Genomic DNA, 55,254 nt, shown 5'->3' with positions numbered 1-55,254 from the left:
AGTCGCTTGATGAGCATCGGATCGTGGGCGAGCGCGATCGGAGAATCGATCAGCGCGCCCAGCAACTGATAGTACCGGGCCGCCGACAGGCCGAACTCCGTGCGGATCGCCTGCTCCTTCGCCCCGGCATGGGCCCACCAGGTGCGTTCGAATTCCAGAATGGCCTCGTCTCGCGCGCTCAGTCCCATGCCCCTCCCTCGTCGCCTCATCCTAGGCAGCGGCCCGCGAGGAACATCGAAGGCCGCTCGGCGGTTCGGTACGAGAGGGGCCGCCGATGCGGCCCGTAGGATTCATACGGAGGAGATGTCATGGACTACGAGGTTTCGAAGAGCGACGACCAGTGGCGCCAGGAGCTCGGCAGCGACAGGTTCGCCGTGCTGCGCGAGGCCGCGACCGAGCGTCCCTGGACGGGCGAGCTGCTGGACGAGGAGCGAGCGGGCATCTACACCTGCGGCGCCTGCGGAGCGGAGCTGTTCAAGAGCGGCACCAAGTTCGACTCCGGATGCGGCTGGCCGAGCTTCTACGAGTCGGTACGCCCCGAGGCCGTGCAGCTCATCGAGGACGACTCGCTCGGCATGGTGCGCACGGAGGTGCGCTGCGCGAACTGCGGCTCCCACCTCGGGCACGTGTTCCCCGACGGCTTCGGAACGCCCACCGGCGACCGCTACTGCATGAACTCGATCGCGCTGAACTTCACGCCGGAGAGCTGAGCGCGCGCTCGCTGCGGGCCCCATCCCCCGAACACGCAGTAGTTGCGGGTCCGGTTCCACCGAACACGCAGTAACTGCGGGTGTCAGGCCGCCCGCACCCTCCATTTCTGCGGGCTCGGTTGGGGGGCACCCACCAATCCTGCGGACTCGACTAGCCGTTCGCGCTTCTACGGAGCCCATCCCGCCCGCATCCCGACAGCAGGATGTGCGCGAGCCACCACCTCTCCTCGACGAGAACGCAGTAATTGCGGGTGTCACGCTGCCAGCACCCACCGTTTCTGCGGGATGGACGCGAGCCAACCACCGTTTCTGCGGGCTCGACTCGGCGGACCCACCACTTCTGCGGAGTCGACTCGGCTCGCGCCGAGAACGCAGTAATTGCGGGTCTCACCTCCCCCGGACCCACCATTTCTGCGGGATCGGCGCCGGGGCACCCACCGTTTTTGCGGGATGGTTGTTGGGCGGTCGCGCGCGCCGACGTCGACGCAGCCCGGGACGGGGTGCCTGCAGACGCAAACGGCCCGGTTTCTCGTAAGGAACCGGGCCGTTCTGCGTGGTCTGCACGGGCGTCGCCCGCAGGGCCGGCTGCGGGACTCGAACCCGCAACCTACGCTTTACAAGAGCGTTGCGCTACCAATTGCGCCAAGCCGGCGAAGGCCGAAGCCTCGGTCTGCAATCCTAGCCCGAGTGATCAGCCCGCCGGTGTCGGCGTGGGGGTGGGGGTCGACGTCGAGTACGTCTCGCCCGCGGCCTGCAGCACGAACGAGCTGAACTCCTTGGGGTCGGTCAGCGAGCCGGAGTACGACTTGCCGTTGACGATGACGGTCGGGGTTCCCTTGAACTCCTTCACATCGGAGTTCGGCAGCGGTTCGTTCACCGCCCGGTCGGTCGCGGCATTCACCCAGGCGTTGAAGTCCTTGCCCTTCACACACGACTCGATCTTGCTCATCGAGCCGACTCCGGCATCCTTGATGACCTTGATCATCTCTTGGTCGGACGGGCCGGCCGTGTTCTCCTGCGGCTGGTTGGCGTACATCGCCGTGTTGAAGGCCCAGAAGTCGTTGGGCGAGTAGTTCGCCACACACGCCGCCGCGTTCGCTGCGCGTAACGAGTACTTCGTGCCGAGCGAACGGCCCTCGAGCAGGTTGATCGGGTGGATCTCGACCGTCGCGGCTCCGTCGTTCAGCCACTGCTCCATCTGAGCCGAGTTCGTGCTCTCGAACTGGTTGCAGTAGGGGCACAGGTAGTCGACGTACATACGGATGTTGGCGACGTTGCCCGTCTCATCCGGTACAGAGGGCGTGGGGGTGCTTCCCGCCGCGATCGCCGGCGTCTGCACGGCCTTCAGGCCCTCGCCGATGAGGATGCCGTCGCTGGCCATGTTCTTCGGCCCCGGCCCGGCCGGCTTCACCGACTGCACGATGACGAGCACGACGATGGCCACGATCGCCAGCACCACGACGGCGATGCCGGACTGCAACAGCACCCTGTTGCGCCGCTCCTTCTTCTTCTGTTCCTCACGCAGCTGGCGGGCCTTCTCACGGGCCGCTTCGCGCCGTTGGTTCTTGCTGGGACGGGGTTCATTCCCGTGGGTCATCGATCCTCGCTCGCACGTAAGGGATAGCGCCTCGTGCACGTGCAGGTGCACGAGCAAACGCAGTCAAGATAGTAGGCCGGGTGTCTGTGAAATGACCAAACGCTGCCTGGACGGCGTTTCTACGCATGATCCGTGCGCGCTGCGCGGGCCGTACCTGAGGATTCGTCGATGCGCTGTCGGCATGCAATACTGACACTCGGTCACCGTCGATCGATGGCGACCACCACATCCATTCACTACGGATCGTCCGGCACGTACCTGCCGGTGAAGGAGAACACAATGGCATCCGTCACTTTCGATAAGGCAACGCGCCTTTACCCGGGCGGCACCCGCCCCGCTGTCGATCAGCTGGACCTGCAGGTCGCTGACGGCGAATTCCTCGTTCTGGTCGGCCCCTCCGGATGTGGCAAGTCCACGTCGCTGCGGATGCTCGCCGGACTCGAAGAGGTCAACGAGGGCAACATCTTCATCGGCGACCGCAACGTCACCGACGTTCCCCCGAAGGACCGTGACATCGCCATGGTCTTCCAGAACTACGCGCTGTACCCGCACATGACCGTCGCCGAGAACATGGGCTTCGCGCTCAAGATCGCCGGCGTCGGCAAGGACGAGCGTGCGGCCCGCGTTCTGGAGGCGGCCAAGCTGCTCGACCTCGAGCCCTACCTCAGCCGCAAGCCGAAGGCCCTCTCGGGTGGCCAGCGTCAGCGCGTCGCCATGGGCCGCGCCATCGTGCGTCAGCCCCAGGTGTTCCTCATGGATGAGCCGCTGTCGAACCTCGACGCGAAGCTGCGCGTGCAGACCCGCACCCAGATCGCGTCGCTGCAGCGTCGTCTCGGCGTCACCACGGTCTACGTGACCCACGACCAGACCGAGGCGCTCACCATGGGCGACCGCATCGCCGTGCTCAAGGACGGCGTGCTGCAGCAGGTGGGCACCCCGCGCGACCTGTACGAGCAGCCGAACAACGTGTTCGTCGCCGGCTTCATCGGCAGCCCCGCCATGAACCTGTTCACGGCGGACTACACCGAGGACGGCGTCAAGTTCGGCAGTGCCCTGGTTCCGGTCGCCCGTGACGCCATCGCATCCGCGACCGGCAACACCGTGACCGTGGGCGTTCGCCCCGAGGACATCACCGTCTCGACGACCCCGGGCACCGGCCTCGAGGTCGACGTCGACCTCGTCGAGGAACTCGGCGCCGACGGCTACCTCTACGGCCACTCGACGATCGAGGGCAAGCGCACCGACCTGGTGGCGCGTGTCGACGGTCGCATCCACCCGAACGCGGGCGAGAAGGTCTGGCTGTCTCCGCTGCCCGGCCACACGCACGTGTTCGACGCCGAGAGCGGCGCTCGCCTCATCAACACCCCGATCGCCCACTAGGCGTTCAGGAACGGCGACCGGCCGGTCGGAGCGCATGCTCCGGCCGGCCGGTTCTCTTTCACCCAGCGGTAGCATCGGAAGATCATGCCTGGACTGACCATCACCTCCGCCACCGCCGACCCGGCCCTGCTCGACCTGCCGTGGGACGTGCCGCTCGAGGACTGGTCCAGCGAGCACATCGCCGCCCTCCCCAAGGGCATCTCGCGCCACCTCGTGCGCTTCGCCCACCTCTCGGGGCATGTCATCGCCGTCAAGGAGACGACCGAGGTCATGGCGAAGGGCGAGTACGAGATGCTGCGCACCCTGCAGCGCCTCGAGGTTCCGTGCGTGGATCCCGTGGCCGTCGTCATGAACCGGACGGATGGGGAGGGCGACCCCCTGCCTCCCGCACTCGTGACCCGGCACCTGAAGTTCTCGCTGCCCTACCGGGCGCTGTTCTCGCAGACCCTGCGCCCCGACACCGCGACCCGGCTCGTGGACGCACTCGCGGTGCTGCTCGTGCGCCTGCACGTCATCGGGTTCTTCTGGGGCGACGTCTCGCTCTCGAACACGCTCTTCCGGCGCGACGCCGGCGCCTTCGCCGCCTACCTCGTCGACGCCGAGACCGGCCAGCTCTACTCCGGGGGGCTCTCGAACGGCCAGCGCGAGAACGACCTCGAGATCGCGCGCGTCAACATCGCCGGGGAACTGCTCGACCTCGAGGCCGGCGGTCGGGTCGCCGACGAACTGGACCCCGTGCGCATCTCGGACGGCATCGTCGACGCCTACCGCAACCTTTGGAAGGAGCTGACGGGCTCGGAGTCCTTCGCCTCGTCCGAGCGCTGGCGCATCAACGAGCGCGTCGACCGGCTCAACAAGCTGGGTTTCGACATCGAGGAGCTCGCGATCAAGACCACCGACGCGGGTTCGACCGTGCGCATCCAGCCGAAGGTCGTCGACGCCGGTCACCATCAGCGCCGACTGCTGCGGCTGACCGGCCTGGACGCCGAGGAGAACCAGGCCCGTCGTCTGCTGAACGACCTGGACTCGTATCGCGCCAGCTACAAGAAGGACGACTTCGACGAGGAGATGGTGGCCCACGAGTGGCTGGCCCGGGTGTTCGAGCCCGTCGTGCGTGCCATCCCGGCCGACCTGCGGGGCAAGCTCGAGCCGGCCGAGGTGTTCCACCAACTGCTCGAGCACCGGTGGTTCCTCGCCCAGGGGGCCGGCCACGACATCCCGCTGGCCGAGGCCATGACCTCGTACATCAACAACGTGCTGCGCCATCGGCGCGACGAGGCGACCATGATCGACCCGCCGACCGGGGCCTTCACCGCCGCGATCAGCGTCGTCGACGCTGACGCGCTGGCCGATCCGGCTGCCGACGCCGACACCGACGAGGACTGGCGCCTCAAGGTCTGAGCCCACACCCTCGCCGACTTGCCACTTCTTGCGGGTTCCGGGCGCCCGGAACCCGCAAAAGGTGGCAAGTCGAGCAGGATCTCAGACGGCGGCGGCGCGCAGCTTCGAGATCTCGTACAGGGTGACGGATGCGGCGATGCCCGCGTTCAGCGACTCGGTGTTCGAGGAGATCGGGATCGACACCACCGCGTCGCACGTGTCGGTGACCAGGCGCGAGAGGCCCTTGCCCTCGCTGCCCACGACGACCACGACGGGACGGTCGGCGAGCGCGAGGCCGGGAAGCGAGACGTCTCCGCCGCCATCCAGGCCGAGCACGAAGACGCCGGCCTCCTTGAGCGCCTTGAGCGTCTGGGTGAGGTTCGCGGCCATGGCGACGGGCGTGCGGGCCGCCGCTCCGGCCGAGGTCTTCCACGCCGAGGCGGTCAGGCCGACCGAGCGTCGCTGCGGGATGATGACGCCGTGGCCGCCGAAGGCCGCCGTCGAGCGGATGATCGCGCCGAGGTTGCGCGGGTCGGTGATGCCGTCGAGAGCGACGAACAGCGGCGTCTCGCCACGGCCGATGACCTCTTCCAGCAGGTCGATGGGGTGCGCGTAGTCGTACGGCGGCACCTTGATCGCGACGCCCTGGTGCACGGCGTCCCGGCCGGCGAGACGGTCGAGCTCGGGGCGCATCACCTCGAGGATGGGGATGTCGCGGTGGTTGGCGATCGAGAGGATCTCCTTCATCCGCTCGTCCATCTCCACCCGGGCGGCGACGTAGAGGGCCGTGGCGGGGATGCGCGCGCGCAGCGCCTCGACGACACTGTTGCGGCCGGTCACGATCTCGGCCTCCTCGCCCTTGGGCTTGCTCCGGCCCTGGGGGCGCGAGTCGCCGCCGCTGTTGCCGCCACTTGCTCCGGGACGGCGACCACGCGAACCGCCTGCAGCGATGTAGCGCTCCTGCGCCGCCTTGCGCTTGCCGGCGGGGTGGTAGGGACGGTCCTCGGCCTTGGGGGTGGGCTTCTTGCCCTCGAGCGCCTGCCTCCCCTGGCCTCCCGAGCCGACCTGCTTGCCCTTGCTCGCCTTACGCACCGCGCCCGAGCGCGCCTTGCCGCTGTTCGACTTCATGTTTCAAGACTCCAATGCGCACCCGTCGGGGTGTCTTCGATGCTGACGCCCGCCGCCGTGAGTTCCTCACGGATGCGATCGGCCTCCGCCCAGTTCTTCTGCTGGCGCGCGAGGGTGCGGCTGGAAAGCAGCCGACCGACGAGCATATCAAGCGCCCGCTGTGCGGGTCCTGCATCCTCGGATCGCCACTCGGGCGCGAGCGGGTTGATGCCGAGCACGCTCGTCATGGCGAGCACGGTGCCGCGGATGGATGCCGCTGCCGCCAGGTCTTCGCCGTCCAGGGCCGCGTTGCCTGCACGCACGGCGTCGTGCAGCACCGCCAGCGCCTGCGGAACACCGAGGTCGTCGTCCATGGCCGCCGCGAACGCGTCGGGGATCACCTCGACGCCCTGCCCGGCGAACCGGGTGTCAGCCAGGCGCCGCTGCGTGCGGCGGAGGAACCCGTCGATGCGGTCAACGGCGGCCTGCGCCTCCTCGAGGCCGGACGGGCTGTAGTCCAGCGTCGACCGGTAGTGGGCGGCACCGAGCAGGTACCGGATGGCGAGGGGGCTCGCCGCGGCGAGCAGTTCGGAGGCGTACACCGAGTTGCCGAGCGACTTCGACATCTTCTGGCCGCCGATGCGCACGAGGCCGTTGTGCACCCAGTAGTTGGCGAAGGCACGCCCCGCCGCGGTGGACTGGGCGAGCTCGTTCTCGTGGTGCGGGAAGCGCAGGTCGAGGCCGCCTCCGTGGATGTCGAAGTTGGCTCCGAGGTAGCGCTCCGACATGGCGGAGCATTCGATATGCCACCCGGGGCGGCCCGGACCCCACGGAGAACGCCACGCTGCCGACTCGGGCTCGTCGTCCTTGCGGCCCTTCCAGAGCGCGAAGTCGCGCGGGTCGCGCTTGCCACGGGGGTCGGCATCCGTCGCCGCCTCCATGTTGTCGCGACTCTGTCGGGTGAGCTCGCCGTAGGCGGACCAGCTGCCGGTGTCGAAGTAGACGTCGCCAGATCCGTCGTCGGCGGGGTAGGCGTGACCGCGCTCGATGAGCTCGCCGATCAGGTGCTGCATCTCGGTGACGGATGCCGTCGCCCGCGGTTCGTAGGTCGGCGCGAGGATGCCGAGGCGCTGGTATCCGGCGGTGAACTCGAGCTCGATGCGGTAGGCGAGCGCCCACCACGGCTCGGCATCCCCGGCCACGCCAGCCAGGATCTTGTCGTCGATGTCGGTGACGTTGCGCACGAAGGTGACGTCGAACCCGCGATAGCTGAGCCAGCGGCGGAGCAGGTCGTACGCGAGGGCACTCCGGAGGTGGCCGATGTGGGGGCTGGACTGCACGGTGGGACCGCAGACGTACAAACCGACCTGTCCCTCGGTGATCGGGACGAAGTCACGCAGCGCCTGGGCCTTGGAGTCGTAGAGTCGCACGACCCCAGCGTACCGGCGGCCTGAACTGTGGATGCGGCGGATTCCGCGGGCGCGGTGGGCGCGGAAGCGCGGCGAGTCTGCGGACGTCGCGAGCGACACGCGTTGTCGCATGCGCCGCGGCATGTCGGGCGCGTGGTCCGCCGACTCGCTGAGTCGGACGGGGGCAGAGAGTCAGACGGGCGGAGGGAGCGGGGGCAGGAGCGATGCCTCCGACGCCGGCACCAGGAAGGCCGTTGCGATCGCTGCGATGCCCTCTCCTCGCCCGGTGAAGCCCAGCCCATCCGTCGTCGTGGCCGAGACGCTCACGGGCGCACCGACGGCCTCGCTCAGCACCCGCTCGGCCTCTGCGCGGCGCCGGCCGATCTTCGGACGGTTGCCGATCACCTGCACGGATGCGTTGCGCACCGCGAAGCCGGCTTCGGCCGCGCGCGCGACGCACTCGCGCAGGAACACGTCGCCATGTGCTCCGGCCAGCCCCGGATCGGAGGTGCCGAACACGAGCCCCAGATCGCCGAGGCCGGCTGCCGCGAGAATCGCATCGCAGAGGGCATGGCTGGCGACGTCGCCATCGCTGTGGCCCGAGAGGCCGACCTGCTCCGGCCAGTGCAGCCCTGCGACCCACAGCGGCACCGAGGGGTCGTCGCTGAACGCGTGCGCGTCCATGCCCGTACCGACACGGCTCGTGCTCTGCTGCACGTCCCAGTCTGGTCCCAGCAGCAACTCGGCGCGGTTCAGGTCCCACGGCGTGGTGATCTTGAAGGCGCGCTCATCGCCGGGCACGACACGCACCGGGTGGCCGATGGCGGCGACGAGGCCCGCGTCATCCGTCGCCTCGTGACCGGCCTGCGCATAGGCCCGCTCGAGCACGTCGCGCGGGAAGCCCTGCGGCGTCTGCACAGCCGAGAGCTGGGAGCGATCGACGGTCTCCACCACGGTGCCGTCGGCGACGCGCTTGACGGTGTCGGCGACCGGCAGGCCAGGGATGACGCCGTCGCCGGATGCGCGCACCTCTGCCACGACGCGATCGAATTGCGCGCTCGGCGTGAGTGCGCGAGCGGCGTCGTGCACGAGCACCGTGGTCACGGAGGGAGCGAGCACGGCGAGCCCGCGCTCGACGGACTCCTGACGGGTGGACCCGCCGGTCACGACGTCGATGGCCCCCTCGGACCGGCCCGCCACGAGTTCGAGCAGCTGCCGGGTCTCGTAGACCTTCGCCTCTGGCGCCACCACGATCACCTGCGCGGGCTCGGCCATGCCGAACACGCGGGTGAGAGTGTGGGCGAGCATCGGCCAGCCCGCCAGGTGCACGTAGGCCTTCGGCTGCCCGGCGCCCAGCCGGGTGCCACTGCCGGCCGCGACGACGATGACGGCGACATCCGGCTGCTGATCCATGGCATCAGGCTACCCAAACGCCGACGAGGGCGATGCCGCAACGGCATCGCCCTCGTCTGACGGACGCGCTAGGAGGCCAGGACCTCGTCGAGCACGGTGGAGGCCTTCTCCTCGTCGGTCTTCTCGGCGAGCGCGAGCTCGGAGATGAGGATCTGGCGTGCCTTGGCGAGCATTCGCTTCTCGCCGGCCGACAGGCCACGGTCCTGGTCACGACGCCAGAGGTCGCGCACGACCTCCGAGACCTTGATGACGTCACCGGAGGCGAGCTTCTCGAGGTTCGCCTTGTAGCGACGCGACCAGTTGGTCGGCTCCTCGGTGAACGGCGCCCGGAGAACCTCGAACACGCGGTCGAGGCCTTCCTTGCCGATCACGTCGCGAACGCCGACCAGGTCGACGTTGTCAGCGGGGACCTCGATGGTCAGATCACCCTGGGTGACGTTCAGCTTGAGGTAGACCTTCTCTTCGCCCTTGATGATCCTGGTCTTGACTTCGGTGATGGTTGCCGCACCATGGTGCGGGTAAACGACGGTTTCGCCGACCTCGAAAAGCATGAATAGTTATCCCTTCAGCAACATCCATAATACCACGGCGGCATGGTGGTAAGGTTCGCGTCCGCGCAGGGCCCGGACCGCCGCCCTGAGGGGATGCAGTAGGCTCGGACAGGATTCCATGTGAGCTCTGGAGGGCACTGTGAGAGGGCGTATCGCGTCATCCGTCGTCGTGGCGGCAGCAATTCTCGTCGGTACGGCCGGCTGCAACCTGGTTGCCCCGCAGACCACGACGGAGCACTACTTCGCGAGCGACGGCGTGAGCACGAGTGCAGGCGCACTCGACGTGCGCAACGCCGTGATCATCGCCCCCGACGGCACCGAGGGAAACCTCGTGATGACCGTGGTGAACCCGACGGAGAAGCAGTCCGTACTGCGCATCCAGTACGAGGCCTCCGACGGCACGAAGACCGACGACGCGGTGCTCGCACCGGCCAGTTCGACGACCTCCATCGGCGGCGAGGGCGACCAGACGGTCACGCTCACCGACATCGACGCCAAGCCAGGCTCGCTGTTCCCGGTCTTCTTCACCGCTGGCGACAGCGAGGGCAAGCAGGTGCTCGTTCCCGTTCTGAACGCCGGCCTGCCGGAGTACTCCACACTGGCCCCTTCGAGCTCTTCGGCGAACTAGCCGGAGCGCGGGCGCGGCGGGGCCGCTCTCACTCCTCGAAGCGATACCCGAGTCCGCGCACCGTCACGAGCATGCGCGGTTCCGACGGCGTCTTCTCGATGCGCGAGCGGATGCGCTTGATGTGCACGTCGAGGGTCTTCGTGTCGCCGAAGTAGTCGCTCCCCCACACCCGGTCGATGAGTTGGCCGCGCGTGAGCACCCGCCCTGCATTCCGCAGCAGGAACTCGAGCAGCTCGAATTCCTTCAGCGGCATGGGCGTCTCCACTCCTTCGACCGACACCGTGTGCCGTTCGATGTCCATGCGCACGGTTCCCGCCTCGAGCAGGTTCTCATCGTCCTTGTCGAACTCCTGTTGGCGTCGCATCACCGCACGGATGCGCGCAAGCAATTCCCGCGTGGAGTACGGCTTCGTGACGTAGTCGTCGGCGCCGAGCTCGAGCCCCACGACGATGTCGACCTCGGAGTCCTTGGCCGTCAGCATGATGATGGGAACACTCGAACGCGACCGGATCTCACGGCAGACCTCGGTGCCCGACAGCCCGGGAAGCATGAGGTCGAGCAGGATGAGGTCGGCGCCGTCACGATCGAAGGTCGAGATCGCCGAGGGACCGTCGCCGACCACCGTGATCTGGTAGCCCTCGCGCTCGAGCAGGAAGGCGAGCGGCTCGCTGATGGCGGTCTCGTCTTCCACGAGCAGGATGTGGGTCAACGGGTCTCCTTGTCGAGAACGAGGGCGCTCTGGGGCGCCTCGGGCAGTCGGATGGTGAACGTGGATCCTCGGCCGGCCTGCGACCACACCCGCACGTCGCCGCCGTGGTTCGCCACGGCGTGCTTGACGATGGCGAGGCCGAGCCCCGTGCCGCCGGTGTTGCGTGCCCGGGCGTCATCCACCCGGAAGAAGCGCTCGAACACGCGGTCGAGGTCCTCCTCGGGGATGCCGACGCCCTGATCGGTCACGGCGATCTCGACGGCTCCGTCGTCGACCTTCACGCCGACGCCCACGCGCGTGCCGGGAAGGGAGTAGTTGATCGCGTTCGAGATGAGGTTGTGCACGGCCATGACGAGCAGCGCCTCGTCGCCCCACACCACGGCGTGGCTCTTGTTGCGCACGGCCAGGCTGATGTCGCGGGCCTCCGCCACGATGCGGTTCTGGTCGATGGCGGCCGCGACGACGTCGTCGATCGACACGGCGTGGGCGTCGGCGAGGGCGTCCTTCGCCTGCAGGCGCGAAAGCTCGATCACGTCCTGGGTGATGCGGGCCAGCCGCTCCGACTCCTCCGCGAGGCGGTGGGAGAAGCGCCGTACCTGCTCGGGTTCATCGGCGGCCATGTCGATGGCCTCGGCGAGCAGCCCCACCGAGGCGATGGGCGTCTTCAGCTCGTGGGAGATGTTCGCGATGAAGTCACGCCGCACCTCCTCGAGTCGTCGCTCGTCGGTGCGGTCATCGCCCAGCACGAGTACGTACCGGCTGCCGAGGCGGCTCGTGCTCACATCGAGCAGGATGCTGGCGTCGCCGAAGCGGCCGCGGCTCAGCGCCAGTTCCTGGTTGACGGGCTCTCCCGTTCGGCGCACCCGGTCGACGATGGCGACGAGTTCCTCGTGCACGAGCATGCCGTTACGCACGAGGCCGAGGGACTGCGCTCCGGGTGAGGCCTTGAGCACATTGTTCGAGGCATCCATGACCACCGCGGCGGATTGCAGCGCCTCGAGCACCTGGTCGATGCCGTCGGGAACCTTCGGATCGCTGACCTCGGCGGCGTGCCGGCCGCGGCGCGCTGCGAGCTGCAGCAGGGCGACGAAACCCGCTCCGACCACGAGGCCCAGCGCCAGGCAGATCAGCACCAAACCGGTGGAATCCATGGCATCAGAGTAATGTCTGCTCAAGAGCCGACCGGACACAGGGCCCCGCCCGCGGGCCACTTCAGCCAATGTTCAGGACAGCGGCACCGGTCGTTAACCTTCCGTAGGCACCATTGCCGGGGCTACGGACACCGTGGAGCACGCGCGCGCGTGCCCGCCGGAGCGACCCAGAGAAGATCGGAATCCCCCAGTGCGCGAAGTTTTCCAGCTCGAGATGCGCGAGGTCCAGGACGGACTCGTCGAGATCGCCGAACTCGTTGCCATCTCGATCGAGAAGGCCACTCGCGCCTTCAACGAATCCGATGTCGCGCTGGCCGAGGAGTGCATCGGCGAGGACAGCCGCATCGACGAGCGCGCCGTCGCCCTGGACGAGCTCGCCATCACCATCCTCGCCCGGCAGAACCCTGTGGCACGCGACCTGCGCATCGTCGTGAGCGCCCTGCGCATCAGCGCGTCGCTCGAGCGGATGGGCGACATGGCCACGCACATCGCCCAGCTCGCCCGTTACCGGTTCCCCGACAAGGTCGTGCCCAAGTCGCTGCGTCCGACCTTCGCCGAGATGGGCCGCCTCGACGTGCAGATCGCCCACAAGCTGGTCGAACTGCTGCGCACGCAGGAGGTGCAATCCGCGGAGGACATCCGCAACGAGGACGACAAGATCGACGCCCTGCACCTCAGCGTGTTCGACAAGGTGCTCGGCGAGACCTGGAAAGGCCAGGCGGTCGACACCGTCGATGCGACCCTCGCCAGCCGATACCACGAGCGCTTCGCCGACCACGCCGTCTCAATCGCCAAGAAGGTGCTCTACCTCGCGACCGGCGACTGGGTGCCCGAGAGCAAGATCTAGCGCTTCACGACGAAAGCCGGCCCCACGGGGCCGGCTTTCTCGCGTAGTGGGACTACTTCTTGCCCTGCGCCGCCACGGCGGCCGCACCGGCCGCCGCCGCCTCCGGGTCGAGGTAGCGGGCTGGTTCGATGGGCATGAAGTCCTCGCCGAGGGTGTAGACGAGCGGGATTCCCGTGGGGATGTTGAGCTCCGCGATGTCGGCGTCGCTGATGCCGTCGAGGTGCTTCACGAGCGCCCGCAGCGAGTTGCCGTGCGCCGTGACGAGCACCGTGCGGCCCTCCGCCAGGTCGGGGATGATGTCACTCTGCCAGTAGGGCAGCATCCGCTCGATCACGTCTTTGAGGCACTCGGTGCGGGGCAGCTCGGAATCGCTGAGGTTCGCGTAGCGGGGATCCCCGACCTGGGAGTACTCGGCGTCATCGGCCAGGGCGGGCGGCGGAACGTCGAAGGAGCGGCGCCAGAGCATGAACTGCTCCTGGCCGTACTTGGCGAGGGTATCGGCCTTGTCCAGGCCCTGTAGTGCACCGTAGTGGCGCTCGTTGAGCCGCCAGGAGCGACGCACGTCGATCCACAGGCGATCGGCCACGTCGAGGGCGATGTCTGCGGTCTGGATGGCGCGGCTGAGCACCGAGGTGTGCAGCACGTCGGGCAGCAGGCCCCCATCGGCGAGCAGCTCGCCGGCGCGAGCGGCCTCGCGTTCGCCCTGCTCGGAGAGCCGCACGTCGACCCAGCCGGTGAACAGGTTCTTCTGGTTCCAGTCGCTGTTGCCGTGGCGCAGCAGGATGAGCGTATAGGGCGAAGTCATGCCTCCAACTTACCGTCGGCGGCGGCCCCGCTCATCCCGACGGGAGCATGGCCCTGGCGTCGTCGGCGTCGAGCCCTGTGGCACTCAGGGCGTCGACGATGTACGGGCGCACGGCCTGAACGAGGTTGCGGTCGGCGAAGGCACCGCTCGGCAGCATGGCCACGGGGTCGAGGTGCACCGCGATGGCCGAGAGGGATGCCCGGGCCACCGGCTGCTGTGCCACGTCGGCGAGTGAGGCCTGCACGAGCCCCATCGTCGTTCCCACCCGTTCGAACAGGTCGGCGATGGCCGGCCGGGGCGCGCCGTCGCGGGCGACGTAGACCGTCCGGCGTGCGAGCACTCGAAGGCTGCGGGTGCACAGGTCGATGGCCGCGAGCATGCCGGCCTGGCGTTCCAGGTCGAACCGGCTGCGGCGCAGGAAGGGCGAGATGCGTGCGATCGCACGCCCCGACTCGACCGCGCTCGACCATTCGGCGGCGAGCGCATCCAGCGACCGGGCCCGGGTGAGCGCTTCGGCCGCGTCGTCGGCCGATCCGGAGCGCAGTGCCGTGGCGAGGTCGCCGAAGACGGCCTCGTGCTCCGCGAGCAGCCTGCGCCCTGCCCGGGTGGCAGCGCGGCGGGGATCACGCGGGATCAGCGCCGTGGCCAGCAGCGCGAACACGCCGCCGACCACCGCGTCTATCGTGCGCGTGAAGGGGCCGCCGAGCGGGGGCGGGGTGAGCATCACGAGCGAGCACTGCACGGCCGCGGCGACCGCGAACGCGCCGGTCTCCGAGAGGAACCGGGCCACGAGCAGGGTGAGCGCGAGTGCGATGCCGTACTGCAGCAGGCCGCCGCCGAACGCGAGCAGCAGTGCCTCGGCGAGCGCGATCCCGAGCGTCATGCCGAGAACGGTCTCGAGCACGCGCACCGGTCGCGCATCCCGCACGAACCCGAGCGCCGAGATCACCATGATCGCCGCGATGAGCGGCGAGGGATGCCCGAGCACGTAGTGCGCGAAGGCCCAGCTCGCCAGTGCCGTGATCGTGATCTGCAGGATGGCCGGCCACGAGTCGCGCACCCGGTTCCACGACGTGCGGACGTCGAAGCGGGCGGGGGCGCCCGACGCCGACATCAGCGGCGGATGCCGAGCCGCGGCATCCGCGGGATGCCGGCTGCCGCACCGGCTTTGGGCGGAACGATCACCTGCTGGGCGGCGGCGATCACCTCGCCGGTCTCGGCGGTGCGCACGCGCAGCGGAGCCTGCACAGGTACACCCCGACGGATGACCGCGAGGGCGATGGGGCCGAGTTCATGATGGATGGCGCTCGAGGTGATCTCGCCGCACGCCTGCCAGCCGGCCTCGCTCTCGGGGCGCGTGCGCTCGGCGAGCACCTCGTCACCGCGCGCCGGGAGCACCGTGTCGCTGCCGTCGAGGTGCAGCATGACGAGGCGACGTGGCGGGTGGCCGAGGTTGTGCACCTTGGCGACGGTCTCCTGCCCGCGGTAACACCCCTTGTCGAGGTGCACGGCCGTGCGCAGCCAGTCGAGTTCGTGCGGGATGCTCTTCTCATCGACCTCGGCGGCTCGGCGCGGCCGCCAGGCCGCGATGCGCAGGGCCTCGAGCGCGAGCGTGCCCGCGGCCTGCAGTGAACCGGAACCCACCCGGTCGGCGAGCGCGGGAAGCTCCGCGCGGTCGACGAGCACGAGGCTCCAGTTCCACTCGGCGGAGGGGTGATCGACCGGCTCGGCGTACTGCCAGCCGCCGACGGCGCCCGCGGCCCAGGGGTCGCGCCACACCAGTTCGACACCGTTCGGCGCCGCAGGAGTGATGCCGAGCGCCGCGGCATCCGTGTTCAGGATGCCGAGGGTCGCGTAGTCCTGCGTGCGATCCGCCAGCTCGACCCGCAGCATGAACCGCATGCGGTCCAGCCAGGCCTGCAGGGGCGCGAGCTCGGCCGCCTCCACGAGCATCCACGTGCTCACGCCGTCATCGAGCAGGCGCACGTCGTGCTCGATGCGGCCCTGCGGGTCGAGGAAGAGCGTCTCGGCGCTGCCTCCCGCGTCGAGTCGATCGAGCTTCTGGCTCGCGAGCGAGTTCAGCCAGCTCAGCCGGTCGGGCCCTGTGACGGTGAGCACGCCCTGGGTCGAGAGGTCGACGAGAGCCGTTCCCGCCTCGAGGTGGCGCTGCTCGATCAGAGGATTGCCGTAGTGGGCGGCGAGCCCGGCGTCGATGCCCTCTGCGGCGACGGCACCGGGAACGCCGAGCAGCGGTGAGGCGCTCATCACTCCGCCTTCGCGAGTCGGGCGGAGGCGTGGGTGCGCAGATCCTGGCCGAGGGCGGCGATGTCCCAGGCCCACAGCAAGTGGTTCTCGACGAGACCGTAGAGACGCGTGGCGGCCGAATAGGCCTTGGCGCCCTGCGTGCGCATCACCGCATCCGTGGCCATGTCGATGCGCGGGCCCTTGACCTGGCCGAGGTAGAGCTCGGTCACGCCGCCGGGGTGCACGAGGTTGACCTCGATGTCGAAGCCGCCGTCGCTGTTGCGCAAGGTCTCCACGGCCTGGGGGTTCGTGAACGCCCGGGCACCGATGCCGGGCAGCATGCCCGGGCCGGGATCGGCGTCGCCGAGGGCACGGCTGAGGCGCCAGTAGCCCATCTCGGTGACGAGGGGCCGCGGCTCACCGCCGTCCTCTGTCGGGAACAGCCAGGTGTAGGAGTTGTAGTTCAGGTGCGGCAACCCATCGTGGCTGAAGCTGATGCGCTGTCCGAACTCGTGCGAGACGCGCTCTTCGCCGATGGTGTAGTCGATGACGCCTGACCCCTCCCAGACGCCGATGAGCCACGAGAGGGGAACGAGCTCAGCGGGCAGGTCGAGGGGCAGCTCGATCATGACGGGTTACCGCTGCCCCCGGAAGAGCTTGTAGACGACGACACCCGAGGTCCAGGCGATCGCGAGGCTCGCGAGGCCGAGGAGACCGAGATAGAAGAGTTCGAGAGCGGCCATGTGTCGAGTCTAGAACGTGTTGAGCAGCGCGATGACGATGCTGACGAGCGCCGTGGCGATCACCGCGCCCACGATGCTGAGTGTGACGCGGCGTACGAACCCCTCCCGCCGGCGAACGGCGAGCTGCACGCAGAAGGCGACGATGGTGCATGCGGCCAGCGAGAGGCACAGCCAGCCGTAGACCGCATCGGGGGCGGCGAGGGTTCCGGCCAGCACGGAACCGACGAGGGCCAGGAGCCAGATCGGCGTGACGCTGGCGTAGGTCTTGCCCGTGCTGAGCGGGACTTCCAAGTCGGTCATGTACCTATTGTGACGTGCGCCGAAACCGGGCGGGCGATGTGGTTGAGCGCGAGCACGGTAATATGGCTGCACGAATCCAGCCTGGAGGACGCGCGTGGCGCAATTGTTGATCCTGACGGCGGCAGGTGGCAATGACGTTCTCCCCGCTCTGGCCCTGCTCAGCCACCGCGTGCGCCAAATTCCGGCGGACCCCCAGCAGCTGATCACCGCTCCCGACTCGGATGCGGTCATCGTGGATGCACGCACCAACCTCGCCTCGGCGAAGGCCCTCTGCCAGATCCTGCGCACGACCGGCATCTCGGTGCCGCTCCTGCTCGTGCTCACCGAGGGCGGCATGAGCGGCGTCAGCCCCGAGTGGGGCGTCGACGACATCCTGCTCGAGACGGCCGGGCCGGCCGAGGTGGAGGCACGACTGCGCCTGGCCATCGGCCGCGCGACGCCCGAAGCCTCCAGCCGCATCCAGACCTCCGGCGTCATCATCGACGAGGCCAGTTACTCGGCCAAGGTGCGGGGCAAGCCACTGGACCTCACGTTCAAGGAGTTCGAGCTGCTGCGCTTCCTGGCAACGCATCCCTCCCGCGTCTTCACGCGGGAGCAGTTGCTCAGCGAGGTGTGGGGGTACGACTACTTCGGCGGCACGCGTACTGTCGACGTGCACGTGCGGCGCCTGCGCGCCAAGCTCGGCGACCTCGAGTCACTCATCGGAACGGTGCGGAACGTGGGCTACCGCTTCAACGTGCACGAGGAAGACGAGGAGCCGGCGGGGGCCGCCCGCTGACACGCCCCCTCCTCCGCGGCTGAACCATTTGGTCGCCGCTGATCCGTTCCTGGCGGATCAACGGGCCCGAAATGGTTCAACGGCGTGCCGCAAGGGCGTGGGGTGCGCGCTGAGATCCGGTGCCAAGGCGTCACACGGTGTTCACGCGGTGAATGCCATGATGGACGAATGGATGTCGAGAACGCCATTGACCCAGGGATCGCGCGCGACCTGGACGATGATTTCGAGCCCTTCGACACGGCCGGAGACACGACCCTGCCCGAGGAGCGCTACCTCGACCGCGAGCTGAGCTGGCTCGCCTTCAACCAGCGGGTGCTCGAACTCGCGGAGGACCCCGACCTCCCCCCTCTGGAGCGGGCCAACTTCCTCGCCATCTTCGCCTCGAACCTCGACGAGTTCTTCATGGTGCGTGTCGCCGGGCTCAAGCGCCGCATCCTCACCGGGCTGGCCGTGCCCACGAACGTCGGCCGCGCACCGGTCGACGTGCTCAACGACATCTCCGCGAAGGCGCACACCCTGCAGGAGCGGCACGCCGCCGCCTACCAGGAGCTGGTGCGGCCCGCCCTGGCGGAGAACGGCATCGTCATCACCCGCTGGAACGAGCTGCAGCCGGGCGAGCACGAGAAGCTGCGCGACTACTTCTCACGCCAGATCTTCCCGGTGCTGATGCCGCTCGCGGTCGACCCCGCGCATCCGTTCCCCTATATCTCGGGGCTCTCGCTCAACCTCGCCGTGCGGGTGCGCAACTCGCGCACGGGAAAGCAGGAGTTCGCTCGCCTGAAGGTTCCGCAGATGCTGCCGCGGTTCCTCGAGATCGACAGTTCCGCCGGCACCCAGCGCTACATCGCCCTGGAAGACCTGATCGCGAACCACCTCGGCGACCTCTTCCCGGGCATGGAGATCATGGATCACCACGTCTTCCGGGTGACCCGCAACGAAGACGTCGAGATCGACGAGGACGAGACCGAGAACCTCATCAAGGCCCTCGAGAAGGAGCTGCTGCGGCGCCGGTTCGGTCCGCCCATCCGGCTCGAGGTCACCGAGGACATGGATGACCTCACACTCGGACTGCTCGTTCGCGAACTGGATGTGACGGAGCAGGAGGTCTTCCGGCTCCCCGCTCCGCTCGACCTCTCCGGCCTGTTCGACATCGCGCGCATCGACCGGCCCGACCTGCACTATCCGACGCACGTTCCGACGACGAGCGCGCGCCTGGCGCCGAGCGAGCCGAACCGGCCCGCCGACATCTTCGCCGCCATCCGCCGCGGCGACGTGCTGCTGCACCACCCGTACGAGAGCTTCGCGACGAGCGTGCAGGCGTTCATCGAGCAGGCGGCGGCCGACCCGCACGTGCTCGCGATCAAGCAGACGCTCTACCGCACGTCGGGCGACTCGCCCATCGTCGAGGCGCTGATCGACGCCGCGGAGTCGGGCAAGCAGGTGCTCGCGCTCGTGGAGATCAAGGCGCGCTTCGACGAGCAGGCCAACATCAGCTGGGCCCGCAAGCTCGAGAAGGCAGGCGTGCACGTCGTGTACGGCCTCGTCGGGTTGAAGACGCACTGCAAGCTCGCCCTCGTCATCCGGCAGGAGAAGGGGCAGCTGCGCCACTACAGCCACATCGGCACCGGCAACTACAACCCCAAGACGAGTCGCATCTACGAAGACCTCGGCCTGCTGACCGATGACGACCAGGTCGGCAAGGACCTCACCCGGCTCTTCAACGAGCTCTCGGGCTACGCCATCGAGAAGAAGTTCAAGCGGCTGCTCGTTGCTCCGCTGCACCTGCGCAAGGGCCTGCTGCGCCACATCGCCGAGGAGACGAAGAACGCCCTCGACGGCCGCCCATCCGGCATCCGCATCAAGGTCAATTCGATGGTCGACGAGGCCATCATCGACGCCCTCTACCGGGCGTCGAACGTCGGCGTGCCGATCGACATCTGGGTCCGCGGCATCTGCAGCCTCATGCCGGGCGTGGAGGGAATGAGCGAGAACATCCGGGTGCGCTCCATCCTCGGGCGCTACCTCGAGCACTCCCGCATCTTCTCGTTCCTGAACGACGGCGACCCGCACGTCTTCATCGGCAGCGCCGACATGATGCACCGCAACCTCGACCGGCGCGTGGAGGCGCTCGTGCGCCTGGACGATCCCGGGCACATCGCCGAGCTCGGGGCGCTCTTCGACCAGGCGATGTCGGATGCGACCTCGTCGTGGTGGCTCGGCAGCGACGGCGTGTGGGTGCGTCATCACCGCGACAAGAACGGCGAACTGCTGGAAGACATGCAGAACTCGCTCATGCAGCGCATCGGACAGCGTCCGCGCGCGGGGAGGGGTCGGTGACGACGGCCGTCTTCGCCGCCGGCGCAGTCTGCTGGCGCGAGGTCGACGGCAAGATCATGATCCTCGTGGTGCATCGCACGGTGCACGGCGACGTCACCATCCCCAAGGGCAAGGTCGACCCCGGCGAGACCCTTCCGCAGACCGCGGTGCGCGAGATCAAGGAGGAGACCGGGCTCACGGTCGCCCTCGGCGTGCCCGTCGGCGTCTCGCACTACACGATCGGCAGCGGCCGTAACAAGATCGTGCATTACTGGGCCGCCGAGGTGACGGACGATGCGATCACGCGATCGACATTCATCCCGAACGGCGAGATCGCCGCGCTGGAGTGGGTGAGCGTGAAGAAGGCGCGCACCTATCTCAGCTACTCCACCGACGTCGAGATTCTCGAGGCCTTCGCGAAGCTCGTCGAGGCGGGAGTCACGCAGACCTTCGCCCTCGTCGTGCTGCGCCATGCCAAGGCGATGGCACGGGGTGAGTGGAAGAAGTCGGATGCCACCCGCCCGCTTGCCGACCGGGGTGTGAAGCAGGCCGCGGCGATGGTGCCGACCCTGCTGGCCTGGAGGCCGCGGCGCATCATCACGAGCTCGGCGACCCGCTGCGTCACCACGGTGACACCGCTCGCCGTGGCGACCGGCATCGAGGTGCGACGCACGGACGCCATCAGCCAGGACGCCTTCGAGGAGGGCACGGCCGACATCCGTGCGATCGTCGGCAAACGCGTGCGTGCGCGCAAGACGGCCGTGATCTGCAGTCACGGGCCGCTGCTCGGCGAGATCCTGCGGGAGATCGCGCTCGCGACCGGAACCGTGACGGGCTCGTACGTGAACGACGCAGCGGACCTCGACACCGGGGCGTTCTCGGTCGTGCACCTCTCGCGCACGAACCCGAGCTCGGGCATCATCGCGATCGAGACGCACTCGCCGCGGGTCTGATCGCGCGGTGCCTGGGCGGGCTGTCGCTGAGCGGATCGTGGCCATTCGTTAAGGTTCCGTTTACCACCCGTGAGCCGGTGCTTCATGCGTCGCACCTACGGTCATGACCGGGCCGAGTACCGGCCCGACTCTTGCACTCACACCCTGAAAGGGACCCCCTGTGAACCTGAAGCGTTTCTACGCGCCGGCCGCGGTCGCCATCGCAGCCACCATCGCACTCTCCTCGTGTGCGGCCAATGAGGCACCGGCCGAGTCCGCTGCACCCACGTCTGACGCACCTGCGCTCTCCGGAACGCTGAACGGAATCGGCTCCTCGGCCCAGGGCACCGCACAGACCACCTGGATCGCCGGCTTCCAGACCGACAACCCGGACGTGACCATCAACTACGACCCGCAGGGCTCCGGCGCCGGTCGCACGAGCTTCATCTCGGGCGCAGCCGACTTCGCCGGCTCGGACGCCGCCCTGAAGGACACGGAGCTCGCCGGCGCCTTCGCCGCCTGCGCTCCCGACACCAAGGGCATCGACCTTCCCGTCTACATCTCCCCCATCGCCATCGCGTACAACGTCGAGGGCCTGAAGGACCTGAAGCTGGATGCGGCCACCATCGCCGGCATCTTCAGCGGCGCGATCACGACGTGGGACGACGCGAAGATCAAGGCCCTGAACTCCGGTGCCTCGCTGCCCTCCGCCCCCATCACGGTCGTTCACCGTTCCGATGACTCGGGCACCACGCAGAACTTCACCGAGTACCTCGCCGCGAACGCGAAGGACGTCTGGACCGCTCCGGCCTCGCAGACCTTCCCCTTCCAGGTCGGCGACGCCGCCAAGGGCACCTCGGGTGTCGCAGACGCGACCAAGAACGCCGCCAACTCGATCACCTACATCGACGAGTCCGGTTCCGCCGGCCTCTCGATCGCGCAGCTGAAGGTGGGCGACTCGTTCGTCAAGCTCTCCGCTGACGGTGCCGCTGACGTCGTGGCCGCCTCTCCCATCGCCGACGGCCGTGAGGACAACGACCTCGCGATCGCGATCGACCGCACCAACACCGACAAGAACGCCTGGCCGCTCGTGCTCGTCAGCTACGTGATCGCCTGCCAGCAGTACGCCGACTCGGCCAAGGCCGACCTGGTGAAGGGCTACGTCGACTACATCGTCAGCGACGCCGCCCAGCAGGCCGCAGCGGAGCAGGCCGGCTCGGCCCCGCTCTCGGCCGACCTCGCCAAGAAGGTCAAGACCGCGGTCGCTACCATCAAGTAACTCCACACCTCACTCGGCCTGGGTCGCCTCGACCCAGGCCGAGTCTTGGGTGTTCGGCACCGCCGCACCCGAACCGAACGACAGAAAGCCACCGCATGTCCGTCGCAACCGCGAGTGCTCCCAAGGCCAAGATCCGTCTTGGCGACCGCATCTTCTCAACGAGCACGGTCGTCGCCGGTGCGCTGATCCTCGCGACCCTCGCAGCGGTCGCCATCTTCCTCGTCGTGCAGAGTCTGCCGGCCATCTTCGCCGCCCCGGGCGAGCTGCCGAACGACGCCTCCAACTTCTGGGAGTACGTCTGGCCGCTCGTCTTCGGAACCATCTGGGCCGCGTTCCTGGCGCTGCTCATCGCGACGCCGCTCTCGCTCGGCATCGCACTCTTCATCTCGCACTACGCGCCGCGCAGGGTCGCGCAGACGCTCGGCTACATCATCGACCTGCTCGCCGCGGTTCCGTCGGTCGTCTTCGGCCTGTGGGGCATCGCGACGCTCTCCACCTTCGTTCAGCCCTTCTACGCGTGGCTCGGCCAGCATCTGGGCTGGTTCCCCCTGTTCGCCCCGCCGATCTCGGGAACGGGGCGCACCATCCTCACCGCCGGAGTCGTGCTGGCCGTCATGGTCATCCCGATCATGACCGCGATCTGCCGCGAGGTCTTCCTGCAGACTCCCCGACTTCATGAGGAGGCGGCCCTCGCCCTCGGCGCCACCCGGTGGGAGATGGTGCGCATCGCCGTCCTGCCCTTCGCCCGCTCGGGCATCGTCTCGGCCATCATGCTCGGCCTCGGCCGCGCGCTCGGCGAGACACTCGCCATCGCGATGGTGCTCTCTCCCGCGATCGTCGTGAAGTTCGCGGTGCTGCAAGCGCAGAGCCCCAACACGATCGCCGCGAACATCGCCCTGCAGTTCCCCGAGGCCACCGGCGTCTCGGTGAACGCGCTCATCGCATCCGGCCTCGTGCTGTTCGTGGTGACGCTGCTCATCAACGTGCTGGCCCGCTACATCGTCAACCGCCGCAAGGCCTTCTCGGGAGCCAACTGATGACCACCGCGACCCTGGCCCGGCCCCTGTCGAACGCCTTCACCGCCGGTAAGCTCCCGCGCGGCACCACCTGGATGGTGCTCGTGGCCAGCTGGGCCATCTTCGGCGCCGTCTTCGCCGTGCTCGCCGCGTCGGGAGCTACGAAGGACTTCAACATCGTGGGTGCGGTGTTCTTCGGCACCCTGCTTTTCGATCTCGCGCTCTACCTCATCTCGCTGCTCGTGGAGGGCAGCCGTCGAGCGATGGACAGGCTCGTCACCTCGCTGGTCGCCACGGCCTTCGTGATCGCCCTCCTTCCGCTGATCTCGCTCGCCTGGACGGTCATCACCAACGGCCTCGCGCGCTTCGACATCGCCTTCTTCACCCAGTCGATGCGCAACGTGATCGGCCCCGGGGGCGGCGCGCTGCACGCCATCACCGGCACGCTGCTCATCACCCTGATGGCGGCACTCATCTCGGTGCCCATCGGCCTGCTCACCTCGATCTACCTCGTCGAATACGGGCGAGGCGCACTGGCCCGCGGCATCACGTTCTTCGTCGACGTGATGACCGGCATCCCCTCGATCGTCGCCGGCCTGTTCGCCTACGCGCTGTTCGCGCTCTTCTTCGGCCCCGGCATCCGCAACGGGTTCATGGGCGCGATCGCCCTCTCGGTGCTCATGATCCCGGTGGTCGTGCGCTCGAGCGAGGAGATCCTGCGTCTCGTGCCGAACGAGTTGCGCGAGGCGTCCTACGCCCTCGGCGTGCCGAAGTGGCTCACCGTGCTGCGCATCGTGCTGCCGACATCGCTCGCGGGCCTCACGACGGGCATCATGCTCTCGATCGCCCGCGTCATCGGCGAGACGGCTCCGCTGCTGATCGTCTGCGGGTTCACGACGAGCATGAACTACGACCTGTTCAACGAGCGCATGATGACCCTGCCGGTGTTCGTCTACACCCAGTACACGCAGGCCGCGGGCCTGCACGCCCAGGACTCGATCGATCGCGCCTGGACGGCCGCCCTCGCCCTCATCCTGATCGTGATGCTGCTGAACCTCGTCGGCCGCATCATCGCCAAGGTCTTCGCCCCCAAGTACGGCCGCTAAGAAGCAAGGAATCCCCACAGTGTCCAAGCGCATCGAGGTCAACGACCTCAACGTCTACTACTCCAGCTTCCTCGCCGTCGAGGGTGTGTCGCTGACCATCGAGCCCCGCACCGTGACGGCCTTCATCGGCCCGTCGGGATGCGGAAAGTCCACCTTCCTGCGCACGCTCAACCGCATGCACGAGGTCATCCCCGGAGCCCGCGTCGAGGGCGAGGTGCTCATCGACGGGAACAACCTCTACGGCCCCGGCGTGGACCCGGTGCTCGTGCGCCGGCAGGTCGGCATGGTCTTCCAGCGCCCGAACCCGTTCCCCACGATGTCGATCGGCGACAATGTGCTCGCCGGCGTCAAGCTCAACAACCGACGCATGTCGAAGAGCGAGTCCGACGGCCTCATCGAGCAGTCGCTGCGGGGGGCGAACCTCTGGAACGAGGTCAAGGACCGCCTCGGCCAGCCCGGTTCGAGCCTCTCGGGCGGACAGCAGCAGCGTCTCTGCATCGCCCGCGCCATCGCGGTCTCCCCCGACGTGCTGCTCATGGACGAGCCCTGCTCTGCACTCGACCCCATCTCGACGCTCGCCATCGAAGACCTGATGGAGGAGCTGAAGCAGGAGTACACGATCGTGATCGTGACCCACAACATGCAGCAGGCATCGCGCGTCTCCGACAAGACGGCGTTCTTCAACATCGCCGGAACCGGCAAGCCCGGCAACCTCATCGAGTACAGCGACACGACGACGCTCTTCTCGAACCCCACCGTGCAGGCCACCGAGGACTACGTCTCGGGCCGCTTCGGTTGATCCGGCCGGCGCCTCGCCGTCTTCGGGTCGCCCCCCACCTTCCGAAAAGCGAGGAGATTCCGAAAAGCGAGGCGATTCGTGCGCCACGCCGCCTTCCGACGGATGCGCACGGCGTGCCTGCGAGAATCGCCTCGCTTTTCGGCTGACCCAGGCCCGATCAGTCGCGCGGGCTCAGCAGGTAGCGCGTGAAGGCATCCGTCGGCTCACGATCGATCGCGAGCGGCATGCCGTCGAGCTCGATGACGGGCGCGGCCAGCCGAACGCTCGACACCAGCCAGATCGCGTCTGCCGTGCGCAGTTCCTCACCAGTGACGTCGCGTTCGGCCACGGGGTACTCGTGCGTGCGGATGTACTCGAACAGGCTCGCCTGCGTCGTTCCCGCCAGGATCGACCCTGACGGCCGCGGGGTGGTGAACACGCCGTCGATGCGGGCGATGACGCTCGAGGTCGGACCCTCCATCACGTAGCCGTCACTCGTGAGAAAGATGGTGTCGTCGGCGCCCCGACGCTTCGCCTCGCGCAGCGCCGCCATGTTGACCGCATAGCTCAGGGTCTTCGCGCCGAGCAGCAGCCACGGCGCCCGTTCGGCCGCTCCGCTGTCATAGCCGCGGTCGAGGGTGATGACCCGGATGCCGTTGCCGCGCACGACGGTGAAGTCGGCGGCCGCCGTCACGGTCAGCCAGGCCGTCGGCGCCGGTCCGTGCTCGACGCCGCGGCTGAGCACGATCTTCATCGCGAGCTCGCCCTCCTGCGGCACGTTGGCGGTGGCGTAGTCGATCGCGGCGCGCCACTGCACCGGGTTCGGGGCGGGGAGGTCGCAGATCTCGGCGGAGCGGGCCAGCCGGGCCAGGTGCGGCTCGCGCTCCTGCGCATGCCCGTCGACGATGGCGATCGTCTCGAAGATCCCATCGCCGCGCTGCGTGCTCAGCTCCCCCACCCGCAGTGCCGGCGCCGAGGCGTCGACCTCGCGGAAGCTGCCCGCGACATCCGTCGCATCGGCGGGCAGCGGATCGAGGATGAGCGTGAGCGGCAAGGTCATGAAAATCACCCTAGTCGTGGGCGCGTGCGAGGCTGATGACATGAGATTCCGCATCTTCACCGAACCGCAGCTGGGCGCGACCTACGAGGACCAGTTGCGCATGGCCCAGGCGGCCGAGCGGCTGGGCTTCGACGCCTTCTTCCGCAGCGACCACTTCCTCACGATGGCCGGCGACGGCCTGCCCGGTCCGACGGACTCGTGGGTCACCCTCGGGGCGCTCGCACGGGAAACGACGAGCATCCGACTCGGAACGCTCGTGTCGTCGGCCACGTTCCGGCTGCCGTCGCTGCTGGCCATCCAGGTGGCCCAGGTGGATGCGATGTCGAACGGGCGGGTGGAACTCGGGCTCGGCACGGGCTGGTTCGAAGCCGAACACCGCGCCCTGGGGATACCCTTCCCGGGCAAGCGCTTCGACCGCTTCGAAGAGCAGCTCGAGATCATCACCGGACTGTGGGCCACTCCGGTCGGAGAGTCCTACAGCTTCAACGGCGAGCACTACACCCTCGTCGATGCGCCCGCCCTTCCCAAGCCCGCGCAGGCATCCGTGCCCCTCATCATCGGCGGTGGTGGCGCGAAGCGCACTCCCGCTCTGGCGGCGCGGTACGCGAGCGAGTTCAACCTGCCGTTCGGCAACGACGATGAGACCGCGGCGGCGTTCGATCGCGTTCGAGAGGCATCCGCCGCTGCGGGCAGGCCGCCCGGAGACGTCCGGTTCTCGGTGGCGCAGACCACCATCATCGGACGCGACGACGCCGAAGTTGCCCGCCGTGCGGAGGCGGTTGGACGCACCGCGGATGCGGCTCGTCGTGATGCGCTCGGCGGCACTGCCGCGCAGGTCGTCGACCGCATCGGAAAGTACCGTGACATGGGCGCCGAGACGATCTACCTGCAGCTGCTCGACATCCACGACCTCGATGCACTCGAGCTCATCGCAGCGGAGGTCGTGCCGCAGCTGCGCTGAGGCGCACTGGGCAGAAGTATGGCCGGACCGCAGAACGCCTCTCGGCGCAAGGCCGCTCGGAGCGGCGAATATTGGAGCCCGGGGTTACTGCGGCCCGACCACGATCAAGTGTAAGCGATGCTCCGGCAAGAGTGTTCCTCTGTCGGCTATTCGAGGCCGATGACGAGTCTCAACGATCCTTCGAACTCGGGTTGAGCGCGCAGGACGCCGTGCGCCGCATCCCATTTGCCGGTGGCCAGATCGTCGGAGAGGTCGCGGACGAAGCGGTCCGCCACCTTCGGGCCTACGAAACTCCACGCGGAGTTGGCACGGCGGGCTCCGGGATCGAGCAGTGCCTCCGGCCTGCCGTAGTACGCCTCGCCGAACCCGTCGGTACAGTCCAAGGGAATGGGGACGACGTCCACACGGCTGTGCGCTCCGAGCGCCTCGGTGATGTGGTCGATGGCGGGATAGCGCGCCGCCTCCGTGGCGATCACCTCGGGCGCGTAGTCGTTGAGCCAGAACCGGTCGAGCGCTGCGGGGTCGCACGTCAGCACGACGACCGGGCCTCGGGTCACCCTGCGCAGCTCGGCGAAGCCCTTGTCGAGATCGGCCCACTGGTGCACCGTGAACGAGGCGAGGGCCGCGTCGAAGCTGTCGTCGTCGAAGGGCAGGTTCTCAGCGGTGGCGTCGATCGCGCGGGCCAGTTCCGGCGATCGCTGGGCTCGCATCGTGGCGGAGGGCTCGACCGCGGTCACCGCCCGGCCGCGCGGCTCGTAGGAGCCGGCTCCGGCTCCCACGTTCAGCACGGTGCGCGCGTCGCCGAGCGCCTGCTCGACCGCGGCCGCGATTCGCTCGTCGGGCTGACGGTACGTCGCATAGCCCTCGCCGATACGGCCGTAGTCCGCGTCGCCTGCACTTCCGTCATCGGTGCGTTCCATGCTCCCAGCCTCGCAGATCGGAACGGATGCGGCTCAGTCCAGCGACTCCGACCGCCACAATCGGGCGCACGCGCCGAGCTCCTCCGCCAACTGGGCGAAGCGGGCGGAGCGGGTCGTCAGCTCGGTGGCGCGCTCGGGCTCGGCCGCGTCGGCGTCATCGGCGAGGCTCGCAGCCCCGGCCGCCATGAGCCGGCAGAAGGATGCCGCGCGATCCAGGGCGATGGCGAAGTCGCCGGTGAACAGGCCCCGCAGGATCGCATCCGCCAGCACGACGATGTCATCGGGGCCGGTCGGCGTCGGAGCACCGGCAACGACCTCGTCGATGGTGCGCGAGACCTCGGTGCCGCGCTGGTACAGGAAGCTGGTTCCCACGGCATCCTGCCGGATGAGCAGTCGCAGCAGGTAGATGCGCCAGAGCGCCCCCGGCAGGCTGCGGGCGGATGCGCGCGACCACAGCTCGGCGACGGCGTCGATGCCGTTCTCGTCGGTGTAGGTCACGAGGCGATCGACGATCTCGGGGTCGGGATCGGCGCGAACCCGGCTGAGCAGAGCGTTGGCGGTCTCGTGCGCGACGCGGCTCAGCTGCGCTGGATCATCGCCGCCGTGGAACGCCTCGAAGACGCGCGACGGGAACTTGGTGGGCTTGTGGAACTCCTCGGTCATCGTGCTCCTCTCGATCGCCGACGTTCCGACAACGCTACGCGCATTAACCCGCGATCGATCCGCGATAGATTGGAACGCGCGGGCCTCTAGCTCAGTTGGCAGAGCAGCGGACTTTTAATCCGCGGGTCGTGGGTTCGAGCCCCACGGGGCCCACCCCCGCTCTCCGTCCTCGTCATCGGGCGGAGCATACGTTCCCTGGCGGGGGCAGGAACCCCCGCCGGGACATCGAGGCTCCGCCGGACCCCCCGTCGGCAATTCATTCGGGTTCGTTGCCCAACGCGCGGAGGGCTCGCGTCATCGCTCCGCCGAGGTTCCACTCCGCGGCGAGCGCCGTCAGCGCCTCAACGCGTTCCTCGGGCAGGGGACGGATGCGAGCGTCGAACTCGCCGAGGTCGAGGTCGCGCACGACCTCGACGACGCGGGGCGCGACCTTGAGGTAGTCCCCGGCAGCGGCGATCTTCGATCGCATCGTGGCGGACATGCCCGCCGCGGCATCCGTCGAGGCGGCGATGATGGCGTCGAGGCTGCCGTGCTCCGCGAGCAAGGCGGCGGCGGTCTTCTCGCCGATGCCGCCGACACCGGGCAACCCGTCGGAAGCATCCCCCCGCATGACGGCGAAGTCGGCGTACTGCCGCGGCTCCACGCCGTACTTCGCTCGCACGACCTCGTCGGTCAGCACCTCGAGCTTGTTCACGCCGCGCGCCGTGTAGAGCACGCGCACCCCGGATGCGTCGTCGACGAGCTGGAACAGGTCGCGATCACCCGTCACGACGTCGACGGGTTCGGAGGCCTGCGCGGCGAGGCTGCCGATGACGTCGTCGGCCTCGTGCTCGGCCGCGCCGAGCACCGGAATGCCGAGCCCATCGAGCACCTGCCGGATCAGCGGGATCTGCGCGAGGAGAAGGTCGGGCGTCTGCTCGACATCGGGGGAATCCGCAATGGCCCTCTCTACCCGGTGCGCCTTGTAGCTCGGAATGAGCTCGACCCGCCAGGCCGGCCGCCAGTCGTCGTCCCAGCAGGCCACGAGCTGCCCCGGCTCGTACTCGGTCACGAGCCGGGCGATGAACTCGAGCAGCCCGCGCACGGCGTTAACAGGCATGCCGTTGGGGGCCTTGATCGTGTCGGGAATGCCGTAGAAGGCGCGGAAGTACAACGACGCCGTGTCGAGGAGCATCAGTGGGGCGGTCACACCCCGATCATGGCATGCGGGCCGGTCGCTGCGCCGGTTTCAGCTCGTCATGGCGCGCAGGCCGCTCATGAGGGCGATGCGCTCCTGCGAAGTACGGCCGAGCGGAGTGACCGCGAGGGTGGTGACACCCGCCTCGGCGAACGCGGCCACGCGCTCCGCGACCTCGCTCGGCGTTCCGATGAGATTGATGGCACGCGCCAGCTCATCGGGCACCGCGGCGATCGCCTCGTCCTTGCGCCCATCCAGGTACAGGTCCTGGATGCGCGCGGCCTCGGCCTCGAAGCCGTACTGCGAGACGAGGTCGTTGTAGAAGTTCTTGCCACGCGCGCCCATACCGCCCACGTAGAGCGCGATCTGCGGCTTCACGAGAGGCAGCACCGCATCCGCGTTCTCGCCGATGTACAGGGCCGGGCTCGCGAACACCTCGAGGTCGCCCAGTGCGGCATCGCGCTTGGTGCGGCCGGTCGCCAGCGAGTCACCCCAGACATCGGCGGCCTTCTCGGGGTGGAAGAACATCGGCATCCAGCCGTCGGCGATCTCGGCCGTCTGCCGAACGCTCTGCGGGCCGAGGGCGGCGACCACGATGGGGATGCGCTCGCGCACAGGGTGGTTGATGAGCTTGAGCGGCTTGCCGAGCCCCGTGCCCTTCTCGGCGGGCAGCGGCACCTGGTAGCTGCGCCCGTTGTACTCCACCCTCTCGCGCCGCCACACCATGCGGCAGATCTCGATGATCTCGCGCGTGCGGCGCAACGGCGCGTCGTAGGGAACGCCGTGGAAGCCCTCGATCACCTGTGGCCCCGATGCACCGATGCCCAGCACGAAGCGCCCGTCGGAGACGAAGTCGAGGCCGGCCGCCGTCATGGCCGTCAGCGACGGCGTGCGGGTGTAGATCTGCAGGATGCCGCTGGCGAGCTTGATGCTCGACGTCGACGCGGCCAGGTAGCCGAGCTGGCTGACCGCATCGAACGAGTACGCCTCGGGAACGATGACGATGTCGACGCCGGCCTTCTCGAGCTCGCCGACCTCGGCGGCGGTCTCCCGGAATCCGCCGGCATAGTTCAGCATCATGCCGATCTGCATGCCCATCAGAACCCTCCGAAGCGGATGCCCCAACGGATGCTCCAGCTCTCGCCCGGCGAGAGCCGGCGCAGCCCCGCGCCCGAGTTGAACGCATCCGCGGGACCGGTCATCGGCTCGATCGCGACCGCCCAGACGGGCCCGTCGACCGAGGGGAAGACGTGGGTGTTGTAGACCTGCACGAAGCCGAAGTTTTCATCGGCCCACATGGAGACGGAGCGACCGTCGTCGGCAGTCAGCGAGTGCACCGACTCCCCGCCCTTCACGATCACGTCGGCCCAGGCGTCGTCGAGGTCGATCTCGCCGACCCGCACACCATTGCGCAGGTCGAACGGGGTGCCGTCTACGGGCGTGAGGCCCGTCGGGTTCAGGCGGTCGTCGACGTCGATGTGCGTCTTCGCGGCGACCCGAACCGTCAGCTCCGCGGCGGAGAGGTCGCCGATCGTGAGGAACGGATGCGTGCCCACGGTCACGGGGGCCTCTCCCGTGCCGACGTTGGTCAGCGTGTGGGTCACCTCGATGCCGTCGTCGACGAGCGCGTAGCGCACACTCGTGTCGAGGTGGTACGGGTAACCCAGCTGCGGGAAGACCTCGGCCGCGAGCGTCAGTGCGGCATCCGACCGCTCTGCGACCCGGTAGGGCGCGTAGCGCAGCAGCCCGTGGATGGCGTTGTTCTTGTCGGGCTCGGTGAGGGCGAGCTGCCGCGTGGTGTCGCCGTCCTGCCAGCGTCCGTCGCGCACCCGGTTGGCCCACGGCACGAGCACGACCCCGGAGCACGCCGGCGCGGGCGCGTCGGTCGCATAGGGCTGCACGAGGTCGATCTCGCCGAGACGCAGGCCCCGCAACGACGCGCCCACCTCGGTGATCGTCGCGGTCAGGGCGCCGGAAGGCGTGCTGGAGCGCAGTTCGAACTGCTCTCCGGTGGGTGCGGTCATGAGTCCAGGCTTTCGATGGGGGTGGTGAGGATCTCGATGCCGGCGGAACGGAGCTCGTCGATGACGGCACCCGGTGCCTCGGCATCCGTCACGAGCGTATCGACATCGGCGAGGGGCGCGACACGTCCGAGGTGGATGCGGCCGAGCTTCGAGGAGTCGGCGACGACAACGGCGCGCTCCGCGGCGTGCAGCATCCGTTCCTTCACAGCGGCCTCGGGCAGGTTCACGTTCGTGATGCCGCCGACCATGTCGACCCCGTTGCACCCGATGAAGGCGATGTCGGCGTGCACCCGGCCGAGAACCGCGTCGGCGAGCGGGTCCACGAGCGAGTGCTGCAGTGGCCGCAGTGCACCTCCGGTCACGATCACGGTGAACCGCGGGATCGCGCTCTCGAGTTCGAGCGCGATCGAGAGCCCGTTCGTGACCACGACGAGATCGGCGAGATCCCGTCGCGCCTTGAGCGCTCGTGCGACGGCCAACGTCGTCGTACCCACGTCGAGGATCACGCTCTGACCGCTGGTCACCAACGAGGCCGCGAGCTCGCCGATGCGTTGCTTCGGAACCACGGATGCGGCGAGCGCCTCCTCGAACGACGGCTCGCGGTGGGGCTTGGTCGCACCGGTGGTCGCCGGTACCGCGCCGCCGTGCACACGCCGAACGGCACCCGCTTCCACGAGAGCGTCGAGGTCGGCGCGTGCCGTCACTCCCGAGACCCCGAAGCTGTCGGCGAGATCGGTGACCCGCACGAAGCCGCGCTCGCTGATTGCCGCCAGGATGCGATCACGCCGAACGGTGGCCGGCAGCGGCTCGACGGTTTCAGCGCTCACACTCCGATCTTCTTTTACTTTTGCTTTTCATGCAATACGCAAGTGCACTTGTTTCGTTTTGCCAACACACGTACAGTGAGAGCGCCATGCACACGACAGCACAACCGAGCGCCGTCGACGAGCGCATCACGCGACGTCGCCATCACCTCGCCGACGGCCGCGAGCTCATCTACTTCGACGACGCCGACACGACGCTCGATCCGGAACGCGCACCCGACCTGCGCGAGCTCGACGCGCGCCCCGAGACGGCCACCATGCGACAGGACCCGCTCACGGGTGAGTGGATCTCGATCGCCGCCGCGCGCCAGAACCGGGTGTTCCTGCCCCCGGCCAGCCTCGACCCGCTCGCGCCGCAGTCCTCAGGCAACGCCTCGGAGATCCCCAGCACGTACGACGTGGCCGTGTTCGAGAACAAGTCGCCCTCGTTCGGGCCGCTGCTCGCCGAGCACCCCATCGACCTCGCCGAGCTCTCCCGCGTGGGCCTCGGCCGCACGCTGCCGTCGGTGGGCCGCTGCGAGGTCGTGTGCTTCAGCCCTGCCCACACCGGTTCCTTCGGCACGCAGACGCTCTCGCGGGCGCGCACCGTCATCGAGGCGTGGGCCGATCGCACCGCCGCCCTCTCGGCGCTGCCCGGCATCGAGCAGGTCTTCCCGTTCGAGAACCGCGGCGAGGCCATCGGCGTCACCCTGCACCATCCGCACGGACAGATCTACGCCTACCCCTATGTCACGCCGCGCACCGCGCGATTGCTCGATTCGATCGAGCGCTACGGGCCCGGGCTCTTCGCGGACATCCTCGCGAGCGAGCAGGCGGGCGAGCGCCTCCTGCTGCGCGGGGAGCACTGGAGCGCCTTCGTGCCCTTCGCCGCTCGCTGGCCCATCGAGGTGCACATGCTGCCCCACCGTCACGTTCCCGACTTCGCCGCGACGACGCTCGCAGAACGCGACGAACTCGCCGTGCTCTACCTGCGGCTGCTGCGCGGTGTCGACGCCCTCTACGAGACGCCGACGCCCTACATCGCCGCCTGGCACCAGGCGCCCGTGCACGTCGGGCGCGACGAGATCCGGCTCATGCTGCAGATCACGAGCCCGCGCCGGGCGGCCGACAAGCTCAAGTACCTCGCCGGCAGCGAAGCCGCCATGGGAGCATGGATCGGCGACGTGCCGCCCGAGCAGGCGGCCGCCGCCATCCGCGCGGCCATCGCCCGCGCCGACGAGCAGACACCCGTCATCGTCGAAGGGAGCCACGCGTGAGCGGCCTCTCCACCACCGTGCGCGAGAGCTTCGAGCGGCGCTACGGCCGCCGGCCCACCGGCATCTGGTCCGCGCCCGGCCGGGTGAACCTCATCGGGGAGCACACCGACTACAACCTCGGGTTCGTCTTCCCCTTCGCGATCGACCGACGCACCGAGCTCGCCCTCGCCCCGCGCGAGGATGCCGTCATCCGGGTCGCCTCCTCATTCGCTCCGGAGGCCGTCGAGATCTCCCTCGATGAGCTGCGTCCGGAGCGACTCTCGGGCTGGTCGGCCTACCCGCTCGGTGTCGCCTGGGCGCTCGGCGAGTTCGGAGCGAGCCTCGGCAGGCTGCAGGGCGCGGATGTCGTCATCGACTCCCACGTTCCCGTCGGCGCCGGCCTGTCGTCGTCGGCCGCGATCGAGAGTGCGATGGCGATCGCGCTGAACGATCTCTGGCGCCTGGACCTCGACCGGCGCACCCTCGCCAAGGTCGGCCAGCTCGCCGAGAACCGGGCCGTCGGCGCGCCCACGGGAATCATGGACCAATCCGCCTCGCTGCTCGGCCGGGCCGACTCCGGCGTGTTCCTGGACTGCCGCAGCCTGGCTTCGGAGGTCATCCCCCTCGGCTTCGACGCTGCCGGACTGGCGGTGCTCATCACCGACACGAAGGTCAGCCACGAGCACTCCACGGGCGGCTACGCTGCCCGGCGAGCCTCCTGCGAAGCTGGAGCGCGGGCGCTGGGGGCCGACTCGCTGCGCGACGTCAACGTCTCCGACCTTCCGCACGCGGCCGAGGTCCTGGATGCCGAGACGTTCCGCCGGGTGCGCCACGTCGTCACGGAGAACCAGCGCGTACTCGACACCGTCCGGACCCTGCGCGAGCGCGGGCCGCGCGCCATCGGCGACCTGCTGAACGCGTCGCATGTCTCGATGCGCGACGACTTCGAGATCTCCGCACCCGAACTCGACCTCGCCGTCGCGACGGCCCAGGCATCCGGGGCCGTCGGCGCCCGCATGACCGGCGGCGGCTTCGGCGGGGCGGCGATCGCCCTCGTGCCGCTCGAGCAGGTCGACCCGGTCAGGTCCGCCATCGCGGAGGCGTTCGCCTCGGCCGGCTTCGGCGCACCCGACCAGTTCGTCGTGCGCGCGGCCCAGGGCGCCGCCCGCGAGGAGTAGCGCCGGCTCTCAGTCCTGCGTGACGCGAACCGGGGTTCCGGCTGTGACCCGCAGCAGTTCGGGGTAGGTCGTCGGGAACACGGTGTGCGCATGGCCCGCGGCGGCCCACACGGTCTCGTACTTCGCGAGCGAGACGTCGACGAACGTGCGCACCGGCTCGGGATGCCCGACCGGGGCAACCCCGCCGATCACCTGCCCGGTGGCCTGCTTCACGACCTCTTTCGACGCCCGCTCGAGCGTGCCCTCGAGCCGCTGCCCGAGCCAGGCCGTGTCGACGCGGTGCTCCCCCGAGGTGAGCACGAGAACGGGTTCGCCGTCGAGGGTGAACACGAGCGAGTTGGCGATGGCGCCGACCTCGGTGCCGATCGCCTCCGCCGCGGCCTGCGCGGTCGGGGTGGCGACCTCGAACCAGGTGATCTCGGGCTCGAGGCCGTGAGCGGCCAGGGCGGTGCGAACGCGGTCCACGGCGGGATGATCGGTGTTCACCATGACCGCCAGCCTAGGGTGGTCCCATGAGTGTTGATGCCCACGCCGTCGTGAAAGGCCTCGCCGGAGCGCCGGCTCCCGTCATCGCCGACGACGCCTTCGTCGCCGCGGGCGCCGTCATCGTCGGAGACGTGCGCCTGCAGGAGCGCTCGAGCGTCTGGTACAACGCGGTGCTGCGGGCCGAGGCGGAGCCGATCACGCTCGGCACCGCGTCGAACCTGCAGGACGGCGTGCTCTGTCACGTCGACGAGGGCTACCCGCTCGCGATCGGTGCCGGAGTCTCGGTCGGCCACGGTGCGGTGCTGCACGGCTGCACCATCGAGGACGACTGCCTCATCGGCATGTCGGCCACCGTGCTGAACGGTGCGGTCATCGGGTCGGGCTCTCTCGTCGCGGCCGGAGCCGTCGTGCTCGAGGGCACCGTCGTGCCCCCGGGTTCACTCGTTGCCGGAGTTCCGGCCAAGGTGCGCCGCGCCCTGACGGAGGACGAGCGGGCCGGCATCCGGCGCAACGCCGAGCACTACCTCGTCCACGCCGCCGAGCACTCCGCCTGAGAGCCGGCGCCGCACGGCGCGCATCCGGCGCAGCGTCCACCGTGTCGGCACGGCGATGACGAGTGCCAGTGCGCCGAGCACGCTCGCGTCCTCCGGCCCGAGCATGCGCTTGCGGTCCCACGCACGCCGCAGCGCACCGCCGGTGCGATTGTGCCGTTGCGGCGAGAGCTCGAGGGGACGGATGTCCCGGCGCAGCACGAGTTGTTCGAGGCGGGTGACCCAGTCGTCGTCGGCGGTGCCGTGGAAGTAGTTCTCGGCGAGCCATGCGGGGTCGGGATGCCGGTAGTCGCCGGCGATGAGCGCCTCGGCTCCCCCGAAGAGTCCGCTTCCGACGAAGACGGTGTTGATGAGAGCGGGCGAGACGCCGAACGCATCCAGAAGCAGCACGGGGATCTCGCGCTGGATCGCCTCGAGGGCGGCTGTCGAGCTGATCGTGACGAGGGCGAGCGCCCGGGAGAGGTGGTCGGCCATCGGCCCGTCCTCCACGAGGAGGTTGGGCGGCAGGCTGCCGATCTCGCTCGCGTACTCGGGGGCGTGCAGCAGCTCGGCGAGGCTGTACTCCTCGAAGTGCGTCTGCGCCTCGCCGGCCAGCGCCCGCACCTTGAGCACGATGCGGTGCTGCGGCTGGGCGCGCGCGGCCTGCACGAGCCAGCCCAGCAGCTGCACGCGTTCCTCGAGGGTGCGCGGAACCATGGCCTGCGCCGCGAACACCACGGAGTCCCGAGCGGCCGGCGAAGCGCCCGTGCCCGACCCTTCGAGGAAGGGCAGCGTCGCGAGGCCGAAGACCGTGTTCACCGGCATCGTCGCCGCGTTGGCGGCGAAGTCGCGCACCTCGCGCCGGCTGTGCAGCACGACCAGGTCGACCTGCTCGCGGTAGATGACGGCCTTGCGCGCCGCCGGAATAGTGATGCCGGGGAATCCACTGAGAAGCACCGGCCGGTTCGGCAGGGTGCCGATGACGCGCACCACCACCCGCACCATCGGTCCACGAAGGGCCAGCAGCACGGCATCCGGCCGTTCGGAGGCCACCACTGCGGCGAGCTCGTCGATGCCCGCGACGCGCACCTCATCGGGCGTGAAGCGGGTGCCGCGCAGCGCGAACGCCAACTGCCGTGCGCTGGGCAGCACCGGAGAGCGCACGATGACGAGCCGGGCATCCCAGTCGGCCGGCAGCCGCGTCGCGAGCGCCGCGCCCCACTTGACGTAGGAGTCGGAGTCCGCGATGACGACGAGGCTGCGGCGCATCACGTCACAGCGCCGGAACGCGGCGCAGCTTGGCCTTCGGCGCCTCTTCGCCCGGGAAGACGCGTTTGACGCCGTCGCCGAGCGCCTCGCTGATGATGCGGATGTCGCGGATGAGGTGCTCGAAGCCCTGCGGCTCGAGCGAGGCGGCCTGGTCGCTTCCCCACATCGTGCGATCGAGGGTGATGTGGCGTTCGACGCTCACCGCGCCCAGTGCGACGGCGGCGAGTGAGATCTGCAGGCCGCGCTCGTGACCCGAGTAGCCGATAGGCACCTCGGGATAGCGCCACTGCAGGCTCGGGATCATGCGGATGTTGGCCTCCTCCGCCGGCATCGGGTAGCTCGAGGTGGCGTGCATCATCACGAGGCGCTCCGTGCCGAGCGTCTCCACCGCGGCATCGATCTCCTCCAGGGTCGACATGCCGGTCGACAGGATGATCGGCTTGCCCGTGTCGCGCAGCGCACGCAGCAGCTCGAGATCGGTCACGGATGCGGAGGCGACCTTGTGCGCCACGACGTCGAGCTCCTCGAGGAACGCCACCGACGGAACGTCCCACGGAGACGCGAACCAGTCCAGGCCGCGCCGGGTGGCGTGCCGGCCGATCTCGAGGTACTCGTCGCGACCGAACTCCACCCTGCGGCGGTAGTCGAGGTAGCTCATCGTGCCCCACGGCGTCTCGCGCGGAACGTCTTTCATGTGCTCGGGCGTCGCGAGTTCGGGGGTGCGCTTCTGGAACTTCACGGCCTGGGCACCAGCGTCGGCTGCGACGTCGATGAGCTGCTTGGCGATCTCGACATCGCCGTTGTGGTTGAGGCCGATCTCGCCGATGACGTAGACCGGCTCCCCCGAGCCGATCAGCGACTGGCCGATGCGTACTGCCATGAGTCCTCCTGGGTTGATGCGGGTTCTCCCGCGGTGGCGTCGACGCCGAGGATGAGTTCGGCCAGCTCGCGCACGGCCCCCTCACCTCCACGTCGGGAGAGGGTGATGCGGGCGGCCGTCCGCACGGCCGGGTGCGCGTCGGCGACGGCGACGGGCCAGCCCACGATCCGCAGGCAGGGAAGGTCGGCGAGGTCGTTGCCGAGGTAGGCGATGCGGTCGAGGGCGACGCCGGTGCTCTGGGCCCACGCCCGCAACGCGCTCGCCTTGTCGTGCACGCCGTGCAGGCACTCCACCTGCAGCTTGGCTGCTCGCGCCGCGACGACCGGGTTCGTCTCGGCCGAGAGGATCAGGATGGGCATGCCCGTCTCGCGCAGCATCCGCACGCCGTGCCCGTCGCTGCGGCTCACGCGTACGGACTCGGTGCCGTCCTGCTGGAGCACCGCCGTGTCGTCGGTGTGCACTCCGTCGAAGTCGGTGACGAGCGCGTCGACGTCGACCCGGCGCTCGCCGCTGGACTGCGCCGTCGCGGCAAGCACGCGTGCCTGGTCGAGGTCTGCTGCGTCGTCGATCTCGATGGCGTGCGCGGCCGAGACGAGCTGCACGCCGATGCGCCCGGCGAATCGGCCGCCGCTGCGGCGCAGAAGTATGGTGCGCATGACGTAGAAGGCACCGGTCTCGCGGTACTCCGGTTCGCGGTCCTGGCGGCGCTGGCGCACGGCGGAGTCGTGGTTCACTCCCGTGACGCCGCCCTCCCCCGCCCGCCACAGGAAGACATGGCTGGGAGCAGCGGAGAGCACGGAGTCCACCTCCCCGTCGCGCACGCGCGCCACCGCGGCGTCGAGGTCGGCCGGGTCGATGAAGGGCGAGGTCGCCTGCACGAGGATCGTCACGTCGGGATCGACGCCGAGCTCATCGAGGGCGTGCAGCACGGCCGACTCCGAGCTCGCCGTGTCGCCCGCCAGGTGGGGCGGGCGATCCACCACCAGCGCGCCCGCCTGCCGTGCGAGCTGCGCAATGGCCGGTGAGTCGGTCGAGACGACCACGACGTCGACGGATGCCGCCGCGCGGGCCGCCTGCACGGCGCGGGCGACGAGCGGGATGCCGCCCACCCGCTCGAGGTTCTTGCGCGGCAGGCCCTTCGAACCGCCCCGCGCCGGGATCACGGCGACGACGTTCGGTGCGACTCGAAGAGACTGCGCGTCGGGCATGGCCAGACGATATGCGCAGCCGGTGACCGCGAGGTGTTCCCGACGTGAACGAACGGGGCGGGCGGCCTGTCTCCCTACGCCCGCGCCTCGGCCGCCGTCACGACGTTGGCCAGAAGGAGGGCGCGCGTCATCGGTCCGACGCCGCCGGGATTGGGCGAGAGGTGGCCGGCGACCTCGGCTACGCCGGGATGCACGTCTCCGGTGACCTTGGCCTTGCCCGTCTCCGGATTGACGACGCGGGTCACGCCGACATCGAGCACCGCGGCGCCGGGCTTCACCCAGTCCGGCTGGATGAGATGCGGCTGCCCGACGGCCGCGACCACGATGTCGGCCCGGCGCACCTCGGCCGCGAGGTCGACGGTGCGGGAATGCGTGAGGGTGACCGTGGCATCCACGCCCTTGCGGGTGAAGAGCAGCCCGAGCGGGCGACCGACCGTCAGGCCGCGACCGACCACGGTCACGTGCCGGCCGCGGGTCGGAACGTCGTAGCGTCGCAGCAACTCGACGATGCCCGCGGGCGTGCAGGGCAGCGGCGAGTGCAGCTCGCCGTCCACCCCGAGCACGAGCCGCCCGAGGTTCGTCGGATGCAGGCCATCGGCATCCTTGTCGGGGTCGATGAGCTCGAGCATGGCGTGCTCGTCGATGCCGACGGGAAGCGGGAGCTGCACGATGTACCCAGTGACCTCCGGCGCGGTATTCAGGGCGGCGATGGCGGATCGCACGTCGGCCTCGCTCGCCGAGGCGGGCAGGTCGATGCGGATGGAGGCGATGCCCACTTCGGCGCAGTCCCGATGCTTTCCGGCGACATAGGCCTGCGATCCGGGGTCGTCGCCGACGAGCAGCGTGCCGAGGCCGGGGACGATGCCGCGCTCGCGCAGCAGGCTGACGCGCTCGGTCAGTTCACCTTTGATGGCGGCGGCGGTCGCCGTGCCATCCAAGCGGATGGCCGTCATTACTGCTGCAGTCCGGGGTAGAGCGGGAAGCGCGCGGTGAGCGCCTGCACCCGCTGGCGCAGGCCGGCGACGTCGGCACCCGGCTTGAGGGTCTCGGCGACGATGTCGGCGACCTCGGTGAACTCCTCATCGCCGAAGCCGCGCGTGGCGAGGGCGGGCGTTCCGATGCGCAGGCCGCTCGTGACCATCGGGGGGCGCGGGTCGAACGGCACCGCGTTGCGGTTCACGGTGATGAGCACATCGTGCAGCAGGTCTTCGGCCTGTTGGCCGTTCAGTTCAGAGGTGCGCAGGTCGGCGAGCACGAGGTGCACGTCGGTGCCGCCGGTGAGCACGTCGACACCGACGGCGCGGGTGTCATCGGCGGTCAGGCGGGCGGCCAGGATCTGCGCGCCCCGGATGGTGCGGGCCTGCCGGTCGGCGAACTCCTCGGATGCGGCGATCTTGAACGCGGTGGCCTTGGCGGCGATCACGTGCATGAGCGGGCCGCCCTGCTGGCCCGGGAAGACGTTGGAGTTCAGCTTCTTGGCCAGCTCCGTGTCCCGGGCCACGATGAAGCCGGAGCGCGGACCGCCGATGGTCTTGTGCACGGTCGAGGAGACCACGTCGGCGTAGGGCACGGGCGAGGGGTGCAGTCCAGCGGCGACGAGGCCGGCGAAGTGCGCCATGTCGACCCAGAGGCGAGCGCCCACCTCGTCGGCGATCGCCCGGAACGCCGCGAAGTCGAGGTGACGAGGGTAGGCCGACCAACCGGCGATGATCACCTGGGGGCGGTGCTCGAGTGCCTTGTCGCGCACGACGTCCATGTCGACGAGGAAGGTCTCGGGGTCGACGCCGTAGCTGACGGCGTTGTAGAGCTTGCCCGAGAAGTTGAGCTTCATGCCGTGGGTGAGGTGTCCGCCGTGGGCGAGCTCGAGGCCGAGGATGGTGTCGCCGGGCGTGGCGATGGCCGAGAGCACGGCCGCGTTCGCCTGGGCGCCGGAGTGCGGCTGCACGTTCGCGTACTCGGCGCCGAACAGGCTCTTGGCGCGGGCGATGGCGAGCTCTTCGGCGATGTCGACGAACTCGCATCCGCCGTAGTACCGCCGGCCGGGGTAGCCCTCGGCGTACTTGTTGGTGAGCACGGAACCCTGCGACTGCAGCACCGAGACGGGAACGAAGTTTTCGCTCGCGATCATCTCGAGGTAGTCGCGCTGCCGGCCGAGCTCGAGCTCGAGCACCTGCGCGATCTCAGGATCCACCTCGGCGAGCGGAGCGTTGAACACGGACTGGGACGTGGCGGTGTCTGACACTGGCGTCTCCTCACGGAATCGGCGACAAGGGATGTACGAGTCGTGGCCCAGGCGAACGGCCACCAACCGATTCATGTATCGCTCCCCGATGGTCACCCATCCGAACGCCAGTCGCGACGGCACGATCATACCAAGGATCGGGCTCTTGCGGGTTAGTTAGGGCGCCTGACATACTCGCGGAACACCCATCACCGAGGGGAGTGCCGTGCGACGTGGCATCGGAATCGCCGTCGTGGCCGCCGTGGCGGTGCTCGCCGGCTGCACGGCCGCTCCCCCGTCGAACGAGGAGTCGGCCGTGCCGCAGATCGTGCCACAGCCCGTGAGCCTCAAGACGACGGATGCCGCGCCGTTCGAACTCGTCGCGCGCAGCCGGCTCGTCGCCTCGGGCGACGGCGCCGCGGCGGTGGCAGAGCAGGTCGCCGGCTGGTTCCGGGTCTCGACGGGATTTCCCCTCGACGTCGTCGAGGCGGATGCGGCGAGCGCCTCCGGCGACGACGTGGTGCTCGCGGTCGCGCCCGGTTCGGCGCCGGCCGGGCACGAGCAGGAGGGGTACACGCTCGCCGTATCGGGCGAGGGAGCCGGCGCCCGCATCTCGGCCGACACCGCCGAGGGCCTGTTCCGTGGCGCACAGACCCTGCGCCAGCTCTTCGATCCGCTGATCGACTCGCGGGCACAGGTCGAGCAGCGCTGGAGGGCTCCCGCCGTCGCCATCGAGGACTACCCCCGCTTCGCCTACCGTGGCGCATCGCTCGACGTCGCCAGGCACTTCTTCGGGGTCGACGACGTCGAGCGCTATCTCGACGACATCGCCCTCGCGAAGGTGAACCACCTGCACCTGCACCTCACCGACGACCAGGGCTGGCGCATCCAGATCGAGAGCTGGCCGAACCTGACCGCAGCCGGGTCTGCCACGGAGGTCGGTGGCGGCACGGGCGGCTTCTACACACAGGCGGACTATGCGCGGATCGTCGCCTACGCCGCGGAGCGGTTCATCACGATCGTGCCCGAGATCGACCTGCCCGGCCACACCAACGCCGCCCTCGCGAGCTACCCGGAGCTGAACTGCGACGGCGTGGCACCCGAGCCGTACACCGGCACGGAGGTCGGCTTCTCATCGCTGTGCATCGACAAGCCGATCACCTACCGGTTCGTCGCCGACGTGGTGCGCGAGCTCGCCGCGATCACCCCTGGCCCCTACCTGCACCTCGGCGGCGACGAGTCGCTCTCGACGCCGCGCGAGGACTTCGTGCGCTTTCTCGAGCGGGTCACCAGGGAGGCCGCGGATGCGACGGGCAAGACGATCATCGGCTGGCACGAGATGGGAGCCGCGACCGGGTTGCCACGCGGCACCATCGGCCAGTACTGGGGATACGTGCATCCGCAGGTGGGCTTCGCCGAGGAGACCCTGAGCTTCGTCCGGAGCGGCGGCAGCATCATCATGTCGCCGGCCGACGTGGCCTACCTCGACATGGTCTACGACGACGACACCCGCTGGGGCCTCTCCTGGGCCAACGGCGCGACCCCCGTGAGCGAGTCGAGCGACTGGGATCCGGCCGAGATCATCGACGGCATCGGCGACGCGCAACTGCTCGGGGTCGAGGCGCCGATCTGGACCGAGACGCTCACATCCATGGACCAGGTCGAGTTCATGGCGTTCCCCCGGCTGGCGAACATCGCCGAGATCGGCTGGTCCGCGCGCTCCGACCGGGACTGGCAGCGGGTCGCGCCGCGACTCGTGGCGTTCTGCGCCCGACTGACGGCGCTCGGTATCGGCTTCTACCGGTCGCCGGACATGCCCTGGAGTCGCTGAGATGGCACAGGGCTTCCTCAGCGACCTGTTGCGCCCGCACAGCGGTGAAGACGCGCGTCGCGTCACCTTCGTCGAGCTGTTCTTCGACCTCGTCTTCGTCTTCGCCGTCACCCAGATCTCCCACACGCTCATCGCCCACCCCGACCTGCCGCGGTTCGTCGAGGTGCTGATCCTCACCTGCGCGGTCTGGTGGGCATGGATCGACACCGCCTGGATCACGAACTGGCTGAACCCGGAGCGGGGCGCCGTGCGCGGCATGCTCATCGTGCTCATGCTCTTCGGCCTGCTCCTCTCCAGCGCCATCCCCGACTCCTTCGGGGAGAAGGGCGCCCTGTTCGCGATCGCCTTCGTCGCCATGCAGCTCACCCGAACCTCATTCACGCTCTACGCGTTCGCCGAGCAGCGCCAGTCCGAGAACACCCTCAACGTGCTGCGCATCTTGACCTGGTACGTGGTCTCGGGCTGCCTGTGGCTCTGGGGCGGCTTCGCCCCCGAGCAGCAGCGCATCGGGATCTGGCTCCTCGCGCTCGTGTTCGAGTTCGCCGGCCCGGCCGCGCGCTTCTGGTTGCCGCGAATCGGCCGCTCCCCGCTGGAGACCTGGCAGGTCTCGGGGGCTCACATCGCCGAGCGCGTCGGACTGTTCTTCATCATCGCGCTCGGCGAATCGATCATCGTGACGGGCTCGGTGTTCTCCGAGCAGCCGATCGGGTGGCTGAGCACCGCCTCCCTGCTGGCCGCCTTCGCGGGCACGGTGCTGCTGTGGCTGCTCTACTTCACCCACGGCGAGCGCAGCGGCAGCGACTACATCGCCGCGACCGATCGCAGCGGCAGCGTCGCCCGCGCCACGTACACGTACGTGCCCATCCTCATGGTGGTCGGCATCGTGCTGAGCGCGGTCGGCGACGACCTCGTGCTGGCCCACCCCCTCGGGCACGAGGGAGCCACCCCGCTGTCGACCGCCGTGATCATCACCGGTGGCGGCGCCGTCTACCTTCTGGGCCTGACCATCTTCAAGAGGTCGATCGGCGGCCCCTGGCTGCTCACGCACGTCGTCGGCATCCTGGCACTGGTGACGGTCGGCCTGCTCTTCCCCCTGCTCACGCCGTTGGCTCTCACCTGGCTCGTCAATCTCGTACTGCTCGCCGTGGTGGCCGTCGACGAATGGCGCTTCCGCCGTGGACGGGCTGCCTCATCCGAACCCCTCGCGGCCGACGGCGACACCGACGATGTGAGCGTGGGCTGAGCGCGCCTACTTCACGCTGCCCGCCGTCAGGCCGCCGACCAGTCGCTTCTCGATGAGCATGAACAGGATGACGACCGGGATGATGGCCACGACCGATACCCCGAAGACGTACTGCCAACTCGTCTCGTACTGACCGACGAACTTGGTCAGCGCAACCGAGAGGGGCTGGTTGCCGGCCGTCTGGAGGATCACGAGGGATGCGGCGAACTCGTTCCAGCAGGCCACGAACGTGAACACGATGGCCGTGACGATGCCCGGCCACACGAGCGGGAGCGTGATGCGGAACAGCACCGTGAGGCGGCCCGCGCCATCGATCTGGGCGGCCTCGTCGACCTCCTTCGGCACGCCGGCGAAGAAGGAGTGCATGATCCAGATCGCGAACGAGAGGTTGAAGGCGGCATTGATGAGGATCATCGCCGCCCAGGTGTCGATGAGGTCGAGCGCAAGGAACTGCCGGAAGAGCCCGGAGGTGAGCACCGCGGGCTGCAGCATCTGCGTGACGATCACGAGGAACAGGAAGACCATGCGCCCGGGGAAGCGGAACCGGGCCGTGTAGTAGGCCGCGGGGAGCGAGACCACCATCACGAGCAGCGTGGCGAAGACCGCGATGACGATCGTCGAGATGAGGTTCTGCACGAGAGGCGTCTCGGGCGTCGACCACATCGTGACGTAGTTCTCCCAGTGCCACTCCTTGGGGAAGTAGGTGGGATCGACCGAACGGATCTGCGCCTTCGTCTTGACCGAGCCGAACAGCATGATCGTGTACGGCAGAAGGAAGACGAGCGCCACGATGAGCCCGGCGAGCATGCGCAGCACCACGCGTCCGATCGGCACCTGGTCGGCGGTGTACCGACGCTTGCGGCCGGAGGCAGACGGCTGCGAGATGGTCTCGAAGGCGGGGGCGGTGACCGACATCGCTCAGACCTCCCGCATCGGCTTGACGACGCGAACGTAGACGGCGACGATCACGATCACGATCACGAAGGCCACGACCGAGAGCGCGCTCGCCACGTCGACCTTGTGCTGGTTCTGGATGTACTTGAAGATCAGCGTCATGATCGTGTCGGCGTCATAGCCCGGGATGGAGCCGGTCATGACACGCAGGATCGGCAGCGAGTTGAAGACGTTGATGATGTTGATCAGTACCGCCACCGAGAGGGCACCGCGCAGCTGGGGAAGCACGACGCTGAAGTAGGTGCGCGCTGGGCCGGCGCCGTCCATCTTGGCCGCCTCGAGCACGTCGCCCGGCACCGTCGCGAGGCCCGCGAGGATCGTGTACGTCGTGAAGGGAAGCGACACGAAGACCGCCACCACGATCGCCCACGCGAACGCCGTTCCGGGATTGCGCGTCCAGCCGTAGCCCTCCGGGGTGTCGACGAGTCCGACGTCGACGAGGAACTTGTTGATGATGCCGAAGTACGGCTCGAGCCCGTAGTAGACGACGAGCGTCGTCATGACCACGGATGCCGCCCACGGGATGATGACGATCAGGCGCACGATGCGTCGGCCGGGGAAGGCCTTGTCGAGGATCTGGGCGAGCCCGAGCGAGATGAGCACGGTCGCACCGACCACGACCACGACCCAGACGATGGTGCGCAGCAGGATCGGCCAGAAGTAGGGGAACGAGAAGACCTCGACGTAGTTCGCCCATCCCGCTGAGCCCTTGTCGACGCCCGAGAGGGCGATGTCGCGGGTGGAGTTGTAGAACATGACGCCGGCCGGGAACAGCACGACGCCGAAGATGAGGATGAGGGCGGGGCCGATCCAGGGCAGTGAGGAGAGCAGTGCCCGGCCGCCCGGCCGCGGGCGCCGGCTCGGCTGCCCGTTGCGGGACCCGGGACGGGGGCGGCCCTTGGCCGCCCCCGTCCGGATCGATGAGGACGTGGTCGTGGAGCTCATGGTCGTGTTCTCACCGATCTTTTCGTGTCTTTCCCGCTGTCGTTCCCGTCAGGGATGGCTCAGCCGGCGTCGGCCTGCGCCTGCACCTCGGTGAGCACGTCCTGGGCGCTCTTGGTCTGGATCTGACCGAACAGCGCCTTGAACGCGGCATCCGTCGCCGACCACTTCGCGTTCGTGGAGGGGTAGAACTTGGCGTCGGGCAGAACATCGAGGAACGGCTTCAGCGATTCCTCGCCACCGAGCTTGTCGGCGCCGGACTTCGTGGTGGGCAGGAAGCCCTCGGCCTTGACCCACGGCACGTAGACGTCGGCGGAGTAGAAGTAGTCGAAGAACTTCGTGATCGCCTCCTTCTTGTCGCCGTCGTTCTTGAAGGCCATGAGCTGGTCGGCGACGCCCAGGGTGAACGGCTTTCCGTCCTTCGTGGGGATCGGCACGATCGAGTAGTCCAGGCTCGGGTTGTTCTCCTTGATCTGGCCGACGGTCGGCGGCAGGCCGACCTGCATGCCGATCTTGCCCTGGATGAAGATGTCCATCAGCGGCGAGCGGTTGGTGGATCCAGGGTCGGACTGGGTCGCGCCGGCGTCGATCATCTTCTTGATCTGCTCGGCACCGGCAAGGTTCGACGGGTCGTCCACGGTGATCTTCGACGCGTCGCCGAAGGATCCCCCGCCGCCCCACAGCCACACGGCCGCCTCGGCCTGCGCTTCCTCCGAACCCAGCGGCATGCCGTAGCCGGCGATGCCGTTGCCGAGCTTGGAGACCTTGGTCGCGGCATCGAGCAGCTCGTCCCAGTTCTTCGGGGCCTCGGCGACGCCGGCCTGCTTCAGCAGGTCGTTGTTGACGAAGAGCGCCCGCGCGGAGGCGATGAACGGCAGCGCGTAGGCGGTGTCGTCGAGCTGCTCGTTCTTCAGGAAGGAGTCCTGGAAGTCGGAGTAGGTGTCGGGCGAGGTCACATCCTTCGCCTTGTACAGCAGGTCATCGGATGCGAAGCCGGCGAACGGGCCGCCGTTGTAGATGTCGGGGGCCTCACCGCCCTGCACCTTGGTGCTGATGACGCTCTCGAGGTTGTCCCACGACTGCACCTCGAGCTTGACCTTGATGTCGGAGTTGGCCTTCTCGAAGCCCTTGATCACGGTCTCCCAGAGGCCCTGGGTCTGGTCGGAGTAGCTCGGGACCAGCAGGTTGAGCGTCGTCTTTCCGCCGGCCGAGTCATCCGATCCCCCGCCGCCGAAGCCGCAGGAGGAGAGGACCAGTGCCGCCGAGGCCGCGACGGCCACCGCTGCGCCGATGCGCAGGGATTTCTTCATGATGCTTCCTCACTCTTGGTGGTGACGCACGTAGGCGATGAAAACCTCTGCGCGACGGTGCGTATGTTCTTCACGAGAGGCACTCAGATCGTGCCGGAGTGCTGTTTCATGAATGTTTCGGTAGGTAAACAATCAACATCATTCACCCGCCTGACAAAATGTAAAGCGACGGCGCCCAGGCGTCAAGACTTCACCCGCTGTTGGCGAACCGTATTTGTAAAGATTCCTCGCAAACTATCAGCGCGTCAACCCTGTCGGCTAAATGATCCCCACTTTGATCGATAGACAGTGTTCAGCGTCATCTGCAATCATTGGTGCATCACCCATCGTCTGGAGACCCTGTGTCCGATCGCCCGTCTGCCCCCGCTTCCGAATTCATGGCCGCGGAACTCGCCTCCCAGCCCGAGACCTGGGCCCAGGCCGCGGCCCTCGTCGACGAGCAGAAGGCGCTTCCCCGCGACGGGCAGCGCGTGGCGGTTATCGGCTGCGGCACCTCGTGGTTCATCGCCCAGTCCTACGCGTGGCTGCGCGAGGCGGGAGGCCACGGCGAGACCGACGCCTTCGCCGCATCCGAGGCCTTCGTCGACCGCGGCTATGACGCCGTGCTCGCCCTGACACGGTCGGGAACGACCACCGAGGTGCTGCGGCTCGTCGAGCGCCTCGCCGGTACCGTGCACACGATCGGCGTGATCGGAGACCCGACGTCGCCGCTCGTCGACCTCGTCGACGAGGCGATCACCCTGCCGTTCGCCGACGAGCGCTCCGTCGTGCAGACCCGGTTCGCGACGACCGCACTCGCCCTGTTCCGTGCCTCGCTCGGTGAGGACCTCGACGGCGCGATCGCCGACGCACGCACCGCCCTCGCCGAGGAACTGGATGCCGGGCTCGTCGATGCCGAGCAGTACTCCTTCCTCGGGCGCGGCTGGACCGTCGGCCTGGCGCACGAGGCGGCCCTCAAGATGCGCGAGGCCTCCCAGAGCTGGACGGAGTCCTACCCCGCGATGGAGTACCGGCACGGCCCGATCGCGATCGCTGCGCCGGGTCGCGTCACCTGGCACCTCGGCGAGGCCCCCGACGGCCTGCAGGCGGAGGTCGAGGAGACCGGCGCCCGGTTCGAGGCCGGAGCACTGGACCCCCTGGCCGAGCTCGTCCGCGTGCAGCGGGTCGCCCTCGCCCGGGCGCGCGCCCGCGGCCTGAATCCCGACGCTCCCCGCAACCTCACGCGCTCCGTCATCCTCGGGGCATGAGCGCCGACCGCGCCGGCGTCGAACTCGGACCGGGGCCGGCGGTTCTCGCCTTCGACATCGGCGGCACCGACACGAAGTCGGCTCTCATCGACGAGCACGGCCGGATGCTGGGTTCACGCCGCACTCCGACCCCGCTCGACTCCGACGACCCCGCAGGAGCCGTGGTCGCCGGGCTCAGCCGCATCGCCGCCGCCTACGCCGCCGAGTTCCCCGGCATCCGGCCGGAAGCCGCCGGCGTCAGCGTTCCCGGCCTTGTCGACGAGCGTCTGGGCGTCGGGGTCTTCAGCTCGAACCTGGGCTGGCGGGATGCGCCCATCCGTGCTCTCGCGGAAGAGGCGCTGCGGCTGCCGGTGGCCTTCGGGCACGACGTGCGGGCAGCCGGCACGGCGGAGCACCGCCTCGGCGCTGCCCGCGATGTCTCGAACGTGCTCGTGCTGGCGATCGGAACCGGCATCGCCGGAGCCCTCATCCTCGACGGGCGGCCCTACACGGGCGGCGGCTTCGCGGGAGAGATCGGCCACATGCTCGCCGACCCCCTGGGCGAACCCTGCCCGTGCGGGGCGACCGGATGCCTGGAGATGATCGCCTCCGCCGGAGCGATCGCCCGGCACTACAGTGCGGCGACCGGACGCTCCGTCCTCGGCGCCCGGGAGGTTCTCGCCGCAGCGGAATCGGGCGACCCGCAGGCCGTCCGCATCTGGGACGAGGCCATGCGAGCCCTTGCCGAGGGACTGGCCCGTGTCGTCGCGGTGATCGCCCCCGAGACGGTCGTCATCGGCGGAGGCCTCTCGCTCGCCGGCCCGGCCCTGTTCGACCCGGTGGCCTCGCGCCTGGATGCGTTGCTGAGCTTCCACCGGCGCCCGCGACTCGTGAGCGCGCAACTCGGCGAGGACGCCGGCCTGCTCGGAACGGCGCTGTCCGCGCGCGCGATCGACGAAGCAGCGAGCACGGGGAGGCGATCATGATCCTCACCGTGACGCCGAACCCCGCACTCGATCTCACGTGGCGGGTGGAGCGGCTCGTTCCCGCACGCACCCACCGGGTTCCGGCCGGGTCGGCCCGGGCCGGCGGAAAGGGCATCAACGTGGCCAGGGTGCTCCACGACGAGGGCTACGACGTGCTCGCCCTCGCTCCCTCTCGAGCAGAGGACCCCTTCGCCCTCGATCTCATCCACGACGGGCCGCCCTGCCACCTCACTCCGGCCGCACGATCCGTTCGGCGCAGCGTGGCGATCGTGGACACGGGGAGCGGAGCCGCGACCGTGCTCAACGAGACCGGGGAGTCGTTGCAGGAGCACGAGGCGAGCGCGTTGCTGGCCGCGGCGATCCGGCTCGGCCGCGATGCGACGGTCGTGGCCGTCTGCGGAAGCCTCCCCGAGGGACTCTCGGCCCTGTCGCTCGGGAAACTCGTCGAGGAGCTGACAGAGACCGGGGTTCCGGTCATCGTCGACACGAGCGGCCCCGGGCTTCTCGCCGCCGCGAGGGCGGGGGCGTTCGCGCTGAAGCCGAACCACGAGGAGCTCGCGGCGGCGACGGGCCTCTCGGATCCCCTCGCCGGTGCCCGGACGCTACTCGACGCGGGCGCACGGATCGTCGTCGTCTCACTCGGCGAGGACGGGCTCGTGGTGCTCTCGCAGGGAGGCGACCGCATCCGCGCCCGCCTTCCGCAGCCCCTCCATGGCAACCCGACGGGGGCCGGGGATGCCGTGGTCGCCGCGCTCGCCATGACGATCGCAGGCAATCCCGACCTCGACGCCGCAGGCGCCGACGGCCAGGGCGCCCGCGAGCGGCTGGCACGCCGGGCGACCGCCTGGTCGGCCTCCGCCGTACTGGCCCCGCTGGCCGGATCACTGCATGCCGACTGGAGCGCCATCGAGGCCACCGTCATCATCGAGCGCGAGGAGGAGAGTCCGTGACCCTCACGCCCACCGGGACGTTGCTCGACAGCGCCGCGGCCGCCGGATCGGGACTCGGCGCCTTCAACGTGGTGCACCTCGAGACCGCCGAGGCGATCGCCCGTGCGGCGGAACAGGCCGGCCTGCCCGTCGTGCTGCAGCTTTCGGAGAACTGCGTGCGCTACCACGGCTCGTTCACGCCGATCGCGCGGGGCATGCTCGCCGTGGCCGAGGAGTCGAGCGCCGCCATCGCCGTGCATCTGGACCATGCCGAAGACCCGGAACTGGCCTACCGCGCCATCGACGCGGGCTTCGGATCGGTGATGTACGACGGCTCCACGCTCGAATTCGGGGCGAACGTGGCAACGACACGTCGTGTCGTCGCGTACGCGGCATCCGCCGGTGCGGCGGTCGAGGCCGAGCTGGGCCGTATCGGGGGCAAGCAGGGCGCCCACGCGCCGGGTGTGCGCACCGACCCCGACGAGGCCGCCCGCTTCGTCGCCGAGACCGGCGTGGACGCCCTCGCCGTCGCCGTCGGCTCCTCCCACGCGATGCGCGAGCGGGATGCCGAACTCGACCTCGCGCTCGTGGCACGCCTCCGAGCCGCCGTTCCCGTTCCGCTCGTGCTCCACGGGTCTTCCGGCGTGCCCGACGAGACGATCGTGCGCGGCATCCGCGCGGGCCTCACCAAGGTCAACGTCTCGACGCACCTCAACGCGACCTTCACCGCGGCGGTGCGGCGCGCGCTCGACGAGCGCCCGCAGGTCGTGGACTCCCGGCTCTACATCGGCGAGGGGCGGGATGCCCTCGCCGGCGAGGCCGCCCGGATGCTGCGCCTCTTCGCCACCTCAGAACAGGAGAACCCCGCATGAACCGCGCCGAGCGACTGAGCGCCGTGCTCGACCTCATCGCCGAGAGCGGTCAGGTCGATGTCGACGCGATCGTCACCCGGCTCGCGGTCTCGCCGGCCACGGCCCGCCGCGACCTCGACGCCCTCGCTGAGCAGCAACTGCTCACCCGCACCCGCGGCGGCGCCGTCGCGCACTCGGTGGCCTACGACCTGCCCATCCGGTACAAAAACCAGCAGAACGCGGAGGCCAAGGCCGCCATCGCCCGCGCGGCGAGCGCGATGGTTCCGCGCGGTGCCGTGATCGGGTTGTGCGGCGGCACCACCTCCACCGCCATCGCGGACGCCCTCATGGGCCGCGCCGATATCATGGAGCCGGCGCACGATCCCGGCCTCACCGTCGTCACGAACGCCCTGAACATCGCGATGCAGCTCGCCATGAGACCCCAGATCAAGACCGTCGTCACCGGCGGCGTGGTGCACGCGCGCTCCTACGAGCTCGTCGGGTCGTATGCGGATGCCGTGGTCGGCAGCATCACGCTCGACCTCGTCTTCATCGGCGTCAACGGCGTCGACCCCATCGTCGGCCCCACCTCCCACGACGAGCGGGAGGCGGCGGTGGACGCACTCATGGCGACGCGGGCGACGCACGCCGTGATCGTCGCCGATTCCTCCAAGATCGACAAGCGGGCGTTCGCCGCGATCGGACCGCGCCGCCTGTTCGCGACGATCATCACCGACTCCGGCGCGACGCGCGAGCAGCGTCACCGCCTCGAGGAGGCCGGCTACGAGGTGATCGTCGCCGGCTGAGCCGGCGCGGACCGGCGTCGGGAGGTGATCGCGACGATCGCGAACGCTACGACGACGATGCCCGCGTACACCCACGGCAACGAGGCGAGCCCGAGAGTGTCGTAGAGCACGGCGCCCACGAGGGCGCCGCCGCCGATCCCGGCGTTGAAGGCCGTCGTGTAGAACGCGCTCGCGGTATCGCGGATGCGGGCCGATGCAGCGTGCAGCAGCCGGGTCTGCAGCAGCGGCGGAAGCATTCCGAAGGCGACGTTCCAGACGATGAAGGCCAGCAGGCTCGGCACCGGCAGGCCGGCGAGCATCCCGATCCCGGCGACGGCCACGATGACCGTGCCGAGCGCGCAGAGCAGTCCGCGGGTGGGGTGCCGCCCGAACAGCCAGCCGGCGAGCAGCAGTCCCGCCGCTCCGGCGACGCCGGCCGCGAACAGCAGCGGGCTGATCGCCGCCGCTTCGACACCGCCGAGCTGGATCGCGTACGGGGCGATGTAGGTGTAGAAGGCGTAGTGGCCGATCATCGTGATGGCGGTCACGACGCACACCACGACGACGGCGGGGATGGTGGGATCGCAGCGCACGGGGATGGCGGCCGTGTCGACGCCGACGGCCGGTCGCGTGACGGCCGGTAGGAACCGCCAGACGAGCGCCGCCGCCGCGACCGTGAGGGCGCCGACGATGAGGAAGGCGGTGCGCCAGCCGACCGCGTGCCCGAGCGCGGTCGCGAGCGGAACGCCGAAGACGAACGCGAGCGTGCCGCCGCCCAGGGCGATCGAGACGGCGCGCGCGATGTGCTCCTTCGACACGAGGTAACCGGCGTAGGCGCCGACGACCGAGAAGAACAGGCCGTGCGCGAGGCCGCCCACGACCCGGCAGGCGATGACGACGGCGTAGTTCGGGGCCGACGCCGTGGCGACGTTCGCGAGTCCGAGCACGATGACGGCGACCACCAGCAGGGCGTGCCGCGGCATCCGTGCGGTGAGGGCGGTCAGCGGCGCGCTCGTGGCGACGACCGTGAAGGCGAACACGGTCACGAGGATGCCGACGAGCGGCTCGCTGACGCCGAGGTCGCCGCTCATGTCGGGCAGCAGGCCCGTCGGCAGCATCTCGCCGGTGACGGCGAGGAAGACGGCGGCGGCGAGCACGATGAGTCCGAGCCAGGGGAAGCGCGTCTCTGCGCGCGCGGAAGTGGAGGCGGTCGTGGACAAGTTTCGTCTCTCCGACAGGCGTTCCCCGCCGCGGGAGAGGCAGGCGGGTCGACTACGCGCTCGTGTGCGCGCCCAGGGCCGGGCATGACGCCGGGCCGCAGCCAGTTTAGCGAAGCATCGGGGTTGTAGCCTGTGCGGATGGAATTCGATGCCGCCCAGCCGCACGCCGCGACCCAGCATCACTGGGTGATCACGGTTTCCTGCGCCGATACGCCCGGAATCGTGCACGCCCTCAGCGGGGCGATCGTGGCGGCCCGCGGCAACATCACCGAGAGCCAGCAGTTCTCCAGCGCCGACACGGGGCGCTTCTTCATCCGGCTGCAGGTGGAGTCCCCGGCGGGCCGCGACGAATTCGAGGCGGCGCTCACGCCGGTCATCGATCGCTACGACATGAGCTGGCACCTCGACCTCGTCGGTCGCCGGCTGCGCACGCTCGTGCTCGCCTCAACCGCGGCGCACTGCGTCAACGACCTGCTCTTCCGCCAGCACGCCGGCCAGCTCCCCGTCGAGATCCCGCTCGTACTCTCCAACCACGGCACGCTGCGCGACCTCGTCGACTTCTACGGTGTTCCGTTCGAGTCGCTTCCGGTGACGGATGCCGCCTCCAAGGCCGCGTTCGAGGCGCGCGTGCTCGCCGCCGTCGAGGAACACGACATCGAGCTGGTGGTGCTCGCCCGCTACATGCAGATCCTCACGCCGGAGCTGTGCGCGCGGCTCGAGGGGCGGGCCATCAACATCCACCACTCCTTCCTGCCCGGATTCAAGGGCGCGAACCCGTACAAGCAGGCCCACGAGCGCGGGGTCAAGCTCATCGGCGCGACGGCGCACTTCGTCACGAGCGACCTCGACGAGGGACCGATCATCGAGCAGAACGTCGTGCGGGTCGACCACACGCGCACTCCGTCCGACCTCGTGGCGATCGGCCAGGACGAGGAGAGCCGCACGCTTCGACAGGCGGTGCGCTGGTTCGCCGAGCGCCGCATCCTGCTCGACGGGGTGCGCACGATCATCTTCCGCTGAGGTGCGGGCGGCGAGCACCTTTCGCGCTCCCTGAGCCTGTCGAAGGGCCGCGACCCAGCGCCCGCACCGACGCTTCGACACGCTCAGCGCGCAGCGCGAACGACCCAGCCACCGTTCCCTGAGCCTGTCGAAGGGCCGCGAC

54 protein-coding genes, 2 tRNA genes and 1 riboswitch (1 of these 57 only partly in view) are annotated in these 55,254 nt (G+C 69.1%); of the genes, 25 read left to right on the top strand and 31 right to left on the bottom strand.

Translation table 11 applies throughout. The features are described 5' to 3' along the window. Positions 1-209, bottom strand: the 5' portion of a protein-coding gene (locus WDJ51_RS03595) for a DUF3263 domain-containing protein (RefSeq protein WP_337851063.1). 52 nt of this gene lie to the left of the window's left edge; only the first 209 of its 261 coding nucleotides appear in the window; the start codon lies at positions 207-209; the stop codon falls past the left edge of the window. A 99-nt stretch (positions 210-308) separates the two neighbouring features. On the opposite strand from WDJ51_RS03595, the gene msrB reads away from it, so the two are divergent. After that, positions 309-710, top strand: coding sequence for a peptide-methionine (R)-S-oxide reductase MsrB (gene msrB, locus WDJ51_RS03590; protein ID WP_337851062.1), 402 nt, complete (start codon positions 309-311; stop codon positions 708-710). 579 nt (positions 711-1,289) lie between these two features. Here msrB and WDJ51_RS03585 read toward each other — a convergent pair. Both WDJ51_RS03585 and WDJ51_RS03580 read right to left on the bottom strand, forming a co-directional pair. After that, positions 1,290-1,362: transfer RNA gene (locus WDJ51_RS03585), tRNA-Thr, on the bottom strand. A 39-nt stretch (positions 1,363-1,401) separates the two neighbouring features. After that, a complete protein-coding gene (locus WDJ51_RS03580; protein ID WP_337851061.1) occupies positions 1,402-2,307 on the bottom strand; it encodes a DsbA family protein in 906 nt (301 codons plus the stop codon). Between the two features lie 279 nt (positions 2,308-2,586). On the opposite strand from WDJ51_RS03580, the gene WDJ51_RS03575 reads away from it, so the two are divergent. Together WDJ51_RS03575 and WDJ51_RS03570 are read left to right on the top strand one after the other, a co-directional pair. Next, positions 2,587-3,687, top strand: coding sequence for an ABC transporter ATP-binding protein (locus WDJ51_RS03575; protein ID WP_337851088.1), 1,101 nt, complete (start codon positions 2,587-2,589; stop codon positions 3,685-3,687). A gap of 84 nt (positions 3,688-3,771) precedes the next feature. Next, positions 3,772-5,088, top strand: a complete 1,317-nt coding sequence (locus WDJ51_RS03570; RefSeq protein ID WP_337851060.1) for a DUF4032 domain-containing protein — start codon at positions 3,772-3,774, stop codon at positions 5,086-5,088. Between the two features lie 81 nt (positions 5,089-5,169). On the opposite strand, the gene rlmB is transcribed toward WDJ51_RS03570, so the two are convergent. From rlmB to WDJ51_RS03550, 4 genes are all read right to left on the bottom strand, one after another. Further along, positions 5,170-6,195 carry a 23S rRNA (guanosine(2251)-2'-O)-methyltransferase RlmB gene (gene rlmB, locus WDJ51_RS03565; RefSeq protein ID WP_337851059.1) on the bottom strand — a complete coding sequence of 342 codons (1,026 nt, stop codon included), beginning with the start codon at positions 6,193-6,195 and terminating at the stop codon, positions 5,170-5,172. Further along, positions 6,192-7,604 carry a cysteine--tRNA ligase gene (gene cysS / locus WDJ51_RS03560; RefSeq protein WP_337851058.1) on the bottom strand — a complete coding sequence of 471 codons (1,413 nt, stop codon included), beginning with the start codon at positions 7,602-7,604 and terminating at the stop codon, positions 6,192-6,194. The genes rlmB and cysS overlap by 4 nt, the downstream gene beginning before the upstream one ends. A 171-nt stretch (positions 7,605-7,775) precedes the next feature. Then, positions 7,776-8,996 (bottom strand): 2-C-methyl-D-erythritol 4-phosphate cytidylyltransferase, encoded by a 1,221-nt coding sequence (gene ispD / locus WDJ51_RS03555; protein ID WP_337851057.1) that lies wholly within the window; start codon positions 8,994-8,996, stop codon positions 7,776-7,778. 68 nt (positions 8,997-9,064) lie between these two features. After that, on the bottom strand, positions 9,065-9,547 hold the full coding sequence (locus WDJ51_RS03550; protein WP_337851056.1) for a CarD family transcriptional regulator: 483 nt from the start codon (positions 9,545-9,547) through the stop codon (positions 9,065-9,067). A 139-nt stretch (positions 9,548-9,686) separates the two neighbouring features. Here WDJ51_RS03550 and WDJ51_RS03545 point away from each other — a divergent pair, with 139 nt between their 5' ends. Continuing rightward, on the top strand, positions 9,687-10,175 hold the full coding sequence (locus WDJ51_RS03545) for a hypothetical protein (RefSeq protein WP_337851055.1): 489 nt from the start codon (positions 9,687-9,689) through the stop codon (positions 10,173-10,175). A gap of 28 nt (positions 10,176-10,203) precedes the next feature. Here WDJ51_RS03545 and WDJ51_RS03540 read toward each other — a convergent pair whose 3' ends face one another. Both WDJ51_RS03540 and WDJ51_RS03535 read right to left on the bottom strand, forming a co-directional pair. Then, positions 10,204-10,884, bottom strand: coding sequence for a response regulator transcription factor (locus tag WDJ51_RS03540; RefSeq protein ID WP_337851054.1), 681 nt, complete (start codon positions 10,882-10,884; stop codon positions 10,204-10,206). Further along, positions 10,881-12,035, bottom strand: coding sequence for a sensor histidine kinase (locus tag WDJ51_RS03535; RefSeq protein ID WP_337851053.1), 1,155 nt, complete (start codon positions 12,033-12,035; stop codon positions 10,881-10,883). Before WDJ51_RS03535 ends, WDJ51_RS03540 begins: the two co-directional genes overlap by 4 nt. A 190-nt stretch (positions 12,036-12,225) precedes the next feature. Between WDJ51_RS03535 and phoU the strand changes: the two genes are divergently transcribed. Beyond that, positions 12,226-12,882, top strand: coding sequence for a phosphate signaling complex protein PhoU (gene phoU, locus WDJ51_RS03530; protein ID WP_337851052.1), 657 nt, complete (start codon positions 12,226-12,228; stop codon positions 12,880-12,882). Positions 12,883-12,934: 52 nt separating this feature from the next. Here the strand turns inward: phoU and WDJ51_RS03525 are convergent, their stop codons facing one another. From WDJ51_RS03525 to WDJ51_RS03505, 5 genes are all read right to left on the bottom strand, one after another. Further along, on the bottom strand, positions 12,935-13,687 hold the full coding sequence (locus WDJ51_RS03525; RefSeq protein ID WP_337851051.1) for a phosphoglyceromutase: 753 nt from the start codon (positions 13,685-13,687) through the stop codon (positions 12,935-12,937). Between the two features lie 31 nt (positions 13,688-13,718). Beyond that, positions 13,719-14,801: an FUSC family protein gene (locus tag WDJ51_RS03520; protein WP_337851050.1), complete on the bottom strand. Its 1,083-nt coding sequence runs from the start codon at positions 14,799-14,801 to the stop codon at positions 13,719-13,721. After that, positions 14,801-15,952, bottom strand: coding sequence for a CAF17-like 4Fe-4S cluster assembly/insertion protein YgfZ (ygfZ, locus tag WDJ51_RS03515; RefSeq protein WP_337851049.1), 1,152 nt, complete (start codon positions 15,950-15,952; stop codon positions 14,801-14,803). The genes WDJ51_RS03520 and ygfZ overlap by 1 nt, the downstream gene beginning before the upstream one ends. Further along, positions 15,952-16,560: an FABP family protein gene (locus WDJ51_RS03510; protein WP_337851048.1), complete on the bottom strand. Its 609-nt coding sequence runs from the start codon at positions 16,558-16,560 to the stop codon at positions 15,952-15,954. The genes ygfZ and WDJ51_RS03510 overlap by 1 nt, the downstream gene beginning before the upstream one ends. 123 nt (positions 16,561-16,683) lie before the next feature. Further along, entirely contained in the window at positions 16,684-16,974 is a 291-nt protein-coding gene (locus tag WDJ51_RS03505; protein ID WP_337851047.1) for a hypothetical protein, read from the bottom strand. Positions 16,975-17,068: 94 nt separating this feature from the next. Here WDJ51_RS03505 and WDJ51_RS03500 point away from each other — a divergent pair, with 94 nt between their 5' ends. The 7 genes from WDJ51_RS03500 (at position 17,069) to pstB (ending at position 25,200) form a co-directional block, all read left to right on the top strand. Further along, positions 17,069-17,752 carry a winged helix-turn-helix transcriptional regulator gene (locus tag WDJ51_RS03500; RefSeq protein WP_337851046.1) on the top strand — a complete coding sequence of 228 codons (684 nt, stop codon included), beginning with the start codon at positions 17,069-17,071 and terminating at the stop codon, positions 17,750-17,752. Between the two features lie 168 nt (positions 17,753-17,920). Then, positions 17,921-20,089 carry an RNA degradosome polyphosphate kinase gene (locus WDJ51_RS03495; protein ID WP_337851045.1) on the top strand — a complete coding sequence of 723 codons (2,169 nt, stop codon included), beginning with the start codon at positions 17,921-17,923 and terminating at the stop codon, positions 20,087-20,089. Continuing rightward, positions 20,086-21,021, top strand: a complete 936-nt coding sequence (locus WDJ51_RS03490) for an NUDIX hydrolase (protein WP_337851044.1) — start codon at positions 20,086-20,088, stop codon at positions 21,019-21,021. Before WDJ51_RS03495 ends, WDJ51_RS03490 begins: the two co-directional genes overlap by 4 nt. Positions 21,022-21,181: 160 nt before the next feature. Continuing rightward, entirely contained in the window at positions 21,182-22,279 is a 1,098-nt protein-coding gene (gene pstS / locus WDJ51_RS03485; protein WP_337851043.1) for a phosphate ABC transporter substrate-binding protein PstS, read from the top strand. Positions 22,280-22,374: 95 nt separating this feature from the next. Next, positions 22,375-23,316 carry a phosphate ABC transporter permease subunit PstC gene (gene pstC / locus WDJ51_RS03480; protein ID WP_337851042.1) on the top strand — a complete coding sequence of 314 codons (942 nt, stop codon included), beginning with the start codon at positions 22,375-22,377 and terminating at the stop codon, positions 23,314-23,316. Further along, positions 23,316-24,401 (top strand): phosphate ABC transporter permease PstA, encoded by a 1,086-nt coding sequence (gene pstA, locus WDJ51_RS03475; RefSeq protein WP_337851041.1) that lies wholly within the window; start codon positions 23,316-23,318, stop codon positions 24,399-24,401. Before pstC ends, pstA begins: the two co-directional genes overlap by 1 nt. A 19-nt stretch (positions 24,402-24,420) precedes the next feature. After that, positions 24,421-25,200 (top strand): phosphate ABC transporter ATP-binding protein PstB, encoded by a 780-nt coding sequence (pstB, locus tag WDJ51_RS03470; RefSeq protein WP_337851040.1) that lies wholly within the window; start codon positions 24,421-24,423, stop codon positions 25,198-25,200. A 157-nt stretch (positions 25,201-25,357) separates the two neighbouring features. Here the strand turns inward: pstB and WDJ51_RS03465 are convergent, their stop codons facing one another. Continuing rightward, positions 25,358-26,239 carry an aminodeoxychorismate lyase gene (locus WDJ51_RS03465; RefSeq protein WP_337851039.1) on the bottom strand — a complete coding sequence of 294 codons (882 nt, stop codon included), beginning with the start codon at positions 26,237-26,239 and terminating at the stop codon, positions 25,358-25,360. 40 nt (positions 26,240-26,279) lie between these two features. Between WDJ51_RS03465 and WDJ51_RS03460 the strand changes: the two genes are divergently transcribed. Continuing rightward, the gene (locus tag WDJ51_RS03460; RefSeq protein WP_337851038.1) at positions 26,280-27,200 is read left to right on the top strand and encodes an LLM class F420-dependent oxidoreductase; all 921 of its coding nucleotides are present in this window, start codon (positions 26,280-26,282) and stop codon (positions 27,198-27,200) included. 146 nt (positions 27,201-27,346) lie between these two features. Here the strand turns inward: WDJ51_RS03460 and WDJ51_RS03455 are convergent, their stop codons facing one another. Beyond that, the gene (locus tag WDJ51_RS03455; RefSeq protein WP_337851037.1) at positions 27,347-28,120 is read right to left on the bottom strand and encodes a class I SAM-dependent methyltransferase; all 774 of its coding nucleotides are present in this window, start codon (positions 28,118-28,120) and stop codon (positions 27,347-27,349) included. 33 nt (positions 28,121-28,153) lie between these two features. Further along, positions 28,154-28,783: a DNA-directed RNA polymerase subunit beta gene (locus tag WDJ51_RS03450; protein ID WP_337851036.1), complete on the bottom strand. Its 630-nt coding sequence runs from the start codon at positions 28,781-28,783 to the stop codon at positions 28,154-28,156. Between the two features lie 80 nt (positions 28,784-28,863). On the opposite strand from WDJ51_RS03450, the gene WDJ51_RS03445 reads away from it, so the two are divergent. Then, positions 28,864-28,936, top strand: a tRNA-Lys gene (locus WDJ51_RS03445). Positions 28,937-29,039: 103 nt separating this feature from the next. On the opposite strand, the gene WDJ51_RS03440 is transcribed toward WDJ51_RS03445, so the two are convergent. From WDJ51_RS03440 to WDJ51_RS03425, 4 genes are read right to left on the bottom strand one after another with little or no spacing between them, the layout of a single operon-like run. Next, positions 29,040-29,972: a 5'-3' exonuclease gene (locus WDJ51_RS03440; protein ID WP_337851035.1), complete on the bottom strand. Its 933-nt coding sequence runs from the start codon at positions 29,970-29,972 to the stop codon at positions 29,040-29,042. Positions 29,973-30,011: 39 nt separating this feature from the next. Then, on the bottom strand, positions 30,012-31,058 hold the full coding sequence (locus WDJ51_RS03435; protein WP_337851034.1) for an LLM class F420-dependent oxidoreductase: 1,047 nt from the start codon (positions 31,056-31,058) through the stop codon (positions 30,012-30,014). Beyond that, positions 31,058-31,984, bottom strand: coding sequence for an aldose 1-epimerase family protein (locus WDJ51_RS03430; RefSeq protein ID WP_337851033.1), 927 nt, complete (start codon positions 31,982-31,984; stop codon positions 31,058-31,060). Before WDJ51_RS03430 ends, WDJ51_RS03435 begins: the two co-directional genes overlap by 1 nt. Next, positions 31,981-32,811: a DeoR/GlpR family DNA-binding transcription regulator gene (locus tag WDJ51_RS03425; protein WP_337851032.1), complete on the bottom strand. Its 831-nt coding sequence runs from the start codon at positions 32,809-32,811 to the stop codon at positions 31,981-31,983. Before WDJ51_RS03425 ends, WDJ51_RS03430 begins: the two co-directional genes overlap by 4 nt. Positions 32,812-32,897: 86 nt before the next feature. On the opposite strand from WDJ51_RS03425, the gene galT reads away from it, so the two are divergent. Together galT and galK are read left to right on the top strand one after the other, a co-directional pair. Next, entirely contained in the window at positions 32,898-34,064 is a 1,167-nt protein-coding gene (gene galT / locus WDJ51_RS03420; protein ID WP_337851031.1) for a galactose-1-phosphate uridylyltransferase, read from the top strand. After that, on the top strand, positions 34,061-35,221 hold the full coding sequence (gene galK / locus WDJ51_RS03415) for a galactokinase (RefSeq protein WP_337851030.1): 1,161 nt from the start codon (positions 34,061-34,063) through the stop codon (positions 35,219-35,221). The genes galT and galK overlap by 4 nt, the downstream gene beginning before the upstream one ends. A 9-nt stretch (positions 35,222-35,230) precedes the next feature. On the opposite strand, the gene WDJ51_RS03410 is transcribed toward galK, so the two are convergent. Then, positions 35,231-35,710, bottom strand: coding sequence for a YbaK/EbsC family protein (locus WDJ51_RS03410; protein ID WP_337851029.1), 480 nt, complete (start codon positions 35,708-35,710; stop codon positions 35,231-35,233). Positions 35,711-35,733: 23 nt separating this feature from the next. Between WDJ51_RS03410 and WDJ51_RS03405 the strand changes: the two genes are divergently transcribed. Then, complete coding sequence (locus WDJ51_RS03405) at positions 35,734-36,261, top strand: gamma carbonic anhydrase family protein (RefSeq protein ID WP_337851028.1); 528 nt, start codon at positions 35,734-35,736, stop codon at positions 36,259-36,261. On the opposite strand, the gene WDJ51_RS03400 is transcribed toward WDJ51_RS03405, so the two are convergent. The 5 genes from WDJ51_RS03400 to glyA form a co-directional block, all read right to left on the bottom strand. Beyond that, positions 36,145-37,506 (bottom strand): DUF6716 putative glycosyltransferase, encoded by a 1,362-nt coding sequence (locus WDJ51_RS03400; protein ID WP_337851087.1) that lies wholly within the window; start codon positions 37,504-37,506, stop codon positions 36,145-36,147. The two genes, WDJ51_RS03405 and WDJ51_RS03400, sit on opposite strands and share 117 nt — an antisense overlap. Before the next feature lie 4 nt (positions 37,507-37,510). After that, positions 37,511-38,386 (bottom strand): N-acetylneuraminate synthase family protein, encoded by an 876-nt coding sequence (locus WDJ51_RS03395; RefSeq protein WP_337851027.1) that lies wholly within the window; start codon positions 38,384-38,386, stop codon positions 37,511-37,513. Continuing rightward, positions 38,359-39,594, bottom strand: coding sequence for an acylneuraminate cytidylyltransferase (locus WDJ51_RS03390; RefSeq protein WP_337851026.1), 1,236 nt, complete (start codon positions 39,592-39,594; stop codon positions 38,359-38,361). Before WDJ51_RS03390 ends, WDJ51_RS03395 begins: the two co-directional genes overlap by 28 nt. A 74-nt stretch (positions 39,595-39,668) precedes the next feature. Continuing rightward, positions 39,669-40,547 carry a bifunctional methylenetetrahydrofolate dehydrogenase/methenyltetrahydrofolate cyclohydrolase gene (locus WDJ51_RS03385; protein WP_337851025.1) on the bottom strand — a complete coding sequence of 293 codons (879 nt, stop codon included), beginning with the start codon at positions 40,545-40,547 and terminating at the stop codon, positions 39,669-39,671. After that, on the bottom strand, positions 40,547-41,836 hold the full coding sequence (gene glyA / locus WDJ51_RS03380; protein WP_337851024.1) for a serine hydroxymethyltransferase: 1,290 nt from the start codon (positions 41,834-41,836) through the stop codon (positions 40,547-40,549). Before glyA ends, WDJ51_RS03385 begins: the two co-directional genes overlap by 1 nt. Before the next feature lie 38 nt (positions 41,837-41,874). Beyond that, a riboswitch (ZMP/ZTP riboswitch) is annotated at positions 41,875-41,961 on the bottom strand. 80 nt (positions 41,962-42,041) lie between these two features. Here glyA and WDJ51_RS03375 point away from each other — a divergent pair. After that, entirely contained in the window at positions 42,042-43,646 is a 1,605-nt protein-coding gene (locus WDJ51_RS03375) for a beta-N-acetylhexosaminidase (RefSeq protein ID WP_337851023.1), read from the top strand. Between the two features lies 1 nt (position 43,647). Next, positions 43,648-44,889 carry a low temperature requirement protein A gene (locus WDJ51_RS03370; RefSeq protein WP_337851022.1) on the top strand — a complete coding sequence of 414 codons (1,242 nt, stop codon included), beginning with the start codon at positions 43,648-43,650 and terminating at the stop codon, positions 44,887-44,889. 6 nt (positions 44,890-44,895) lie between these two features. Here the strand turns inward: WDJ51_RS03370 and WDJ51_RS03365 are convergent, their stop codons facing one another. From WDJ51_RS03365 to WDJ51_RS03355, 3 genes are read right to left on the bottom strand one after another with little or no spacing between them, the layout of a single operon-like run. Next, entirely contained in the window at positions 44,896-45,804 is a 909-nt protein-coding gene (locus tag WDJ51_RS03365; RefSeq protein WP_337851021.1) for a carbohydrate ABC transporter permease, read from the bottom strand. A 3-nt stretch (positions 45,805-45,807) separates the two neighbouring features. Continuing rightward, complete coding sequence (locus WDJ51_RS03360; RefSeq protein WP_337851020.1) at positions 45,808-46,788, bottom strand: carbohydrate ABC transporter permease; 981 nt, start codon at positions 46,786-46,788, stop codon at positions 45,808-45,810. Positions 46,789-46,847: 59 nt separating this feature from the next. After that, a complete protein-coding gene (locus WDJ51_RS03355) occupies positions 46,848-48,095 on the bottom strand; it encodes an extracellular solute-binding protein (RefSeq protein ID WP_337851019.1) in 1,248 nt (415 codons plus the stop codon). Positions 48,096-48,472: 377 nt separating this feature from the next. On the opposite strand from WDJ51_RS03355, the gene WDJ51_RS03350 reads away from it, so the two are divergent. Genes WDJ51_RS03350 through WDJ51_RS03330 form a run of 5 tightly spaced genes read left to right on the top strand, consistent with a single transcriptional unit; the run spans position 48,473 to position 52,893 of the window. Continuing rightward, positions 48,473-49,342: an SIS domain-containing protein gene (locus tag WDJ51_RS03350; RefSeq protein WP_337851018.1), complete on the top strand. Its 870-nt coding sequence runs from the start codon at positions 48,473-48,475 to the stop codon at positions 49,340-49,342. Next, the gene (locus tag WDJ51_RS03345) at positions 49,339-50,307 is read left to right on the top strand and encodes an ROK family protein (protein ID WP_337851017.1); all 969 of its coding nucleotides are present in this window, start codon (positions 49,339-49,341) and stop codon (positions 50,305-50,307) included. Before WDJ51_RS03350 ends, WDJ51_RS03345 begins: the two co-directional genes overlap by 4 nt. After that, the gene (locus tag WDJ51_RS03340) at positions 50,304-51,257 is read left to right on the top strand and encodes a 1-phosphofructokinase family hexose kinase (protein WP_337851016.1); all 954 of its coding nucleotides are present in this window, start codon (positions 50,304-50,306) and stop codon (positions 51,255-51,257) included. The genes WDJ51_RS03345 and WDJ51_RS03340 overlap by 4 nt, the downstream gene beginning before the upstream one ends. Continuing rightward, complete coding sequence (locus tag WDJ51_RS03335; protein ID WP_337851015.1) at positions 51,254-52,108, top strand: class II fructose-bisphosphate aldolase; 855 nt, start codon at positions 51,254-51,256, stop codon at positions 52,106-52,108. Before WDJ51_RS03340 ends, WDJ51_RS03335 begins: the two co-directional genes overlap by 4 nt. Continuing rightward, entirely contained in the window at positions 52,105-52,893 is a 789-nt protein-coding gene (locus WDJ51_RS03330) for a DeoR/GlpR family DNA-binding transcription regulator (protein ID WP_337851014.1), read from the top strand. The genes WDJ51_RS03335 and WDJ51_RS03330 overlap by 4 nt, the downstream gene beginning before the upstream one ends. Here the strand turns inward: WDJ51_RS03330 and WDJ51_RS03325 are convergent. Continuing rightward, positions 52,869-54,092 carry an MFS transporter gene (locus tag WDJ51_RS03325; protein ID WP_337851013.1) on the bottom strand — a complete coding sequence of 408 codons (1,224 nt, stop codon included), beginning with the start codon at positions 54,090-54,092 and terminating at the stop codon, positions 52,869-52,871. The two genes, WDJ51_RS03330 and WDJ51_RS03325, sit on opposite strands and share 25 nt — an antisense overlap. A gap of 138 nt (positions 54,093-54,230) precedes the next feature. On the opposite strand from WDJ51_RS03325, the gene purU reads away from it, so the two are divergent. Then, a complete protein-coding gene (gene purU, locus WDJ51_RS03320) occupies positions 54,231-55,112 on the top strand; it encodes a formyltetrahydrofolate deformylase (protein ID WP_337851012.1) in 882 nt (293 codons plus the stop codon). The last annotated feature ends 142 nt before the right edge of the window (positions 55,113-55,254 follow it).

It is taken from the genome of Rathayibacter sp. YIM 133350 (genome assembly GCF_037404875.1).
In the GTDB taxonomy this organism is placed as follows: domain Bacteria; phylum Actinomycetota; class Actinomycetes; order Actinomycetales; family Microbacteriaceae; genus Orlajensenia.
Note: the sequence above shows the minus strand (reverse complement) of the source record. Positions and strands in the feature narration are given on the sequence as shown.

What these genes read in the sequence shown, in the direction of transcription:
- galT (WP_337851031.1), top strand. Translation starts at nt 32,898, where the DNA reads ATGCACACGACAGCACAACCGAGCGCCGTCGACGAGCGCATCACGCGA.
- pstC (WP_337851042.1), top strand. Translation starts at nt 22,375, where the DNA reads ATGTCCGTCGCAACCGCGAGTGCTCCCAAGGCCAAGATCCGTCTTGGC.
- rlmB (WP_337851059.1), bottom strand. Translation starts at nt 6,195, where the DNA reads ATGAAGTCGAACAGCGGCAAGGCGCGCTCGGGCGCGGTGCGTAAGGCG.
- WDJ51_RS03405 (WP_337851028.1), top strand. Translation starts at nt 35,734, where the DNA reads ATGAGTGTTGATGCCCACGCCGTCGTGAAAGGCCTCGCCGGAGCGCCG.
- WDJ51_RS03390 (WP_337851026.1), bottom strand. Translation starts at nt 39,594, where the DNA reads ATGCCCGACGCGCAGTCTCTTCGAGTCGCACCGAACGTCGTCGCCGTG.
- msrB (WP_337851062.1), top strand. Translation starts at nt 309, where the DNA reads ATGGACTACGAGGTTTCGAAGAGCGACGACCAGTGGCGCCAGGAGCTC.
- WDJ51_RS03435 (WP_337851034.1), bottom strand. Translation starts at nt 31,058, where the DNA reads ATGGGCATGCAGATCGGCATGATGCTGAACTATGCCGGCGGATTCCGG.
- WDJ51_RS03550 (WP_337851056.1), bottom strand. Translation starts at nt 9,547, where the DNA reads ATGCTTTTCGAGGTCGGCGAAACCGTCGTTTACCCGCACCATGGTGCG.
- WDJ51_RS03525 (WP_337851051.1), bottom strand. Translation starts at nt 13,687, where the DNA reads ATGACTTCGCCCTATACGCTCATCCTGCTGCGCCACGGCAACAGCGAC.
- WDJ51_RS03330 (WP_337851014.1), top strand. Translation starts at nt 52,105, where the DNA reads ATGAACCGCGCCGAGCGACTGAGCGCCGTGCTCGACCTCATCGCCGAG.
- purU (WP_337851012.1), top strand. Translation starts at nt 54,231, where the DNA reads ATGGAATTCGATGCCGCCCAGCCGCACGCCGCGACCCAGCATCACTGG.
- WDJ51_RS03495 (WP_337851045.1), top strand. Translation starts at nt 17,921, where the DNA reads ATGGATGTCGAGAACGCCATTGACCCAGGGATCGCGCGCGACCTGGAC.
- WDJ51_RS03410 (WP_337851029.1), bottom strand. Translation starts at nt 35,710, where the DNA reads ATGGTGAACACCGATCATCCCGCCGTGGACCGCGTTCGCACCGCCCTG.
- pstA (WP_337851041.1), top strand. Translation starts at nt 23,316, where the DNA reads ATGACCACCGCGACCCTGGCCCGGCCCCTGTCGAACGCCTTCACCGCC.
- WDJ51_RS03365 (WP_337851021.1), bottom strand. Translation starts at nt 45,804, where the DNA reads ATGTCGGTCACCGCCCCCGCCTTCGAGACCATCTCGCAGCCGTCTGCC.
- WDJ51_RS03350 (WP_337851018.1), top strand. Translation starts at nt 48,473, where the DNA reads ATGGCCGCGGAACTCGCCTCCCAGCCCGAGACCTGGGCCCAGGCCGCG.
- WDJ51_RS03535 (WP_337851053.1), bottom strand. Translation starts at nt 12,035, where the DNA reads ATGGATTCCACCGGTTTGGTGCTGATCTGCCTGGCGCTGGGCCTCGTG.
- WDJ51_RS03580 (WP_337851061.1), bottom strand. Translation starts at nt 2,307, where the DNA reads ATGACCCACGGGAATGAACCCCGTCCCAGCAAGAACCAACGGCGCGAA.
- WDJ51_RS03575 (WP_337851088.1), top strand. Translation starts at nt 2,587, where the DNA reads ATGGCATCCGTCACTTTCGATAAGGCAACGCGCCTTTACCCGGGCGGC.
- WDJ51_RS03570 (WP_337851060.1), top strand. Translation starts at nt 3,772, where the DNA reads ATGCCTGGACTGACCATCACCTCCGCCACCGCCGACCCGGCCCTGCTC.
- WDJ51_RS03355 (WP_337851019.1), bottom strand. Translation starts at nt 48,095, where the DNA reads ATGAAGAAATCCCTGCGCATCGGCGCAGCGGTGGCCGTCGCGGCCTCG.
- ispD (WP_337851057.1), bottom strand. Translation starts at nt 8,996, where the DNA reads ATGGATCAGCAGCCGGATGTCGCCGTCATCGTCGTCGCGGCCGGCAGT.
- WDJ51_RS03450 (WP_337851036.1), bottom strand. Translation starts at nt 28,783, where the DNA reads ATGACCGAGGAGTTCCACAAGCCCACCAAGTTCCCGTCGCGCGTCTTC.
- ygfZ (WP_337851049.1), bottom strand. Translation starts at nt 15,952, where the DNA reads ATGAGCGCCTCACCGCTGCTCGGCGTTCCCGGTGCCGTCGCCGCAGAG.
- WDJ51_RS03340 (WP_337851016.1), top strand. Translation starts at nt 50,304, where the DNA reads ATGATCCTCACCGTGACGCCGAACCCCGCACTCGATCTCACGTGGCGG.
- WDJ51_RS03400 (WP_337851087.1), bottom strand. Translation starts at nt 37,506, where the DNA reads ATGCGCCGCAGCCTCGTCGTCATCGCGGACTCCGACTCCTACGTCAAG.
- WDJ51_RS03430 (WP_337851033.1), bottom strand. Translation starts at nt 31,984, where the DNA reads ATGACCGCACCCACCGGAGAGCAGTTCGAACTGCGCTCCAGCACGCCT.
- WDJ51_RS03395 (WP_337851027.1), bottom strand. Translation starts at nt 38,386, where the DNA reads ATGGCAGTACGCATCGGCCAGTCGCTGATCGGCTCGGGGGAGCCGGTC.
- WDJ51_RS03370 (WP_337851022.1), top strand. Translation starts at nt 43,648, where the DNA reads ATGGCACAGGGCTTCCTCAGCGACCTGTTGCGCCCGCACAGCGGTGAA.
- WDJ51_RS03520 (WP_337851050.1), bottom strand. Translation starts at nt 14,801, where the DNA reads ATGTCGGCGTCGGGCGCCCCCGCCCGCTTCGACGTCCGCACGTCGTGG.
- WDJ51_RS03465 (WP_337851039.1), bottom strand. Translation starts at nt 26,239, where the DNA reads ATGACCTTGCCGCTCACGCTCATCCTCGATCCGCTGCCCGCCGATGCG.
- WDJ51_RS03510 (WP_337851048.1), bottom strand. Translation starts at nt 16,560, where the DNA reads ATGATCGAGCTGCCCCTCGACCTGCCCGCTGAGCTCGTTCCCCTCTCG.
- WDJ51_RS03385 (WP_337851025.1), bottom strand. Translation starts at nt 40,547, where the DNA reads ATGACGGCCATCCGCTTGGATGGCACGGCGACCGCCGCCGCCATCAAA.
- WDJ51_RS03360 (WP_337851020.1), bottom strand. Translation starts at nt 46,788, where the DNA reads ATGAGCTCCACGACCACGTCCTCATCGATCCGGACGGGGGCGGCCAAG.
- WDJ51_RS03505 (WP_337851047.1), bottom strand. Translation starts at nt 16,974, where the DNA reads ATGACCGACTTGGAAGTCCCGCTCAGCACGGGCAAGACCTACGCCAGC.
- WDJ51_RS03460 (WP_337851038.1), top strand. Translation starts at nt 26,280, where the DNA reads ATGAGATTCCGCATCTTCACCGAACCGCAGCTGGGCGCGACCTACGAG.
- WDJ51_RS03345 (WP_337851017.1), top strand. Translation starts at nt 49,339, where the DNA reads ATGAGCGCCGACCGCGCCGGCGTCGAACTCGGACCGGGGCCGGCGGTT.
- WDJ51_RS03455 (WP_337851037.1), bottom strand. Translation starts at nt 28,120, where the DNA reads ATGGAACGCACCGATGACGGAAGTGCAGGCGACGCGGACTACGGCCGT.